The 57671-nt window shown below is 41.9% G+C and carries 45 protein-coding genes and 1 pseudogene (1 of these 46 running past the window's edge); 10 read left to right on the top strand and 36 right to left on the bottom strand.

The annotated features are described in order from the left end of the window. Positions 1 to 708, bottom strand: the 5' portion of a protein-coding gene (locus AAEY97_RS10650) for a RimK family ATP-grasp domain-containing protein (RefSeq protein ID WP_101086647.1). 744 nt of this gene lie to the left of the window's left edge; the window shows 708 of its 1452 coding nt (coding positions 1-708); it begins with the start codon at positions 706 to 708; its stop codon lies off the left edge, out of view. Positions 709 to 783: 75 nt separating this feature from the next. Between AAEY97_RS10650 and AAEY97_RS10645 the strand changes: the two genes are divergently transcribed. Together AAEY97_RS10645 and AAEY97_RS10640 are read left to right on the top strand one after the other, a co-directional pair. Continuing rightward, the gene (locus AAEY97_RS10645) at positions 784 to 1878 is read left to right on the top strand and encodes a peptidase C39 family protein (protein WP_350998744.1); all 1095 of its coding nucleotides are present in this window, start codon (positions 784 to 786) and stop codon (positions 1876 to 1878) included. Positions 1879 to 2580: 702 nt separating this feature from the next. Next, positions 2581 to 3624, top strand: a complete 1044-nt coding sequence (locus AAEY97_RS10640; RefSeq protein WP_350998741.1) for an IS110-like element ISShfr7 family transposase — start codon at positions 2581 to 2583, stop codon at positions 3622 to 3624. A gap of 497 nt (positions 3625 to 4121) precedes the next feature. Here the strand turns inward: AAEY97_RS10640 and AAEY97_RS10635 are convergent, their stop codons facing one another. Both AAEY97_RS10635 and AAEY97_RS10630 read right to left on the bottom strand, forming a co-directional pair. After that, positions 4122 to 4529, bottom strand: coding sequence for a hypothetical protein (locus tag AAEY97_RS10635; RefSeq protein ID WP_350998740.1), 408 nt, complete (start codon positions 4527 to 4529; stop codon positions 4122 to 4124). Positions 4530 to 4738: 209 nt separating this feature from the next. Next, positions 4739 to 6235 (bottom strand): transposase, encoded by a 1497-nt coding sequence (locus AAEY97_RS10630; RefSeq protein ID WP_502959453.1) that lies wholly within the window; start codon positions 6233 to 6235, stop codon positions 4739 to 4741. A gap of 89 nt (positions 6236 to 6324) precedes the next feature. On the opposite strand from AAEY97_RS10630, the gene AAEY97_RS10625 reads away from it, so the two are divergent. Next, a protein-coding gene (locus AAEY97_RS10625; RefSeq protein WP_350998734.1) for an IS3-like element ISShfr6 family transposase occupies positions 6325 to 7502 on the top strand; the annotation gives its coding sequence in 2 pieces (ribosomal slippage) (positions 6325 to 6583 and positions 6583 to 7502; 1179 coding nt in all). Positions 7503 to 7517: 15 nt separating this feature from the next. Here AAEY97_RS10625 and AAEY97_RS10620 read toward each other — a convergent pair. Both AAEY97_RS10620 and AAEY97_RS10615 read right to left on the bottom strand, forming a co-directional pair. Continuing rightward, a complete protein-coding gene (locus tag AAEY97_RS10620) occupies positions 7518 to 8768 on the bottom strand; it encodes a DUF4238 domain-containing protein (protein WP_350998731.1) in 1251 nt (416 codons plus the stop codon). Positions 8769 to 9626: 858 nt separating this feature from the next. Continuing rightward, entirely contained in the window at positions 9627 to 11216 is a 1590-nt protein-coding gene (locus AAEY97_RS10615) for a M28 family metallopeptidase (RefSeq protein ID WP_350998846.1), read from the bottom strand. Between the two features lie 321 nt (positions 11217 to 11537). Between AAEY97_RS10615 and AAEY97_RS10610 the strand changes: the two genes are divergently transcribed. Continuing rightward, the gene (locus AAEY97_RS10610; RefSeq protein ID WP_350998728.1) at positions 11538 to 11876 is read left to right on the top strand and encodes a hypothetical protein; all 339 of its coding nucleotides are present in this window, start codon (positions 11538 to 11540) and stop codon (positions 11874 to 11876) included. A gap of 239 nt (positions 11877 to 12115) precedes the next feature. Here AAEY97_RS10610 and tilS read toward each other — a convergent pair whose 3' ends face one another. The 17 genes from tilS to rpsB all read right to left on the bottom strand — a co-directional run bounded on the left by tilS (position 12116) and on the right by rpsB (position 31907). Then, positions 12116 to 13582, bottom strand: a complete 1467-nt coding sequence (gene tilS, locus AAEY97_RS10605; RefSeq protein ID WP_350998725.1) for a tRNA lysidine(34) synthetase TilS — start codon at positions 13580 to 13582, stop codon at positions 12116 to 12118. Between the two features lie 9 nt (positions 13583 to 13591). Next, positions 13592 to 17068 (bottom strand): DNA polymerase III subunit alpha, encoded by a 3477-nt coding sequence (dnaE, locus tag AAEY97_RS10600; RefSeq protein WP_350998722.1) that lies wholly within the window; start codon positions 17066 to 17068, stop codon positions 13592 to 13594. Between the two features lie 110 nt (positions 17069 to 17178). Further along, positions 17179 to 17817: a ribonuclease HII gene (gene rnhB, locus AAEY97_RS10595; RefSeq protein WP_162023505.1), complete on the bottom strand. Its 639-nt coding sequence runs from the start codon at positions 17815 to 17817 to the stop codon at positions 17179 to 17181. Between the two features lie 20 nt (positions 17818 to 17837). Beyond that, the gene (gene lpxB / locus AAEY97_RS10590) at positions 17838 to 18986 is read right to left on the bottom strand and encodes a lipid-A-disaccharide synthase (RefSeq protein ID WP_350998719.1); all 1149 of its coding nucleotides are present in this window, start codon (positions 18984 to 18986) and stop codon (positions 17838 to 17840) included. A gap of 9 nt (positions 18987 to 18995) precedes the next feature. Further along, positions 18996 to 19766, bottom strand: coding sequence for an acyl-ACP--UDP-N-acetylglucosamine O-acyltransferase (gene lpxA / locus AAEY97_RS10585; protein ID WP_101086637.1), 771 nt, complete (start codon positions 19764 to 19766; stop codon positions 18996 to 18998). Next, positions 19763 to 20224, bottom strand: coding sequence for a 3-hydroxyacyl-ACP dehydratase FabZ (gene fabZ, locus AAEY97_RS10580; protein ID WP_011636755.1), 462 nt, complete (start codon positions 20222 to 20224; stop codon positions 19763 to 19765). Before fabZ ends, lpxA begins: the two co-directional genes overlap by 4 nt. Before the next feature lie 31 nt (positions 20225 to 20255). Beyond that, positions 20256 to 21281: a UDP-3-O-(3-hydroxymyristoyl)glucosamine N-acyltransferase gene (gene lpxD / locus AAEY97_RS10575; protein WP_162023506.1), complete on the bottom strand. Its 1026-nt coding sequence runs from the start codon at positions 21279 to 21281 to the stop codon at positions 20256 to 20258. Positions 21282 to 21286: 5 nt separating this feature from the next. Continuing rightward, a complete protein-coding gene (locus AAEY97_RS10570; RefSeq protein ID WP_011636753.1) occupies positions 21287 to 21784 on the bottom strand; it encodes an OmpH/Skp family outer membrane protein in 498 nt (165 codons plus the stop codon). 65 nt (positions 21785 to 21849) lie between these two features. Then, a complete protein-coding gene (gene bamA, locus AAEY97_RS10565) occupies positions 21850 to 24333 on the bottom strand; it encodes an outer membrane protein assembly factor BamA (RefSeq protein WP_101086635.1) in 2484 nt (827 codons plus the stop codon). 31 nt (positions 24334 to 24364) lie between these two features. Next, positions 24365 to 25735, bottom strand: a complete 1371-nt coding sequence (rseP, locus tag AAEY97_RS10560; protein ID WP_350998715.1) for a sigma E protease regulator RseP — start codon at positions 25733 to 25735, stop codon at positions 24365 to 24367. A gap of 12 nt (positions 25736 to 25747) precedes the next feature. Beyond that, positions 25748 to 26938 (bottom strand): 1-deoxy-D-xylulose-5-phosphate reductoisomerase, encoded by a 1191-nt coding sequence (gene ispC, locus AAEY97_RS10555; protein WP_350998843.1) that lies wholly within the window; start codon positions 26936 to 26938, stop codon positions 25748 to 25750. 5 nt (positions 26939 to 26943) lie between these two features. Further along, positions 26944 to 27801, bottom strand: a complete 858-nt coding sequence (locus tag AAEY97_RS10550) for a phosphatidate cytidylyltransferase (protein WP_101086633.1) — start codon at positions 27799 to 27801, stop codon at positions 26944 to 26946. A gap of 19 nt (positions 27802 to 27820) precedes the next feature. Continuing rightward, complete coding sequence (uppS, locus tag AAEY97_RS10545) at positions 27821 to 28645, bottom strand: polyprenyl diphosphate synthase (protein ID WP_011636748.1); 825 nt, start codon at positions 28643 to 28645, stop codon at positions 27821 to 27823. An 81-nt stretch (positions 28646 to 28726) separates the two neighbouring features. After that, entirely contained in the window at positions 28727 to 29269 is a 543-nt protein-coding gene (gene frr, locus AAEY97_RS10540; RefSeq protein WP_101087203.1) for a ribosome recycling factor, read from the bottom strand. A 134-nt stretch (positions 29270 to 29403) separates the two neighbouring features. Further along, positions 29404 to 30141 (bottom strand): UMP kinase, encoded by a 738-nt coding sequence (gene pyrH / locus AAEY97_RS10535; protein WP_011636746.1) that lies wholly within the window; start codon positions 30139 to 30141, stop codon positions 29404 to 29406. A 68-nt stretch (positions 30142 to 30209) separates the two neighbouring features. Next, on the bottom strand, positions 30210 to 31061 hold the full coding sequence (gene tsf, locus AAEY97_RS10530; RefSeq protein WP_162023508.1) for a translation elongation factor Ts: 852 nt from the start codon (positions 31059 to 31061) through the stop codon (positions 30210 to 30212). A 117-nt stretch (positions 31062 to 31178) separates the two neighbouring features. Then, the gene (rpsB, locus tag AAEY97_RS10525; RefSeq protein ID WP_011636744.1) at positions 31179 to 31907 is read right to left on the bottom strand and encodes a 30S ribosomal protein S2; all 729 of its coding nucleotides are present in this window, start codon (positions 31905 to 31907) and stop codon (positions 31179 to 31181) included. 352 nt (positions 31908 to 32259) lie between these two features. Here rpsB and map point away from each other — a divergent pair, with 352 nt between their 5' ends. From map to dapD, 3 genes are read left to right on the top strand one after another with little or no spacing between them, the layout of a single operon-like run. Next, positions 32260 to 33057: a type I methionyl aminopeptidase gene (gene map / locus AAEY97_RS10520; protein ID WP_101086631.1), complete on the top strand. Its 798-nt coding sequence runs from the start codon at positions 32260 to 32262 to the stop codon at positions 33055 to 33057. Between the two features lie 24 nt (positions 33058 to 33081). After that, on the top strand, positions 33082 to 35655 hold the full coding sequence (glnD, locus tag AAEY97_RS10515) for a bifunctional uridylyltransferase/uridylyl-removing protein GlnD (RefSeq protein WP_350979079.1): 2574 nt from the start codon (positions 33082 to 33084) through the stop codon (positions 35653 to 35655). Positions 35656 to 35704: 49 nt separating this feature from the next. Next, positions 35705 to 36529: a 2,3,4,5-tetrahydropyridine-2,6-dicarboxylate N-succinyltransferase gene (gene dapD / locus AAEY97_RS10510; protein WP_101086629.1), complete on the top strand. Its 825-nt coding sequence runs from the start codon at positions 35705 to 35707 to the stop codon at positions 36527 to 36529. A 125-nt stretch (positions 36530 to 36654) separates the two neighbouring features. Here dapD and AAEY97_RS10505 read toward each other — a convergent pair whose 3' ends face one another. From AAEY97_RS10505 to AAEY97_RS10480, 6 genes are all read right to left on the bottom strand, one after another. Further along, complete coding sequence (locus AAEY97_RS10505) at positions 36655 to 38568, bottom strand: HD domain-containing phosphohydrolase (RefSeq protein WP_350998710.1); 1914 nt, start codon at positions 38566 to 38568, stop codon at positions 36655 to 36657. A 174-nt stretch (positions 38569 to 38742) separates the two neighbouring features. Continuing rightward, positions 38743 to 39615, bottom strand: coding sequence for a formyltetrahydrofolate deformylase (purU, locus tag AAEY97_RS10500; protein ID WP_174839644.1), 873 nt, complete (start codon positions 39613 to 39615; stop codon positions 38743 to 38745). Between the two features lie 179 nt (positions 39616 to 39794). Next, positions 39795 to 41273 carry a PTS transporter subunit EIIC gene (locus AAEY97_RS10495; RefSeq protein WP_350998707.1) on the bottom strand — a complete coding sequence of 493 codons (1479 nt, stop codon included), beginning with the start codon at positions 41271 to 41273 and terminating at the stop codon, positions 39795 to 39797. Continuing rightward, positions 41225 to 41689, bottom strand: coding sequence for a flavodoxin (locus AAEY97_RS10490; RefSeq protein ID WP_350998704.1), 465 nt, complete (start codon positions 41687 to 41689; stop codon positions 41225 to 41227). The genes AAEY97_RS10495 and AAEY97_RS10490 overlap by 49 nt, the downstream gene beginning before the upstream one ends. Before the next feature lie 326 nt (positions 41690 to 42015). Continuing rightward, complete coding sequence (gene truC, locus AAEY97_RS10485; RefSeq protein ID WP_192115300.1) at positions 42016 to 42822, bottom strand: tRNA pseudouridine(65) synthase TruC; 807 nt, start codon at positions 42820 to 42822, stop codon at positions 42016 to 42018. Positions 42823 to 42982: 160 nt separating this feature from the next. Beyond that, a complete protein-coding gene (locus tag AAEY97_RS10480; protein ID WP_101086623.1) occupies positions 42983 to 43345 on the bottom strand; it encodes a YqcC family protein in 363 nt (120 codons plus the stop codon). Between the two features lie 48 nt (positions 43346 to 43393). Here AAEY97_RS10480 and AAEY97_RS10475 point away from each other — a divergent pair, with 48 nt between their 5' ends. After that, positions 43394 to 44407, top strand: coding sequence for a DUF3549 family protein (locus AAEY97_RS10475; protein ID WP_101086622.1), 1014 nt, complete (start codon positions 43394 to 43396; stop codon positions 44405 to 44407). Continuing rightward, a complete protein-coding gene (locus AAEY97_RS10470; protein WP_101086621.1) occupies positions 44404 to 44790 on the top strand; it encodes a DUF3301 domain-containing protein in 387 nt (128 codons plus the stop codon). The genes AAEY97_RS10475 and AAEY97_RS10470 overlap by 4 nt, the downstream gene beginning before the upstream one ends. A gap of 83 nt (positions 44791 to 44873) precedes the next feature. On the opposite strand, the gene AAEY97_RS10465 is transcribed toward AAEY97_RS10470, so the two are convergent. The 7 genes from AAEY97_RS10465 to AAEY97_RS10435 form a co-directional block, all read right to left on the bottom strand. Then, positions 44874 to 45581 carry a hypothetical protein gene (locus AAEY97_RS10465; protein ID WP_101086620.1) on the bottom strand — a complete coding sequence of 236 codons (708 nt, stop codon included), beginning with the start codon at positions 45579 to 45581 and terminating at the stop codon, positions 44874 to 44876. 863 nt (positions 45582 to 46444) lie between these two features. Next, a complete protein-coding gene (locus tag AAEY97_RS10460; RefSeq protein WP_101086619.1) occupies positions 46445 to 47491 on the bottom strand; it encodes an oxidoreductase in 1047 nt (348 codons plus the stop codon). Between the two features lie 569 nt (positions 47492 to 48060). Next, positions 48061 to 49812, bottom strand: a complete 1752-nt coding sequence (ptsG, locus tag AAEY97_RS10455) for a PTS glucose transporter subunit IIBC (protein ID WP_101086618.1) — start codon at positions 49810 to 49812, stop codon at positions 48061 to 48063. A 37-nt stretch (positions 49813 to 49849) separates the two neighbouring features. Beyond that, complete coding sequence (gene ptsP / locus AAEY97_RS10450; RefSeq protein ID WP_350998700.1) at positions 49850 to 52441, bottom strand: phosphoenolpyruvate--protein phosphotransferase; 2592 nt, start codon at positions 52439 to 52441, stop codon at positions 49850 to 49852. Between the two features lie 497 nt (positions 52442 to 52938). Then, positions 52939 to 54234, bottom strand: a complete 1296-nt coding sequence (locus AAEY97_RS10445; RefSeq protein WP_335691322.1) for a carbohydrate porin — start codon at positions 54232 to 54234, stop codon at positions 52939 to 52941. A gap of 742 nt (positions 54235 to 54976) precedes the next feature. After that, on the bottom strand, positions 54977 to 55666 hold the full coding sequence (locus AAEY97_RS10440) for an LrgB family protein (RefSeq protein WP_101086616.1): 690 nt from the start codon (positions 55664 to 55666) through the stop codon (positions 54977 to 54979). 24 nt (positions 55667 to 55690) lie between these two features. After that, entirely contained in the window at positions 55691 to 56128 is a 438-nt protein-coding gene (locus AAEY97_RS10435) for a CidA/LrgA family protein (protein ID WP_101086615.1), read from the bottom strand. 106 nt (positions 56129 to 56234) lie between these two features. On the opposite strand from AAEY97_RS10435, the gene AAEY97_RS10430 reads away from it, so the two are divergent. Further along, complete coding sequence (locus AAEY97_RS10430) at positions 56235 to 57146, top strand: LysR substrate-binding domain-containing protein (RefSeq protein WP_101087201.1); 912 nt, start codon at positions 56235 to 56237, stop codon at positions 57144 to 57146. Positions 57147 to 57332: 186 nt separating this feature from the next. Here AAEY97_RS10430 and AAEY97_RS10425 read toward each other — a convergent pair. Continuing rightward, positions 57333 to 57671 (bottom strand): annotated as a pseudogene (locus tag AAEY97_RS10425) (hypothetical protein); the annotation flags it as partial.

Here is a 57671-nt window from a genome sequence, read left to right as displayed (position 1 = left end):
AAATTCACTTAGTCGAGCCAGATCATGAGAACCAATTTGGACTAAATCCATGCCAATACGATTAGCCGACTTAGTAAATAACTTTAACGCGGCTTTATCTGATGGTGGCATTTTCTCATGCTCATCCACCAGCATGGCAATTTCGTAACGATAACGTTTCGACGGTTTCGGTAAACGCCATACTTTTTGTGAAAACACTTCAAGATACTTGGCAAATAAATCTTGTTCAGGCTCGGTTAAATCTTGAAACGCAGCAGGCTCAATGGTGTTAACTTGCCATTTACCTGACATTTTTAACAAATTCACCTGCAATACAGGCACAGTAAAACGTTCAAATATTTTACGCGCAAGCTTGTCTAACAACGGATTATCACAATAGCCAAAATACAGCTTCATGCTGATTTCATTCACCGTCTCTGGCAGCTTATCTAAGCCTGATTGCGGCAAACTAAAAAAACGGTCCTGAGATAAATCATTAATGGTCATTACCCGAGGGATCACGCGATGCCCGCGAGCTTCCGCCATTAACGAGCAGTAATAACCTGTGCTTAAATAGTCATAACTGCGACACAAGTTAATCACTTGCATGGCGCTTTGATCTGCAAATGCACCCATTTCTAAATAATCATGAACCGTGACCATATGGTCACTGGGCAAATAGGGACGCCAATCATTAACATCGTCGGTGACAATTAAAAAATGAGCCATAAATATCTGTTGCCTCTTGTGCGGTTTAGCGCGTAAATTAAGCCACTATCATGTTTTGCCAACTCGAGCCGACTCATGCTTATTCGTCAAGCGACCCCCAGCGATTTACCGCAACTAAACCACATCGAAAACAATGCATTTAGTGGCGATAAAATCAGTTCTCGGCAGATGAAACGCTTTCTCAATTCACCTCTGGACAGCTTATTAGTGGCCGAAATAGACGGCACACTTGCAGGCTATGCTCTGGTGCTATTTCATCGAGGCACTCGGCTAGCTAGGCTTTACTCTATTGCCGTTGCAAGCGAATTTAGAGGTCGCAACATTGCCTTCGAACTGGTCACACAATGTGAGCACACAGTAGTCGAACGTGGTTTCATTACATTACGCCTAGAAGTGCGAAACGACAATATCGCTGCCAAAAATCTTTATTTAAAAATGGGTTATAAAGTCCTAAAAACCTTAGTGCATTATTATGACGACTTGGCTGATGGCGTGCGCATGCACAAACGCCTAGACCCACCAGGGCCAAGCAAAGTCATCAAGATGCCTTTGTATGTACAAACCACCCCATTTACCTGTGGCGCGGCCTGCTTAATGATGGCCATGAGTGCGGTAAAGCCGCAATATAATCCAAGTCGAGTTGATGAGCTGAGCATTTGGCGCGAAGCCACCACTATTTTTATGACCAGCGGCCACGGCGGTTGCAGTGTTCATGGCTTAGCCTTAGCAGCGATTAAGCGTGGCTTAAAAATTGAAATGTACAGCCAATCAACCTCGGTTCCTTTTATTGATAGCGTCCGTGACAGCAATAAAAAAGCCGTCATTACCATAGTGCATGACGATTTTTGCCAACAGTTGATTTCGCAAGGTGTTGAGATACACAACGCGGCACCTACACTGGTTCAAATTAAACATTGGATTGACAGCGGTTATGCCGTTTTGCTGATGATAAGTACTTATCGCTTTAATGGCGAGAAAGGCCCACATTGGGTGGTATTAAGCGGTTACAACGAGCAGTTCATGTTTATTCACGACCCATTTGTTGAAGCACAAAAAGATGCGATTAATGCAGCGTATGTACCGATTAGTCAGTCAGAGCTGGCGCAAGTGATGCAGTATGGGAAGCAGAAACAGGTTTCTTGTTTAGTGGTTAAATCATCTTTGGCTTAATGATGGTTAAGCTTTTTTATGGCAAGCAGCCACAACTGGCTTTGCAAACTTCGTTTGAATTGAGATCGCAAGGTTCCATCCTGCATGAGCCAAATCTACTGTCATTCCGGTAGTGTTGTTGAACTGGAATCCAGCTGTTTCTTTTGTTGTTTGTGCTTATGGCCTGCGGCCACTAACGTCGTGGCGCTTCGCCCACACCAGACCAAGAGGAAATTAACGGCTATTCCCTCTTGGAACTCCCAGCCGCCCCGCAACATTTTCAAAAAACGAAAAGGTCGCCATGGGGATTGATTTAACTTTGACCTGCATTCGGAATCTGCTTCGGCCTTATTCGAAAATGCTAACGCTTCCGATGGTACATCCTGTACCGCGAAAGCTAAGCTCACATCCATGTGAGCTTCACGCTATTTTCTTCAACGGCCTCAAGTTCAGAGTTGAATCTATGCATTTTCATAAAAAACTAACTCGTTTTTGGACATTTCCGAGTTAGAACATTAATTCTAATTCGTGAGTTTCAGGTTAAATTTCTATGGGTAACTCCCAAATAATGGGCTAAAAATTGTTGGCTAAAATAGGCGACGCAGGAGCAAAAGCCAACTGTTTTTAGTCCTGATTAATTTGTTTGATACTCATTGAGCCCCCTCCCTAGCAAGCCGCATCAGCGGTATGCTTAAGGTGACTAAACCAACAGGAGAAAACTCAATGAGATTTTATAATAACTCACATCCATACTACTGTGGTATCGATTTACATGCACGTTTACTTTATGTCTGTATCATTGATTCTAAAGGGGAAGTTGTAGCTCATAAAAAGATAGGTGCCAGTAAAGATGACTTATTACTCATTCTAGAACCTTATATCGGCAATGTAATTGTCGGAGTTGAGTGCATGCATTGCTGGTATTGGGTGTCCGACTGGTGTGCTGAACTTGGGATTGATTTTATCTTAGGTCATGCGCTTTATATGAAGGCGATTCACGGTGGTAAAACCAAAAATGATAAAGTCGATTCCTTTAAAATTGCCACACTACTGCGTGGTGGTAACTTTCCAATAGCTTATGATTATCCAAGTGAAATGCGCGCAGCACGTGACCTACTACGTCGTAGAATGAAGATTGTCCGTCACGGCGCTATGCTCAAAGGTCATGTGGTTAACACTAATAGCCAATACAACTTACCTGCCACTGAGTTAAATCTAAAAAATATTTCAGCAAGACAAAAACTACGCGAGCAATATCAAGACCCTATCGTGCAGCGCAACATTGATTTAGACATGGCACTACTTGATTGTTATGCAAAGGAACTCGCACAGGTTGAATGGTTCATCGAAAAACAAGCCAAAAACCATAACCCCGTCTATTTAGAACTACTTAAAACAGTACCTGGCATTGGCAAGATTTTGTCACTGACAATCCTCTATGAAATCAGTGATATCAGTCGATTTGAGTCAGTACAAAAGTTTGCTTCATACTCTCGATTGGTCAAATGCAAAGCAGAATCAGCGGGTAAAACCTATGGCACCAATGGCAATAAAATCGGTAATGCTCATTTGAAATGGGCATTCTCAGAAGCAGCGGTGCTTTACCTACGAGGCAATGACAAAGCACGTAACTACCTTAATCGATTACAAAAAAGAATGAGTAAAGCAAAGGCGTTGTCTGCACTGGCACATAAGCTTGGTCGCTGCGTCTATTTCATGCTGAAGAACAAAACGGTGTTTGATGAACAACGATTCTTAAAAGGATAAGTCGCGCAATAAGGTGAGCTGAACGTCTAACTAGATACTCTTACAAAGAGAAGCGAGCATGAACGTGAATGATGTGGCTAATGAAGCAATGACTTCTCACCATCATCACTATGCCAAATGCTATTTAAGCTACATTGCCTTGATTAGACACCTTATTGGCGCGCATTAATAAATACAATCAACAAAGTCGTTTACACCCTAAATGAGCCTGAAACTAACTGTGCAAAAAGCACCTCTGACTTGAATAGTGCCATCTTAGGGTTAACCGATAAATGTCTAGTGCCCCTGATATTTCAAAGGAATGAAAAGCGTCAGGCAGCGATAAGATCGCACTAAGAGAGCCTCTATATGTGTTTGCTGTAAACGATGATTTGACAGCTAAATGACAGACGAAGTAGATGAATTTGTTGATTGATTTTAATTTGACTGCAAAAGCAGTCAAATAAGTTAGGCTCGCCTATTGACTGGCGGAAGGCTCATATGTGTTATAAAGCCAGTCACCTAACCCAATACATTACTTTATTTACACCTTCATTTTCAACTACTTGAGGGTGAGAAGCTAACGCCATTATTTTTGATTTAACTGCCTCTACGCCAAATGACTTAACACATGGAGTAATAAACCATTTATTAAAACTAGGATCATACTCGATTAATGAGGCTAGAACTAAATCATCGAAAAGAGCTTTAGGCACAGGATTAACCTTTTCCAAAAGCTTTACCACAAACCACTTTTTCTCAGTGTGAATTAAAGCAGCAGTAAACCATACTAAAGAGTCAGGGTTATCTTTTGGAAAATTAGAAGCAATTCGACCTACAAGCTTGCGGACAAGATGATGACTTTCATTCTTATCTTTTAGCGATTTTGCCTCAATATATTCTAGGTAAAGTGCTTCGAGGTTCATCCGATACCTTTGGCTTTATAACGAGCCTGTAGAATTACTCGTTTTAAAATTCATTTTAATTAATTATTAAACAATATCTGAGTTTCTATTTTGATTCAATTATTTAGTGGCGTTTAGATTATTATTTAACATGCTGATGTATTGTTGTTTTTAGAGGGAGTATAAGGCGGGTTTGGTGAGTTTTTGAGGTGAAAAGGGCTTACCCCTTCTTAGTGCATCGCGTGTTGCAGCTTTTCTATATTATGAACAAGACAGTACAGTTGCCACTGGGCATTAACTTTGACTTGGCCGCGTAAGGTCAATTTATTCATCCCTTTGTTGACCGTAATATTGCCAAATACAGGTTCGATACAACCCAGTCGTTTGCTATATTGCCGCCGCCCCATTGGGCTGTCTATTTTCACTTTCATCTTGTCGGAGTAACTCAGTTTTTTCCGTGAGGCATCATTTTTAAACTGCACTTGCCGACCCGTTTTTATCGGCGGTTTTCGCATGCATTGTTGTTGCAACGGACAAGTTTTGCAATCTTTTAAATAACCACAGAATCGAGTGTATTCTTGGTTATAGCTTTTGACATTGATGCCGCTTCGCCACATCTCATTGCCTGCGGGACATCGGCAGGTTTGTGTTGATTCATCATAATGAAAGTCATCACAGGTAAACAATCGTGGCTTGCCGTTACGTCGTTTTAATCTGCGCTTTTCTTGCTCGGTTTCGTACGTTTCACTGTCTTTAAACAACGGGTCTCGTTTTCTAAATTGATTATCTGCTATGTAGGTATCAAAGCCACTTTGTGCCATAAATGCCAAATTAGCTTCGCTGTTGAACCCACTGTCTGCGGTGAATTTTATGGTGTGCTCGATTGAGGGGTTAACAGGATTGAGCTTATCGAGTTGTTGTTTTAATTGAGTGACTGCCGGCTGAAGCGTTTGTTGTTCACCGACCGAACCCCACGTTTGTGCTTGTAAGATAATTTGATGTTTATCATCGTTTATCGCAATACCATTGTAACCTTGAATGGTGCCTTTTGATGTCGTCATCTTTGCGCTGTCAGGGTCGGTGATATTACTTTTAACAGGCTTGCCTTGGCTGCCTATTTTTTCTTGGTGTGCCGCGAGGAATGCCGTGATTTTATCCGCACTTTTATCTAACTTTGTTTTTTGGTTTAAGTCTTGTGTGACGAGCTCTTCACTCAACCCATCTTGGGCTTGATGACGCTCTATAATGCGTTTGCTTGCCCGCACTAATTTCGCTTTTTTACGACTGAGCTCATCGAATGTACCACTCCATTCTTTGCTCGCATTTGACTTTAACTTACAACCATCAATGGCAAACATATTACGACCTATCAAACCCTCTTCGTCACAAATCATCAGCACTTGGGTAAACAGTGGCTCTATTTGCTCGTGCATTTTAGCCACAAAACTTGCTATCGATGTGTAATGGGGTTGAACGTCACCCGATACGCTCATGAACAAAATATTGTTTTCACACACCTTAGCAATACGCCGACTGCTAATTAAACCATGCGCATACCCGAGTAAAATAATTTTGAGCATCACTGCCGGTGAATATGCTGCAGCACCCGTTTTATCATTATGATACCAGGCATCAAACTCCGATAAATCGAGTTTATTTTCGATAATATAACAAAGGGCATACTCAAATGTACCAGGCAGAATTTGCTCTGAAAAATTGATGGGAATGAATTTACTTTGGCATGTAGTGGCATAGTTATTTTGGCCACCTAAATAGAGGTGATATTATTACCTCGTACATGACTTTAGGTGAACACATGAGCTCGATAACCAGAAAAACATTTAGTGCTGAATTCAAACTTGAAGCAGCCCAATTAGTCCTCGATAAAAACCATAGCATCATCGAAGCTGCAAAGGCGATGAACGTGGGTAAATCAACCATGGATAAATGGGTGAGACAGTTAAAACTAGAACGCCAGGGTGGCACGCCAAAAGCCTCTCCCATTACCCCTGAACAAATTGAAATCCGTGAACTGAAGAAACAGGTAGCCCGTCTTGAGGAGCATAATCTTATTCTAAAAAAGGCTACCGCTCTCTTGATGTCAGACTCGATGAACAATTTACGCTGATCAGCGCACTCAAGCAGAGCCACTCTATTCTCACAATTTGTAATGCATTCAAAGTGCATCGAAGTAGCTATAAATATTGGCTAAAAAGAAAAGAGCATATCGATGCTGATTTTACAATTTTATGCAGTGAAGTGAAGGCCGCGCATCGTATTAGTAATGGCTCTGCCGGTGCTCGAACGATAGCGCAATTAGTGACTAACAAAGGGATTAATCTCAGTCGTTATCGAGCCCGTAATCTAATGAGAAAGCTTGGATTATTAAGCTGTCAGCAGCCTAAGCATTCTTATAGGAAAGCTGCACAAGAGCATGTAGCGATCCCAAACACGCTTAATCGACAGTTTGCAGTAACTCAACCAGATCAAGTGTGGTGTGGTGATGTGACGTATGTTTGGGTCGGTAATCGTTGGGCATATTTAGCCGTTGTTTTAGACTTATTTTCCCGCAAACCTGTTGGGTGGGCTTTGTCATTATCGCCTGACAGCGAGCTGACCTCTAAAGCCTTGAAAATGGCATTTGAGTTAAGGGGGAAACCTGAGAATGTGATATATCACAGCGACCAAGGTTCACATTACACAAGCTTGAAATTCAGACAGTTATTATGGCGTCTTCAGATTGAGCAAAGCATAAGTCGTCGCGGGAATTGTTGGGATAATGCACCAATGGAGCGTTTCTTTAGAAGTTTGAAATCTGAATGGGTACCCGCAAGTGGCTATGGGAATTTTACAGAAGCAGACAAAGCGATCACAAATTACATCACTGGATATTACAGTGAAACTAGACCCCATCAATATAATGGTGGGTTAACGCCAAATGAGTCAGAACGTTTATATTGGAATGACTCTAAAACCGTGGCCAATATTACTTGACCACTACAGTATGTGTTAGGCTTCTTTTTTACTAGCTATAATCTTATTTAAAAAGTCTAGTTTATGTAAAACCTTAATCATTAATTCTGACGTGTTTTTTATACTAAATTCTAACCGCACATCCTTCATATGAGAAACTTCAGAGCCATTTTTGAATAATGAAATCTCTTTGATATTCATAGAGCTTAAAACCCCTTCAATATCGTTGTTTCTTTTAATACTAAATTTAAAATCACCAATTTCATTAGAAACATTAAAAACAAGGAACATATGATGATCATGTGTACTATGAATTACCACCCACTCACCATCTGGCATTTTATTATTTATAGGTGCTTTCCCCATTTCACCTACAGTAATTTGTGTTTTGACTTCAGCAAGGTCTGGGTTTTTATTAATTATTTCATTAGCATTACAAAATAAATCTTTAGAATTAGAATATAAAAATCTGGACGAATTACTCACTTGTAGTGAGTTTAAAAATTTAGATGTGGTTTTACCTAATGTTACGGGAACCCCTGTGTCGATTCCTTTTAGTATGCTTTGATATAATGTTTTAGTTCGACTTTCAGGTTGATATACTACGTAGGAATTCATTTTCTTTATAATGGTAGGACAATACAATGCGAAAGTTAGATTAGGTGAAATAGGAAAGTATACCTCAATACCATGACATGATAATCCAACCCCTCCATATGGGAATGTATTATGACGGGTAATTGGATTGTCTGAAATTATGAAATCTTCATTAGTATTGCTTCGAATGAGGAACCCTACCTTTCCGCTAATTGCCTCCATTTGAGATTTAAAATATTTATATGATGAAAGTGATGATTCTCTAACATCATTTTCCGTTGGTATTTCTAAATCTAAATCCCATTCTTTCTCTGAAAATTGTCGCATTAACTGTTCAGAAACAGACTTCATTGAAGTTCTATACATTTTCGTTCTTATTATTTGAACGACTACAACGCTAAGTAATTTTTCCTTGTCTAGAACTGTCAAGCAATGAGTGTTTCTATTGTCTATTATTTTTTCAACTAAACATGCTAGGTCATCATCGTTTTTTTGAAACAATGCTTCAAAGTTTAATCTTTCTCCATTTCGCACAACAGTATTAAAATGATTCTCACTACCTGCATCTATTATTGAGGAGGGATAGCTAACTTTTCTTTTTTTATCAAAAACAAATATTTTATTTTTATCGTATTTGAAATTTCTAAGTAGAGATTGAGGGACATAATGATGTTTTTTAGATTCTGTCATGATCACCTCCATTTGTAGATTGAACGCTGAGAAGCCTAACGTTTTAGTATTTGTGAGTTGCGCCGTTTACATGGCACAAATCGCTTGTTGGACTTGGCCGATGCCGAGTCCAGGTTAATTGGTACGCTTATGCTATAGGAATTTGCTTTTTTTGATGCTGGCTATGGGCTACAGAGCAGTTTAGAGTCAATTGATATCGAGTAGTAGATAAGTTTTTCATTGAAATTCCTTTTCATTGTATTTCTATCTTACATCTTTAAGCCCAACGATTTCAATGAGGATTATACGTCCAATTGAAACTTCATTTGGCTCCGTGCTGCGGCTTCGTTCAACGCCGCGTTAAGCGGACTAAAATTGTTGGTTTTAATGTGTAACGAAGCAAACCTAACCAACTGTTTTAGTTTAACTTAAACACCTTCTTGTCAATAGGTTTGATTCAACTTTGAACTTGAGGACGTTGAAGAAAATAGCGTGAGCATGACATGGATGTCAGGCTAGCTTTCGCGGTACAGGATGTACCATCGGAAGCGTTAGCATTTTCGAATAAGTCCGAGGCCGATTCCAAATAAAGCCCAAAGCTGGATCAATCCCCATGGCGACCTTTTCGCTGTTTGAAAATGTTGCGGGGCGGCTGGGAGTTCCAAGAGGGAACAGCCGTTGGTTTCCTCTTGGTCTGGTGTGGGTGAAGCGCCACGACGTTGGTGGCCGCAGGCCATATGTATCAGCCCATGTAGGGTGGAACCTTGCGATCTTACTTCAAACGAAGTTTGAAATAGTCTGGTGTGGGTGAAGCGCCACGACGTTAGTGGCCGCAGGCCATATCTAATAAAAAGGAGGCTTTCGCCTCCTCAACTAACACTACTTACCGTCTTGTGCTCTGCGCTTTTTAAAGTCTGAATCTTCAATCCATTTTGGCCAGTCTTTGTTGTTGGCAAGCTTTTCAATGATGTCGCTGATTAAAGCTAAGTCTTGCTCTACCCCGCCTAAATTCCAGCTGGCATCGTAGTCGTCTGCACCTTGATGGTACTTATGGGCAATGTAGTCTGGATCAGTGTCGCCTAAGCTCATGAACATTAACCCGGGGACGCCTTGTTGGGCTAAGGCAAAGTGGTCTGAACGGAACATTAAGCCATTTTGTGGACGGGGATCAGCCTTTACAGTGCGGCCTTGTGCTTTGGCGGCATCGTCTAAATAGGTTTCAAGTTCTGACACGCCTTGACCATAACGCAGGATGTAATTAACACCATTGCCTACATTCATGCCGTCTATGTTTAAAAACGATACCAGTTGTTTAGTCGGTACCGGAGGATTGGCAGCAAAGTATTGCGCGCCAATGAGTCCTGTTTCTTCTGCGGTAAATGCAGTAAACAGAATAGAGCGTTTAGGTGCTTTGTTTTGCGCTTTAAAATGACGCGCTAATTGCAATACACCAGCAACGCCAGAGGCATTGTCGACGGCGCCGTTTAAAATAACCGTTTTACCATCTTGCACGGTTTTACCTAAATGATCCCAATGGGCATGCATGACTAACCATTCGTCGGCTTGGCTGGTACCTGGTATCAGCCCTGCTACGTTATATGAGGTGGCTAATTCAATGGTATTTTTTACTGCTAAATTGGCTTTGAGTTTAAGTGGTATAGACTTAAAACCCGCTTTTGCTGCGGTGAGTTTGACTTTATCAAAGTCTAAGCCTGCTGCTTGAAACACTTTTTGCGCGGTTTGGTGCTGGATCCAACCCATGACGCCAATGTGTGATTGATTATTTTGATCATCAACTAAGGTGTATTTAGTATTAGTGTTGCTGTTTTCAACGACGTTCCAGCCGTAGGCTGCGGGTGCAGTTTCGTGGACAATAAACACCGCTTTGGCGCCCTGCCTTGCTGCTTCTTCATACTTATAAGTCCAGCGGCCATAATAGGTCATGGCATTGCCTTTAAAGATGGCAGGATCTTGAGTCGCAAAGCCTGGGTCATTGACCAGCATAATCACGGTTTTGCCTTTAACGTCAATGTTGGCGTAATCATTCCATTGATATTCTGGCGCATTAATACCATAGCCAACAAACACTACATCGCTGTTATCTACATTCACTTGAGGCTGAACTTGTTCAGTACGTGCGGTGAAGTCAGTGCCGTTGTTAAACACTAAATCCCCCATACTCAGCTGCATTGTTTGATCGGCAGTAATTTTAGCCATTGGCACAGCTTGACGATAACTGTCACCAAAACCTGGAGCGAGTCCCATTGCTTTGTAGGCGTTTTCTAAATACTCAACCGTCAGTTTTTCACCATGGGACAATGGTCCACGACCTTCAAATTCATCACTTGCTAAGGTTTGCACATCTTGACGATAGGTTTTTTGATCAAATTGAAACGGCGTAGCATTTACGCTTGGCAGCAAAAACGCACCAAACACGGCTAATAAACGAAAGGTATTCACAGACAACATCCTCTGTTGAGTATTAAGAAAAACCATTGTAGCAACAAGATCGCCACATTGAAAAAAGGATTAGAGTAAACATTATTATTCGTAAAAGTTGGAAATAAAACTCTGCTCAGTTTCACATAATAATATTGAGTTAATTTTGCCTATATCAAAAATCAGTTGACATAATATGTCTTAGCAAACATAGTGAGACATATTATGTCAAAAGCTGTATATCAAAGATAATATGTCTGTAGGTAAGTTTGACATGGAATATGCGTACCGTTGTTATTTCGCACTACTCACTCTATCTCTTAACGCTAATTAATGTGAAAAGGAAAATACATGAAATTTATTATGGTGGCTTTAATCAGCTTTACACTTGGTGTTGTAGGTGCAGGTTTTGTTGCATTGAAGTTTTTCGCTTATGGCGGGCAAAGTGTTGCCGCGGCAGAGATCCAAATGTCGACAACGACATTACAATTGATTGAGTCAAACAAAATAGACTTAGCGGTTAAAAAACTTTGCTCTGTATTACCGATAGCATTAAAAAATAAAACAGAAATGGATGCTTCATTTTTTGCAACTGAATTTAATTACGGTCAAACAGGATCTGGAGAACATATTGAAAGTCAGGCGGAGAAATTGCTCCAGCCAGAAAGGATCTGTCAAGCCGTCAATTAACAGGAAAGCTAAACATCTGTGGCCTAACTGAAACAATTTAATACTACCTATTTTAGATAGTAACTTCGTGCAGTGTTAGGCTTTACTGCTATGCCTTCATCACCCTAAACCTAACGCTTTTATCGCATATAGCAGTGAAGCTTTCTAGCACTTAGTCATGGGCATTATCGGCTGTAGCTTGTTATCGCTTTAAGCTGTTTTTATCGCTTGTTATCGTCTTAACCTGCTGTTATCACTCTTCATCGTGCGTCAAAAAGCGGTATACAAATCCCTTGATCACCCGTTTGCGCTAAATAGCGTTTGTCGACCCATAAACCAACGGCGGCGACTAAGGTGTCACCATAAAAAACTAACGGGATTTGTGGTCTACGCCATGGCGGGATATTGCATTCTTGCCACAGTTTCTTTAATTCGCGCGGTTTTTGCCGTTGTGATGTGGCAAATTGTGGCTGACATTTAATTGAACCTGCCGCGCCAAAGCGTATGCTCACGGCGGTATTATTGGGTAAAGCAAGTAGCGGCGTATTGTCTGTGGCGATTTGCAGGCCCAGCTGGCATTGCTTGTGCCCAACTCGGCACACTATCTGTTGCAGCTCGCCTTTAAGCAGTTGCTCAAATGGTTGTTGAACTGTACTTGCATCAATAGCGTCGAGCTCTTTATGGCTAACCACATAAGCGATACCAGCAAAACGTTTAACTTGATAATCGCCCCACTGAATCGACATGTTAGCGTCGTCTTTAGCCGCTAACAGTTGTGACAGGATCTGCTGTAATTGCGCTTGCGAAGGTAAACTAACGCCACAATGAATTAAATAACCGCGAAACAGTAATGCTTGCCAAGCGGCACTCAATTGACCAAACCCGGTGAGTTTAAACCCGGTTGATTCGGTCATTAATGCATTTGTATCGCCGGGCACTATTAACCACTCGGGTAAGCGATGACTCACTTCGTCGTCAATAACCTGTTGCTGCTCGGCACATAATGCGGCGCTACGCCCTGCGGTGGTCGCAATACTTGGCCAACGCTGTTTTAATCTTGGAATGATATCCAGGCGTAAAAAATTTCTATCAAAGCTGTCGTCTTGGTTACTTTCATCTTCAATATGGGATAGTTGTTTTTGCGCCGCAAATTGCTCGATTTGATCGCGGCTGATATCCAATAACGGTCTAACTAGCCAAGCTTGTTTGTAAGCTTGTATCGCCCCCATTGCCGCCAACCCTTTTGGGCCTTGACCACGTTTTAACGCGAGTAATAAGGTTTCAAGTTGATCATCTTGATGATGGGCGGTCAGTAAAATGTCACCGGGATTAAGATAACGGTCAAATGCTTGGTAACGAGCATCGCGGGCTTGCGCCTCTAAACTCTGCCGAGGGCCCTTTTCAACCTTAACTCGCTCAATCTGCACTGGCAGCTGATAATGATTAGCCCGAGTGATACAGTGCTGTACCCAAATGTCAGCATTGGCACTTAGCCCATGATGAACATGAATAAGCAGGCAAGCAATATGCGGATGTTTGTGTGCCAAGGCACTTAATCCACACGCGAGCACCTCTGAGTCAACGCCGCCACTGTAAGCCAGTACTAACTTAGGCGATGATTCACCTTTAACTACATTCATTTGATAAAGGGGTAATATCGCTTGTTCGAGCAAACTTAGCAGTTGTGGTGCACTCATTTGCTCTGTTAACGAAGACTTTTCAATCATGATGCGCGCCTAATTAAACACGATTTTGACGTTAGTTGAACCAAGCATGCTTTCGAGGGCTAACATTAACTCATCACTGGGATTAACTCGCCACTCTTCACCTAACACGATTTTGCCGCTGGCTTGCTGTTTGGTGTAGTTAATCACCACAGGCACAGCGCCCTTACGCCACGGTGTTAATGTTTGCTCAAAGGTTTGTAACCACTCAGGCGTGACATCATCGCCATGAACATTGATTTCAACCGCTTTGGCAAAGTGACTGCGCGCTTCGCCAATTTCAATGATATTACGGGCGTTCATGCGATTGCCGCCAGAGAAATCATCAAAGCTGACATCACCTTCACAAATAAGAATGCGATCTTTTTCAAGCATATGACCAAACTTCTCAAACGGCTCGGTAAATAGCATGACTTCTAAACGGGCACTTTTATCATCTAATGTGACTAAGCCCATTTTAGAGCCACGCTTAGTGATCATCACCCGTGTTGCCACCACTAGACCAGCTGCTTTAACCGTTTTACCGCGCTCGGTTGGGTGAATGTCTTTTAAGCGGCCATTAGTGTATTGCTTAAGTTCTTTTAAATACTGATTAATAGGGTGACCAGTAAGGTAAAGTCCTAATGTTTCGCGCTCACCTTCCAACCAGATTTTGTCTGGCCACGGAGTACAATGGACAAAGTTTTGCTTACTGTCTTCAGGTTCACTATTGAGTAAACCAAACATGTCATTTTGGCCAGTCGCTTCTGCTTTAGCATGTTGCGCCGCAGCACTAATCGCTTGAGGCAAGGTCGCCATCATTGATGCTCGATGCGGGCCTAATGTGTCTAAGGCGCCTGCAAGGATAAGCTTTTCAATTACTCGCTTATTGAGTTTTTTCAAATCAATTCGAGCACAAAAATCGAACAGGTCGGTAAACGGTCCATTTTTACGGGCTGTTAAAATAGAATCTACCGGGCCTTCACCGACACCTTTAATCGCGCCGATACCATAAACAATATTAAGGTCGTCATCGACAGTAAACTTGAATAAGCCTTTGTTGACATCGGGCGGAATTAGCGGCAAGCCCATGCGTTCACATTCGTCAACCAAGGTGACGATTTTGTCGGTGTTGTCCATGTCGGCAGACATTACCGCGGCCATAAATTGCGATGGAAAATGGGTTTTTAACCACAAGGTTTGATACGACACCAGTGCATAAGCGGCAGAATGCGATTTGTTAAAACCGTAACCGGCGAACTTTTCCACTAAGTCGAAGATCTTCATCGACAAGTCGCCGTCGACGCCGTTATTAATCGCCCCTTCTTTAAACGTGCCGCGCTGCTTGGCCATTTCTTCAGGTTTTTTCTTACCCATTGCACGACGGAGCATATCCGCGCCGCCTAGGGTGTAACCCGACAATACCTGAGCAATCTGCATGACCTGCTCTTGGTACAAAATGATGCCGTAGGTCGGTGACAATAACTCTCTTAGTGACTCATGCTGATATTCAGCATCTGGGTATGACACTTCCTCACGGCCGTGCTTACGTTCAATAAAGTTGTCAACCATGCCTGACTGCAAAGGACCTGGGCGGAAAAGAGCCACGAGTGCAATCATGTCTTCAAAACAGTCGGGCTGCAGACGTTTAATCAGGTCTTTCATACCGCGAGATTCCAGCTGGAATACCGCGGTTGTTTCGTAGCGTTGCAGTAATCTAAAACAGGCAGGATCGGCAAGCGGAATGGCTTCGATACTAACGGGTTCTTTACCTTCTTTAATCAGGCGCGGATTAATCATCTGCAATGCCCAATCAATAATGGTTAAGGTACGTAAGCCCAAGAAATCGAACTTAACCAGACCAGCAGTTTCAACGTCATTTTTATCAAATTGTGTTACTGGGTTTAAGCCTTCGGCATCGCAATATAGCGGTGCAAAATCGGTAATTCGAGTCGGTGCGATAACCACACCACCGGCATGCTTACCCGCGTTACGTGTTACCCCTTCTAAGCGGCGACACATATCGATAAGCTCTTTAACGTCTTCATCGCCGTCATAGGCTTCAGGAAGCGCGGGTTCAACTTCAAAGGCTTTCGCCAATGTCATCCCTGGTTCTGCGGGGATTAATTTAGTTAACCGTTCAACAAAGCCGTAAGGATGACCTAATACGCGGCCAACATCGCGCACAACGGCTTTGGCCGCCATAGTACCAAAGGTAATAATCTGTGATACCGCTTCTCGGCCGTATAGCTCAGCTACGTGGTCAATCACCTCATCGCGTCGGTCCATACAAAAGTCGACGTCGAAATCGGGCATGGATACACGTTCAGGGTTCAAGAATCGTTCGAACAGTAAATCGTATTCTAGTGGATCTAAGTCGGTAATTTTAAGCGCGTATGCGACTAATGAACCCGCACCAGAACCACGGCCGGGACCAACTGGAATGCCGTTGTCTTTGCCCCACTGAATAAACTCCATCACGATAAGGAAGTAACCAGGGAAACCCATCTGGTTAATGACTTTCAGTTCAATCTCGAGGCGTTCGTCATATTCGACACGTTTTTCGGCGCGAACTTGTGGGTTTGGAAATAAAAACTCAAGACGTTCTTCTAAGCCTTTAACGGACACATTAACCAAGAAATCTTCAATGGATAAGTCGCCAGTAGGGAAATTAGGCAAAAAGTATTCATTTAGGCGAATGGTGACATTACAGCGTTTCGCGATTTCAACACTGTTTTGAATTGCCGACGGAATATCGGCAAACAATGCGATCATTTCATCTTCGGTGCGCAGATATTGTTGATCGCTGTATGTTTTAGGGCGACGCGGATCGACTAAGGTAAAACCATCATGAATTGCCACCCGGATTTCATGTGCTTCAAAGTCATCTTGTTTTAAAAACACCACTTGGTTAGTGGCAACTACAGGTAAACCTTTGGTTGATGCTAGCTCAACCGCCATGTGTAAATAGCGTTCTTCATGTGCACGACCAGTGCGGATAAGCTCGAGGTAATAGCGATCTTCAAAGTGTTGTTGATAAAAGGCAATCAGCGACTCTACTTGGTTTTGATTACCTTTTAATAATGCCTTACCGACATCGCCATCTTTGGCACCCGAGATAATGATCAAGCCGCTGTTATATTTGACTAACCAATCTTGGTCGATCACCACACGGTTATCGACATGACCACGAAGATAAGCTTCACTGATCAACTGAGTCAGATTTTGGTAACCTTCATTGTTCATCGCAATAATGGTTAAGGCGCAAAATTCTTTTTCAAAACCAGGTGTTTGCACCCAAAAATCTGCGCCAATGACCGGTTTGATCCCCGCACCATTACAAGCACCATAAAACTTAACCAAACCACAAAAGTTGTTTTGATCAGTTAACGCTATTGCTGCCATCCCCTGATTCTCAGCAGCAGCAATAATAGGTTTAACTTTAGCAACGCCATCTGACATTGAATAATCACTGTGGACGCGCAAATGAACAAAACGAGGATCGGACATAGAATATTTTTTCTTCGAAAAAGATGAATGAAACAACACGAAAATGCGGGATTTAGACTACCAAACTACGCGATGTTATCCAACGATAAACTCGCTTAATTTGGCTATTATCAAAATGTATCCTGAAGCAATATACGTTCAGCGACAGGTTTAAAACTTCTACGATGTTCAGGTAATACGCCATACAAGGCTAACGCTTCGAAGTGCGCTTTGGTTGGGTACCCTTTATGCTTAGCAAAGCCATACTGCGGGTGCAGATTGTCTAACGCGTCCATCTCGGCATCACGAGTGACTTTGGCAATAATGGATGCCGCACTAATAGCAGCCACTAAGCCGTCGCCTTTAATTATCGCATGACTGGCAATACCAAAATCCGGTACCCGATTACCATCAACCAGCACTCGTTCAGGTAAAATGGATAACCCGGCTACTGCGCGCTGCATGGCCAACATGGTGGCATGCAAAATGTTCAGCTCATCGATTTCAGCAGGGCTGGCACGGCCAATACTGACACTTAGCGCATTATCCATTATCTGTTGATATAAGGAATTACGACGTTTCTCGCTAAGCTTCTTAGAATCATTAAGGCCAACAATCGGTTTATTTGGGTCTAATATCACCGCGGCAGTGACCACATCGCCAACCAATGGACCACGTCCGACTTCGTCAACACCAGCAACAAGCCCTTGTGAAATAATGGCTACTTGTTCAGGGGTAATATCTTTTATCACAACCGATAATGTCGACATATTAGCTTATCCTAGTCAGGTTACGGCGCTGGTAATAATGCTACTACAGCATCTGCAGCTCGCTCGCTGGCATTACACTTTAGCAATTGATGTAATTCTTCAAAGCGGGTATTTAGCGGTACAAAATCTTGATTAAGCTGGTTGATTATCGCATCGGCAATTAACTGTGGTTGGCAATTAGCTTGCATCAGTTCTGGCACGATGGTGTCGTTTGCGAGTAAATTAGGCAACGAATAATTTTTGATTTTCATCATTTTAATCGCGATGGCGTATGTAATTGGGCTAACCCGATACGACACAACCATAGGACGTTTAACCAGCATGGCCTCTAATGTCGCGGTGCCAGATGCTAATAAAATACAATCTGCAGCAGCCATGACTTCGCGAGATTGACCTTCAACAATAGTGACTTCTAGATCGGGAGCAAACTCCTCCAGTGCAGCAAGAAACTGTTGTCGACGAGCATCATTAACCACTGGGGTGACAAATTTGATGTCTGGAAAGGTTTGCTTAACTAACTGAGCAGCTTTTATAAATGGTTCAGCTAATTGCTTTAGCTCTCCACCTCTGGACCCTGGCAATACTGCCAAGTATTCAGCATTAGGATCTAATCCTAATAACTGCCGAGCAGCCAGCTTATCACTGTGCATCGGAATATCGTCCGCAAGTGTGTGCCCCACAAAGGTACAAGGTACTTGATGTTGGTCGTAAAACGCTTTCTCAAACGGCAATAACGACAACACCATATTAGTGGCTTTAGCAATTTTAAATATACGTTTTGGACGCCAAGCCCATACTGACGGGCTGACATAATGGACTGTTTTAATCCCTTTGGCTTTTAATTTAAGCTCTACGCCAATATTAAAATCGGGCGCATCAATACCAATAAAACAGTCTGGCGCTAATTCAGTAATTTGTTTCACGAGACTTGAACGAATATGAAGCAGTCGAGGTAAATGTGATAACACTTCGACTAAGCCCATGATCGACAGTTCTTCCATTGGGAATAAACTCTCAAACCCTAGAGCTTGCATTCGAGGGCCACCAATGCCAATAAAGCGTGCATCAGGGTAGCGTTTTTTGAGTGAATTAACTAAACCGGCACCTAAAATATCGCCGGAGATTTCTCCGGCGACAATGGCGAATACTTTTGAAGGAGAGTTGGTCATCGTTTCCGTCTATCGAATAATGCCACGAGCAGAGTGGTTGATAAATTCCATAAATGCTTTCACATTGATGTCTTTTTCAGCGGCCTCGATTAATTCAGCGTTAGCTTCTTCAATGGTTAAACTCTTACGGAAAACCGCTTTGTACGCACTCAAGATTGCTCGTTGGTTTTCTTTGGTAAAACCACGGCGTTTTAAGCCTTCTAAGTTTAATCCACGCGGTACTGCAGGAGAACCAGCAGCCATCACAAATGGAGGAACATCTTGCAAAATAAGTGAAGCACCCGCGGTAAAGGCATGCGCGCCAATATGTACAAACTGATGCACACCAGTCATGCCGCCCAAAATAACCCAATCGCCAACATGTACATGACCCGCAATTGAAGCATTATTGGCCATAATAACGTTATCACCGACAAAACAGTCGTGGGCAATATGAACATACGCCATAAACAGACAGTTAGAACCGATGCGAGTTTCACCTTTATCTTGGGTCGTACCACGGTGAATGGTAACCGACTCACGAATGATGTTATTGTCGCCGATAATTAAGCGAGTTTGTTCGCCTGCGTACTTTTTATCTTGACACTCTTCACCAACTGAAGAGAATTGAAAAATACGATTACCTTTACCGATAACCGTTGGACCTTTAACCACAACATGAGAACTTATCCATGTGTCGTCGCCGATTTCAACGTTTTCACCAATGTAGGTCCAAGGACCAATAGTGACGTTATTACCAATTTTGGCTGTTGGGTGAACAAACGCTAATTTATCTATCACTTCTTAATCTCTCTACGTGCACACATGATTTCAGCAGAACAAACCAGTTCACCATCAACCAAGGCTTCACCAACAAATACACCAATACCGCGACGCTCTTTAATCATTTTAACGTGAAAATGTATTTGGTCGCCTGGCTCAACAACACGTTTGAAACGCGCTTTATCAATACCAGCAAAATAATACAGTACCTCTGGAGACGGCTCTGTACTCATGGTTTTAAATGCAAGTAAACCCGTTGCTTGTGCCATGGCTTCTAAAATGAGCACGCCAGGCATCACAGGCTGTATAGGAAAATGTCCCTGAAAAAAAGGCTCATTTATGGTGACATTTTTAATCGCATGTAAGTGCTCACCTACAGTAAAGTCCAATACACGATCGATCAACAAAAATGGATATCTATGAGGCAGATATTTAAGTATCTCTTTAATATCCATGGTGTTTAATTGGTTTGACACACTACATTCCTTAAATAAGGCAGAATTACAATTATTCTGTGCCCTTAGCACTTTTCTCGAGGGTTTTCACTCGGCTAAATAATTCATCTAATTGACGGAAACGAACAGTGTTTCGACGCCATAATTTATTTTCCATTGCGATGGTAGCAGACGAATACACACCTTTTTCACGGATAATGCTGGTCACGTTTGTTCCGCCTGATATGTGTACACCATCAGCGACACTCAGGTGTCCAGCAACAGCACTACCGCCACCGAGGATACAATATTTACCAATGGTAGAACTGCCAGCAATAATAGAGCCGCCAGCCATTGCAGTATTTTGGCCGATAATGACATTATGAGCAATTTGAACTTGGTTGTCGATAATCACGCCATCGTGGATCTCGGTATGCGACAACGCACCACGGTCAATGGAAGTACATGCGCCAATTTCGACATGATTGCCAATCCGAACGCCGCCGGTTTGTGGAATTTTAATCCAGTTACCGCGCTCATTGGCATAACCAAAGCCATCAGAGCCAATAACAGTCCCTGAGTGGACGATGCAATGATGGCCAATATGGACATTATGATAAACGCTCACGTTCGCCCAAAGACGCGTATTTGAACCAATAATACTGGTTTCACCCACCACACAACCTGGACCAATCTGAACATTTTCACCCAAAATAACATTGGCACCTATCACTGCATTTGCACCAATAGCCACACCGTCACCTAAAATGGCTGATGCATCTATTTGAGCCGAAGGATGAATACCAGGCGTTTCTTTTGGGGTGGTATCAAGTAATTGCGCTACTCGAGCAAACCCTACGTAAGGATCGCTAACAATCAGGGCGTTACCATGATAACCACTTGCTTCTTTTTCGCTCAGCAATACCGCACTAGCTTGAGTTGCCTCAAGCTGAGCACGGTACTTACTATTGGCTAAAAAAGAGAGTTGGCCTTTAGTTGCACTTTCAAGGGTAGCGACACTGGTTATTTCCAGCGTGGCGTCGCCTTTAATCGTTGCCCCTAATAGTTGGCTAAGCTCTTTTAAAGTCACTTTTTGCATACTTATTATTTGCCTTTGCTTAAGGCTTCTACCACTTTGCTGCTGATGTCAGCTTCTGGCTTAACAAAAATAACTGCGCCACGTTGTAGCACCATGTCGTATTTTTCTTTACCAGCAATGGTATTAATCGCTTTTTGAACTTGAACTAATAGTTTGTTTTGCTCTTCACCTTGACGACGACGCATGTCTTCATCTAATGCTTTGCCTTTCAACTGGAATTCAGACTTTAATGATTCCATTTTACGTACTAATTCAGTCTTTTGTGAATCGCTCATTAAGGCGCCGTCACGTTGTTGTTTCTCAACCAAAGAACGCATTTCTTCTTGCATTTTTTGGACTTCAGCAACACGGTCACCAAACTCAGCTTTTAATGATTTAGAAATTTGTTCGCGCTGTGGCAACTGCTCGAACACTTCACCCATATCAACCACAGCGAGTTTTTCCGCTTGGGCTAGCATAGGGGTAGCAAACAATGCCAATGTAATTAATGCGCGATTTACCATCTTTTTCAAAGTAGACTCCTTGTTAAACTTGTTGTTATCAGCAAAACCTGCCGAGTGTATTTGTTTTAGAACGTTTTGCCAATATTGAATGAGAAAATCTCTGTCTCATCATCTTCATATTCTTTCAGTGGCCAAGCTAAACTGAATACCATAGGCCCCATTGGCGATAACCACTGCACGCTCATACCCCATGAGGCACGTAAGCGTTCTGGATCGCTATAGTCTTCTAACTTAGAGAACTGATCCGCTGGTAAAGTCCGATATGAGTCATAATCAAACTCAGTATCCCATACGTTACCCGCATCAACGAAGAAACTGGTTCGCACTGAGTTAGTGTAAGCTTCATCAAGGAATGGTGTCGGAACAATCATTTCAAAGCTTGCTGTTGCAATGGCGTTACCACCAATTGAACGGCCAGAACTCACCTGAATGGTATTTGGGTCACCAGGCAAACTACAACCATCACCAGAAACATCAGGCGCACATTGCTCACTACCACGGTATAAATAGAACGAACGTGGGCCTACTGAGTTAGACTTAAAGCCACGTAACGAACTACTACCACCAGAATAATAGTTTTCCCAGAACGGTAAGATTTGATCGTTGTCGTTGAACTGACCATAACCGTTTGAATAACCTAAACGGGCGCGAGCCAATAATACAAACCCATGCTGAGGTGTCAGAGGGAAGTAGAAGTTGGTATCGAAATCCGTTTTAAAGTACTGTAAGTCAGAACCTGGCACGGTCATTTTACCGCTTAAACGTTGCGACGAACCATCTGTCGGGAACGTACCACGGTTAAGTGTGCTGCGGTACCAACCGGCATTCAATTCAAAGTTATCAAAACTTAAGTCTGAATTAGGATCATCAGTTTCACGATACACATTATAGAAACGCAACGCTTGTTCATAAGCAGAGATTTCTGAAATAGTATTATGACGATAACCAATACCACCGTTCAAACGGTTAGATTCGTTAATCGGGAATCCAGAGTTTAACGCTACACCATAAGATTTATTCTTATAGCGCTCAAGGTTAGCCTCGTTGGCATCAAACTCGTTCCAGTAAACGCTACCACCTAAACTGACACCATCCTTAGTAAAGTATGGGTCGGTATAAGACAAGTTGGCACTTTTAGAATATTTGTTAGTGTTGACGCTAAAACCAGCTTGGTTACCAGTACCAAGGAAGTTATTTTGCTCAACGCCAAACTGCAAACTCACACCTGATTCAGTACCATAACCGACACCTGCGTTGAACGAACCTGACGGTTGCTCTTTCACAGTCACTGCGACATCAACTAAATCGTCACTGCCCGGTACTTGAATGGTTTCTGCATCAACAGTTTCGAAATAACCTAAACGGTTAAGACGTAGTTTAGACTGTTCAATTTGAGCAGAATTTAACCATGCACCTTCCATTTGGCGTAATTCGCGGCGCATTACCTCATCTTTGGTAACTGTGTTACCAGTGAAGTTAATTGAGCGAACATACACGCGCTTACCCGGCTTAACATTGATATTGAGTACCACTTCTTTGGTTTCATCATCAATTTCAGGATAGGTTTTAACTTCAGGATAAGCATAACCAAAGCGGCCAAGGTATTTGCTGTACATTTCTTCGGTGAATGTCACATCGGCACCGTTGTACATGTTACCCGCTTTAATTGGCAAAATAGATCTCATTAACTCTTCGCGACCCATTAGGTCACCAATTAAGTTAACTTCTTTCACCTTGTACTTTTCACCTTCATTCACGTTAATAGTGATGTACAAACCTTTACGGTCTGGTGTCATCGCCACTTGCGTTGAAGTCACTTCAAAGCGAATATAGCCTTGATTATGGTAATAAGTTTTAATGGTTTCTAAGTCAGCTTGTAGCTTTTGCTTTTGGTAGCGACGTTCACCAAATAAATCCCACCATGCCACATAGTCTTTAAGCTCAAGCATACTGATGAGCTCAGAGTCTGAGAACACAGTATTACCTACTACGTTGATTTGACGGATTTCAGCCGCTAAACCTTCGGTAAACTTAAATTTAAGCTCAACACGGTTACGCGGCAAGTTGATGATTTGCGCTTCAACTTTGGCACCGTATTTACCCACACCGTAATAGAAATCTTGCAGGCCTTTTTCAATACCAGACAACATTGTTCTATCAAGTGATTCGCCAGCTTTAACACCAGAACCGTCAAGGCTTTCTTGTAACTGCTCGTCTTTGATATCTTTATTACCGTCAAACGAGATAATACTGATAGTTGGACGTTCTTTAACCGTTACATAGAGTATACCGTCTTCATGACTGACACTGATGTTTTCAAAATTGGTTGAACCGTAAAGGCTCTTAATCGCTTGCTGTAATTTAACTTCATCTACCGTGTCACCTACTTTCACAGGTAAACTCAATAGTGCTGCACCGAGAGCAACTCGTTGCAAACCTTCTACTTGGATGTCGGTCACTTCAAAAGGTTGGAAAGACTCTGCCCAACCATTCCCTGAAAAAGACGCGCCGACGAATAACATCGAGGCAAAAATTTTATTAAATCTCATAGAGCACTTCTAATTATTAGTCTGTCCTTGCTCAGAGTCGGGCAAAATCGTTGAATAAGGCTACGCCCATCAACATTAGCAGCAAAGCTGCGCCAAACCTGAATCCTATTTCCTGTACCTTTTCGGGTACAGGCTTACCAGTAATCACTTCTATAAAGTAATACAGCAAGTGTCCCCCATCGAGCACTGGCAGAGGCATTAAATTAATAATACCTAAGTTAACGCTGATGAGCGCGATAAACCCTAGAAAGTACACTAGACCGTAACTTGCACTGGCGCCTGCGCCTTGTGCAATCGAAATAGGACCACTAAGGTTTTTCACCGACACATCGCCGGTAAATAATTTTCCAATCATCTTAAAGCTGACGACAACGAGTTGCCATGTTTTATCAGCTGCAGCGATAACAGAATCTACTATGCCATACTCAAGCTCAAAGCGCATATTATCAGGCCACTGTGCTTGGGTTGGGCTAATTCCGACAATTCCGATAGTTTTACCATCAGAATTTTGTTGTGCTTTTGGCACAACATCAACATTGATTTGTTCGCCTTGACGTATCAATGTCATATTAATATTTTTGTTAGCAGAGCTTTGTACCACATCAACAAACGCATTCCAATCGCTGTATTGAGTGCCATTGATGTTGACGAGTTTATCGCCAATCTTAATGCCCGCTTGCTCTGCCGCACTGTCTTTACTCACTGCCGCAATCGTTGGATCTATCCCTGGGCGAAATATACCTAAACCGAGTGCGGTAATCGGCGACTCTTTTTCTGGATCGAAAACCCAATTTCGCGTATCGAGTTTGACGGTGCGAACGGGCATATCCATGCCCGACAACGCTGGTAATGGTGCTAGGGATAACTCAATACTGTCATCACCAATATGACCCACTAAGGCTAAATTAACTTCTTCCCAAGTACGTACTGGCTGTCCTGATACCGCTATAATTTGTTGTGGTTCAACCAACTGAATAACACTGGCAGGGCTATTTAACTTAGTACTGTCTATTACCGGCTTAATCGACGGAGTACCAATAAGGTACATGACATATAACGCTACAATTGCAAAAATAAAGTTAGCTATCGGGCCGGCTGATACAATCGCAATACGTTGCCATACCGTTTTACGGTTAAAGGCCTGGCCAAGTAAATGCTCCGGCACATCTTCAACGCGCTCATCAAGCATTTTGACATAGCCACCTAGTGGGATCATAGCGACGACATATTCAGTGCCATCTTTACCCACTTTACGCCAAATCGCTTTGCCAAATCCGATAGAGAAACGCTCGACTTTAACACCACAACGACGGGCAACCCAAAAGTGGCCATACTCATGAGCGGTAATTAAAATACCCAACGCGACGATAAAAGAACCTAAGCTCCAAAAAAAATCTATCATTATTTCCCTGAATTAATTTAGTGTGCTGATAACGGACACTGCCGTGGCACGTGCTTGCTCATCAAGCTGTATTATATCTTCAATACTGTCTAAACGTGTTTGTTGCACCGAGTCTAAACAGCGATAATTAACGTTAGCAATATCAGTAAAACGAATGTGACCTTTTAAAAATGAATCGACAGCAATTTCATTGGCCGCATTCAACACTGTGGTCGCTTCCTGACCTTGCTCACAGGCTTGCATCGCTAAGCGTAAACATGGAAAACGGTCAAAGTCAGGTTCACAAAAGCTTAACTGTCCGACTTTGAAAAAATCTAAAGGTTCAACGCCAGCGCCAATTCTTTGCGGATAGCTCATACAATGAGCAATCGGCGTACGCATATCGGGGTTGCCCATTTGTGCAATAACAGAACCATCGCGGTATTGCACCATTGAGTGAATCACGCTTTGAGGATGTATCACTACTTTGAGCTGTTCAGCTTGCGTATTAAACAACCAGCGAGCTTCGATAAACTCTAAGCCTTTATTCATCATGGTGGCTGAATCGACAGAGATTTTAGGCCCCATGGACCAATTAGGGTGATTGCAAGCTTGAACAGGTGTCATCGCACTCAGAGTGGCTAAATCAGTGTTTAAAAACGGTCCACCTGAACCGGTTAATAAAATATGTGATATGCCATTGGCACTTAAGTCACAATAACCGAGCTGCGCTTGGACATTGGTTGGTAAACATTGAAATATGGCATTGTGCTCGCTGTCGACAGGTAGCACTGTCGCACCTGATGCTCTAGCCGTATGCATAAATAACTCACCCGACATAACCAGAGCTTCTTTGTTGGCTAGCAACACCCGCTTACCTGCTTTAACAGCATCAAATGTCGGTACTAAACCCGCTGCACCAACAATAGCCGCCATAACGGTATCAGTGCGACTGTCGGTCACTAACGCATTTAACGCCTCAGCACCTGTAGTCACTTGAGTGATACATCCACTAGGCAATAACGATTTAAGCTCCATGGCGGCGCTCTCATCCACCATATGAGCATACTCAGGCTGATGAGTGATACACAAGGCCAGCATTTTTTGAACACTGGCATTGGCCACTAATCCATAGACATGAAAATCGGCAGGGTTATTTACCATCACACTTAAGGTGCTAGCGCCAATTGAGCCTGTAGCCCCTAAAATCACCATATTTTGCATTGGCATCACATCCACATGGCTATGTAGATAAAGGTAAACACTGGCAATGCAGCCGTTAGACTGTCGATACGGTCTAAAATACCACCATGACCAGGTAAAATGGTGCCAGAGTCTTTAATATTTGCAGCACGTTTGAACATACTTTCAGACAAGTCACCAAAAGCAGAGGCCAGAGCAGTAACGAGTGTCACCACAATGAGTAAGCCTAACTCTTGTTCTGGCGCAACATACATAATGCCCGCAACTACGACCATAGTAGTAATTAAACCACCGGCTAAACCCTCAAGCGTTTTAGCAGGACTCACACTCGGCATCAATTTATGCTTGCCTAACTTACGTCCAGCAAAATAAGCACCGGTGTCAGTCGCCCAAACCACTAACATAACGATAAACACTAATGCACCACCATAATAGGGATGAACGTTACTGCTTAACGATTTGAGAGCGATTAAAGAAGCAAAACACGGGATGAGTGTTAACTGACCAAACATGGATTTCAGCATAGGGCTGTCTTTCCATATTTTGGCACTTTTAGGAAAACTGAACACCAATGCGCTACTGACTATCCACCAAAATACACCAATAGTGATGATGGCCAAATAAATAGGGTGTAATTGGCCTTTAAACCACAACACATCTAAGGGTACTGATAAGTTAAGCGCTATCATTAACAGCCCCAGGGTAGCAGTAAAAGACCACTGGGTGACATTACAGCTTGGGTCAATGAAACTGCCCCACTCTTTTGCTGCAATTAAAAACACTGGCACTAACACCCAAGCAAACCAGTTTGCTGGAAGTAAAAATATTGCCCCGAGTACAATTGGGATTAACCACAATGCTGTTATTATTCGTTGTTTTAGCAAAAACTAATCCTCTTAATATTTATATTGCGCGTATCTCTTCAATTTGACTACCCGTCAAACCAAAACGGCGCTGCCGACTGGCAAAAATGGCAATAGCATCACGGAATGCTAGCTCATCAAAGTCAGGCCATAGGGTGTCAGTAAACACCAACTCGGCATAAGCGGCCTGCCATAAAACAAAATTACTAATGCGGTAGTCACCGCCAGTACGGATCATTAAATCAACTTCGCTCTGGTTTTGCATGCACAAATGTTCATTTAATGCTTCTTCGGTCATCTGACTGCTGGTGATTTCGCCACTTTCTACTTTTTCGGCTAATTTTTGTGCAGCCTGTAAGATATCCCAACGTCCGCCATAGTTCGCCGCCACATTTAATATCAGACCAGTATTGCTTGCTGTTTTCTCTTGAGCACCGGCAATTTGTTTCTGTAAACGATTAGAAAATCGGCTGGTATCACCAATAATATTGAGCTTAACTTGGTTTTTATCGAGCAGTTTCAATTCACGTTGTAACACCGTAAAAAACAATTCCATCAACAAACTGACTTCTTTATCTGGTCGGCGCCAATTTTCGCTCGAAAATGCAAATAGGGTTAATGATTCAATACCAAGTTGACTTGCAGTACTTACCGCTCGGCGCACAGCTTTAACACCGGCTTTATGACCGAAAACCCGGGCTTTACCCTGCAGTTGTGCCCAACGGCCATTACCATCCATAATAATCGCAACATGTTTGGGCAGAGATTGTTTTACTACATCAGATAATTGTCCCGGCAACAATTGCGAAGTCATTTGCTCCGAATCGGCTTTAGGGTCTGATTCAAACTCAACTGTAGACGACATCTACGACAATCCTTTATAAAAACAAACGCCGTGTAGTATACCCTTACACGGCGTGTTAACTCTAGCGTCTAAATTGACAGATTATACTTCCATCAACTCTTTTTCTTTCGCTGCTAGTATTTGATCAATGTTTTTGATTGATGAATCAGTGTGCTTCTGCACTTCATCTTCACTACGGCGAACATCATCTTCAGTACATGCTTTTGCTTTTTCAAGCTTCTTGACTTCACTGATTGCGTCGCGACGAACGTTACGAATGGCAATACGACCATTTTCCGCTTCGTTACGTACCACTTTGATAAAGTCTTTACGACGTTCTTCAGTTAACGAAGGCAACGGAATACGCAAAGTTGCACCTGCAGACATAGGGTTTAAGCCTAAATCTGAACTCATAATCGCCTTTTCTACCGCTTGAACTATCGATCTATCAAATACGTTCACTGTTAGTGTACGAGAGTCTTCAACTCCGACATTAGCCACTTGATTAAGCGGTGACATAGAACCGTAGCAAGACACTTGAATAGAATCTAATAAACTTGGGTGTGCACGACCAGTACGAACTTTCGCCATTTGGTTTTTAGTTGCATCTACGCATTTACCCATGCGCTCTTGCGCATCTAACATAATAGTATCAATCACAATAATTTCCTTTTTGTCACAAATTCATGTGTGTTTGAGCATTAGCCTAAGAATGACACATGCAATAAAACCGCTCAAACAGTTAAATTATATAATATAAATATTTTCTGTGTCTGTGATTAAGCAGGTTGTTTACTGCTAATAATCGTACCTTCTTTCTCACCCATAATAACGCGGCGAAGTGCACCTGGCTTGTTCATATTGAATACAAGAATCGGCATATTATGATCACGTGCCATAGTAAATGCAGCGAGATCCATTACTTTTAATTCTGATTCAAGGACTTCGGCAAAACTAAGCGTGTCATATTTAACCGCTTCAGGGTTTTTCATTGGGTCTGCTGAGTATACACCATCTACTTTAGTGCCTTTTAGTACCACTTCAGCTTCAATCTCAATACCACGTAAACATGCTGCTGAGTCTGTTGTACAAAAAGGATTGCCCGTACCCGCAGCAAAAATAACCACACGACCAGACTTTAATAGGCTAATTGCTTCTGTCCAAGTGTAATCATCGCACACACCTTTAAGTGGGATAGCAGACATAAGGCGGGCATTAACATATGCACGGTGCAAGGCATCACGCATGGCTAAGCCATTCATTACGGTTGCTAACATACCCATGTGATCGCCCACCACGCGGTTCATACCAGCTTTTGCTAAGCCTTCACCACGAAATAGATTACCACCACCAATAACCACGCCAACTTGAATACCAAGTTCAACAAGCTCTTTCACTTCTTGTGCCATACGATCAAGTACTTTAGGGTCAATGCCGAAGCCTTCTTCACCCATTAATGCTTCACCGCTTAATTTAAGCAGAATACGTCTAAACGCTGGTTTTGGATTGGTGCTCATAATTTTCATCCTGATCATAACAAAACCGCAGCGGTTGCTGCGGTCTTAGGGTATTTAGATTAAAGCGATTACGCTTTTTTAGTAGCAGCGATTTGCGCAGCTACTTCAGCAGCGAAATCTTCTGCTTTCTTCTCGATACCTTCACCAACTTCTAAACGAATAAAGCTGGTTACTGTAGCGCCTTTCGATTTAAGCACTTCGCCAACAGTTTTCTTTGGTTCCATGATGAAAGCTTGACCAGTAAGAGAGATCTCACCAGTGAACTTCTTCATACGACCAACAACCATCTTCTCAGCGATTTCAGCAGGCTTGCCTTCATTCATCGCGATTTCGATTTGAAGCGTTTGCTCTCTTTCTACAAGTTCAGCAGGCACATCTTCAGGGTTTACGAAATCTGGCTTAGAAGCAGCTACGTGCATTGCGATATGCTTTAGTGTTTCTTCATCAGCTTCACCCGCAACCACAACACCAATACGATCACCGTGACGGTAAGACGCAAGGTTTGCACCATCGATATACTCAACGCGACGAACGTTGATGTTTTCACCGATTTTAGTTACAAGCGCAACACGAGTTTCTTCAAACTGTGCTTTTAAGTCTTCGATAGACACTTTAGATGCAGCAGCAACATCAAGCACTGCGTTAGCAAATGCTAGGAAGTTTGAGTCTTTTGCAACGAAATCAGTTTGACAGTTAACTTCTAAAAGTGCAGCGAAACCTTCGCCATTCTTGATTAGAATTGTACCGTCAGCAGCGATGTTACCTGCTTTTTTAGCAGCCTTCGCGGCGCCGCTTTTACGCATGTTATCAATCGCTAGTTCGATGTCACCGTCAGTTTCAGTCAGTGCATTCTTACAGTCCATCATGCCAGCGCCAGTGCGGTCACGAAGTTCTTTAACTTGGGCAGCAGTAATTGCCATTGTTAAATCCTCTAATTTAATTCGTCTAATATTGCATTTATAAAACAGGGGCCAAAAGGCCCCTGTTCACCAATTATCTTATTGGCAAATAAGGGGGATGATAATCATCACGCCTTATTAAACAGCTTCTACGAAACCGTCTTGCTCAGCTTGAACAGCTAAATCTTGACCACGGCCAGCGTTAGCAGCTGCAGCAACAGAAGAAGTGTACAAACGGATAGCACGCATCGCGTCGTCGTTACCAGGAACGATGTAGTTAACACCGTCTGGTGCAGAGTTGGTATCAACAACTGCAACAACTGGAATACCTAGGTTGTTTGCTTCTTTAATAGCGATATGCTCATGGTCAGCACCGATAACGAATAATACGTCAGGTAAACCGCCCATGTTCTTGATTCCGCCTAAAGACTTTTCTAACTTGTCTAATTCGCGTGAACGCATTAACGCTTCTTTCTTAGTTAACTTGTCGAAAGTACCGTCTACAGACTGGCTTTCTAGCTCTTTAAGACGCTTGATTGACTGACGAACAGTTTTCCAGTTAGTTAACATGCCGCCTAACCAACGATGATCAACATAATACTGATCACAAGAAAGTGCAGATGCTTTGATAGCTTCGCCAGCAGCGCGCTTAGTACCTACGAATAATACTTTACCTTTCTTAGAAGCGATGTTGCTAATGAAAGCTAAAGCTTCGTTGAACATTGGTACTGTATGCTCAAGGTTGATGATGTGTACACCATTACGAGCGCCGAAGATGAAAGGCTTCATCTTAGGGTTCCAGTAACGAGTTTGGTGACCGAAGTGAACACCAGCTTGTAGCATGTCGCGCATTGAAACAGTAGTCATTGTATTTACCTTAATGTAAGGGGTTAGACCTCCACGCATCCCATGTTTCGACTTTCTAACTTCCGTTAAGAATGAGAAAGCACCCCGAAAAATGTGTCGATACGTGTGTGATTTAGTATTTAAGTTAATTGCCATGTATAATGACCACCATATTTTACGATTTGCCGAACACAATGTATACCTTGCTAAAAAAAGCAGCGATTGACATTGTATTAACTCGAACCGTACAACAACGATCTTACACATAACGGCGCGCTTTATACCATAAACGGCATGTAAATACAAATTTTTGCCGTAAAATCCTTGGATAAAACAAGCCTATTTTGACCGTCAAAAAGATAGAGAGTTTTTCATGAGTATTGTGATCAAAAATGCAGACGAGATAGAAAAAATGCGTGCAGCGGGTAAATTAGCGGCGCAAGTATTAGAAATGGTAGCTCCACACATTAAGGCTGGAGTGACCACAAATGAATTAGATGAAATCTGTGCTAAATACACCGAAGAGCAAGGTGCTATTTCAGCCCCGTTAAATTATCACGGATTTCCGAAGTCTATTTGTACGTCGGTAAATGAAGTCGTGTGCCACGGTATTCCTTCAGAGTACGTGTTAAAAGAAGGCGATATGATTAACCTTGATATTACGGTCATCAAAGACGGTTATCATGGTGATACCTCGAAAATGTTTTTAATTGGCGAAGTATCAGCAAAAGACAAACGTTTAAGCCGCATTGCCCAAGAAAGCTTGTATTTAGCCATTCGTAAAGTGCGTCCTGGTTTAAAATTAGGCGAAATTGGCACAACCATCGAAAAATTCATCAAAACAAGTAAAACAGGGCTTGATAAGTACTCCATCGTACAAGATTATTGTGGTCATGGTATTGGCACTGGCTTCCACGAAGAACCACAAGTTGTTCATTATAAAAATAATGATAAAACCGTGTTAAGACCCGGTATGTGCTTTACGATTGAACCAATGATCAATGCAGGTCGTCATACTACTGTGTTGGATAAAAGTGATAATTGGACAGTGACAACTTCTGATAGTAAAAACTCAGCACAATGGGAACATACACTTTTAGTGACCCAAACCGGTGTAGAAGTGTTAACTTTGCGTGAAGAAGAAGACTTTCCCCGTATCATTAACCACTAAAGACTCAAATTAGTAAGGACATCAATGAATACTGCGCTGGCCACCAAAAACGCATTAATTGACTTAAACCAGCGCTTAGTTGAGCAGTACACTGCAAAACACCCTATTGCTGATATTGTTAAACACCGTAGTCAATTTGTTGATGCTTTACTAACACAAACTTGGCGGGATTTTGGCTTACATAATAGCCAGCTTGCCCTAGTTGCCGTTGGCGGCTACGGTCGTGGTGAACTGCATCCCTATTCAGACATTGACTTACTTTTTTTGGTTAACGATGAACAATTATCGCCCGAAACTGAAATTCAGTTAGGGCAACTCATTACCTACCTTTGGGATACTGGGCTTGAAATAGGCCACAGTGTACGCACAGTTGCGCAAACCATTGAACAAGGTAAATCAGACATCACCATTGCCACAAATCTGATTGAAGCCAGATTGCTCACTGGTAATGAATATCTATTTGACGTGTTATACGATGCTATTCGTCAACAAGACTTTTGGCCCTCTTATGACTTTTATAATGCCAAGAAAGATGAACAAACGACTCGTCATAGTAAAGCCAGTGCTTTTGATTTAGAACCTAACATCAAAACCTGTCCCGGCGGATTGCGTGATATTCAAACCATCGCTTGGGTTGCAATGCGCCACTTTGATGCTGCTAAATTAGAAGATTTAGTCGAGCACGATTTTCTAGCGCCAGCCGAATTAGCAGAATTAATTGAATGCCAAAATTTTCTGTGGGAAATCCGTTTTGCACTTCACACCACCGCTAATCGCAACGAAAACCGCTTGTTGTTTGATTTACAGAGACAAGTTGCCAGTTTATTAGGTTACGAGGATGCTACCCAATTAGCCGTCGAACAAATGATGAAGCGCTATTATCGCACGGTACGCCGAGTGATGGAGCTTAATCAAATGCTGTTGCAATTGTTTAAGCGCGCGACATTAGGTCACACTCAAGCACTAGAAATTCAGCCGATAAGCGATGTTTATCAACGGCGTGGACGTTACATTGAAGTATTAGATGACGATTTATTTAGCCGCCAAAACGAAGAAATATTACGCTTATTTTTACTGGTGGCTAAAAACTCAAACATTCAAGAAATTTACGCGCCAACGTTACGATTACTGCGCAATGCTCGTAGAGCATTAACATCACCCTTACAAGAAAACCCCGCATGTCGTAAAGTGTTTATGGAGATCTTAAAACATCCACGAGGTATTACCGCATTTTCATTAATGCACCAGCACGGTATTTTGTCGTCTTACTTACCGGCTTGGCGCAAGATTGAAGGCCAAATGCAGTTTGATTTATTTCATGCTTATACCGTTGACGAACACACCCATAGATTACTGCTCAATATTGATCGTTTTTCACAAGCTGAACAAAAAGATGAATTTCCACTGGGTGCCATCTTAATTAATCAGTTACCGAAAAAAGGGTTGTTAGTTCTCGGGGCCATTTTTCATGATATCGCTAAAGGCCGTGGCGGCGATCACAGCAAATTAGGTTCAAAAGACGCTATCGACTTTTGTAAATTGCATGGCATGAATGATCATGACGGTCGCTTAGTGGCTTGGTTAGTTGAAAATCACTTAGTGATGTCAATCACCGCTCAGCGCAGAGATATTTCAGACCCGGAAGTGATTGCACTATTTGCTGAAAAAGTACGCGATGCTGCACACTTAAGTTATTTGTATTGCCTCACTGTCGCAGATATTTGTGCCACCAATGAAAAAACATGGAATAACTGGAAAGGCTCGTTATTACGTGATTTGTATTTTTCAACTCAACGAGTATTAGCTCGGGGTAAAGAAAAACCTATTGATGCTAAAGCGCGGGTTAAAGAGGTCCAAGCCAAAGCTAAAAAAGAACTTATTCGTCGTGGCCTGAAAGAAAAAGACATGGATGAACTCTGGTCTCGGTTCAAATCTGACTATTTTTTACGTCATCAGCCAACCCAAGTGGCCTGGCATGCTGAGGCCATTCTAAAACATCATCACGACGAACCATTAGTATTAATGTCTAAGCATACAACACGTGGTGGTACGGAGCTGTTTGTCTATAGCAAAGATAAACCAAAACTGTTCGCCACCGTTATGACCGTTTTAGATAACAAAAATATCAATGTGCATGACGCTAACATCATGACATCAAAAGATAACTATGCACTCGACACCTTTGTGATTTTAGAACAAGATGGCGAGCCTATTATCCAATTATCACGCATTCAAAGTATCCGCAAAGCACTTGAAAAAGCCTTGGCAAGTGAAAATCCAAAACTGCCGAAGTTTAGAAAACTAGCCCGGATCATGAAACCTTTTAATGTTGCGACTCATGTGAGTTTCTTACCCAGTGCTCGCCATGGTACAAGTATGATGGAATTAATCACTCTCGACACCCCAGGCTTATTAGCCAAAGTCGGTGATACCTTCTACCGTTGTAATGTGACATTATTAGCAGCTAAAATTACCACTATTGGTGAACGTGCAGAAGACTTTTTCATATTAAAAAACCAAAGTGGAACGGCCCTAGATGAGCCACAACAGCAACAATTAGCTGATGCGCTAACACTGGCGCTAAAATCATCTAACTAATTTAAACCATAAATTTGTGCAACTAATCATTTAATACCGGGAGAAAACAATGGAGGCTTTACGCCAACGCATTGAAGCAGCATTCGAAACACGTCAAGACATCTCACCTGCAACCGTAGAACCGAGTGTTCGCGCTGATGTTGAAACCGTGATCAATATGCTCGATAAAGGCCAAGTGCGCGTTGCTGAAAAAATTGACGGTGAATGGCATGTTCACCAATGGCTTAAAAAGGCGGTACTACTGTCTTTTCGCATTTTTGATAACGGCGTGATTGAAGGTGGCGACACCAAGTATTTCGACAAAGTCCCACAAAAATTTGCCGATTATGACGAAGCTCGTTTTAAAGCAGAAGGTATTCGTGTTGTGCCACCCGCAACGGTTCGCAAAGGCTCATTTATCGGTAAAAATACCGTATTGATGCCATCTTACGTTAACCTTGGTGCCTATGTTGATGAAGGTACTATGGTTGATACATGGGCTACTGTTGGTTCGTGTGCGCAGATTGGTAAAAACGTACACTTATCTGGCGGTGTTGGTATTGGCGGTGTTTTAGAGCCATTACAAGCAGGTCCAACCATTATTGAAGACAACTGTTTTATTGGTGCTCGCAGCGAAATCGTTGAAGGTGTTGTGGTTGAAGAAGGCAGCGTCATTTCAATGGGCGTTTACATTGGCCAAAGCACGCGAATTTTTGATCGTGAAACTGGTGAAGTACATTACGGTCGTGTTCCTGCTGGATCGGTTGTCGTATCAGGTAACCTACCATCGGCTTGTGGCACATACAGCTTGTATGCAGCGATTATTGTCAAAAAAGTTGATGCTAAAACCCGCGGTAAAGTGGGTATCAATGAACTATTACGTATCGTTGATTAATTTTATTATCCAACGATAATCTACAAAAGGCTCCTAGGAGCCTTTTTTGTTACTGTTAAATCATCCATTAAATAAAAAATATAAGTTCCAAAAAATAACATTAACTCATCAAATCAATAGTATAACTAATTAGATCTGGCTTGTGCATTCACCAATAATGCATTGGCTAATATTCGCCAGGTTAACATTCCAATCACCAACTGCTTGTCATTTTGAACAATCAAATAATTAACATTACTTTTTTCCATCGTCCGTTGAGCATCGTTCAAAATGGTACGATCGTTAATCATATTTATTTTATGTTCCATCACTTGATGTACACGTTTATTCAGTAAGCTTCTATCCGCTGCACGTTCTGCTGCTGTATTTAAAAATGGGCTGTGCCAAAATGCTAAAACGTTATTATCAACCACGCCGATTGGGCTACGATTTTTTTCTGACAGTACCACGGCCACATCCATTTTAGCTTTTTTCATCATAGACTCAGCATGTTCAAGAGTATGATACTCCTCTAAAAAAACAACTGGGGCTAATGACAAAGTGCTAACATATTCTTCTTGTTTAAAGTCTTCGACAGCCAAAATATCAATACAGGTATCAACAACGACCTCATCGAATATTATGCCTCTGCCTTTTAATAACTCTTGGGTTAACACCTCCATTCCGAGCGATGGCCGATAAGGTCGATGGCTAAGAATCGAATCAGCAACGTCGGCTACAGCAATGATCTTGGCTTCAAGTATAATGTCATCCGCTTTCAACCCTTTTGGATAACCTGAACCATCTAAGCGTTCATGATGTTGAAGGATCATTTGCTTAATAGGCCAAGGAAACTCCACTTCATCAACAATTAAAGCGCCTTGCTCAGGGTGTTGTTTAACCAAGCCAAACTCAGCATCACTTAACCGTGAGGGTTTAGATAGAATCTGGCTTGGAATGGCCAACTTACCGATATCGTGGATCAATGATCCCAGTTTTAATCCTTCCAATACTTCAGGTGTTAAGCCCATTTTCTCGCCAATAAGATAGCTTAACTGCGCAACCGACTTTTGATGCCCCGCGGTATAAGCATCTTTTAATTCTAGCGCTTCTGAAATGGCACCAATCAACTGCACCAAAATGAGGGTCATCTTTTCTTTTTGCATTTTAATAATGCTAGATTGTCTCGATACCGCTTTCATGGTTCGAGGTAATTCGACGCTGTGCCACAAAATAGTCGCAAAAATACTTAACGATTTGGCATCTACTTGGGTATAAGGTTTATCTCGATTGCCAACGCCGATAATGCCAACGAGTTTTTTGCGATAATGAATCGGCACACAAAGATGATTACTAAAGGCAAAAAAACCTTGTTGTTGCGAACGATTCTCAGAAATACTGGCTAATTCATTATGCACCATCGATTTACGGGTTTGGATGGTTTCAGCCCAAATACCAGAATCTGCTTTATAGGTTTGTTGTTTGGTAATCGTAAAGTATTCACTGACGTTTTCACTCCATGTGGTTCGCACTATTTGATTGTTTTTCTCATCAAACATATGCAGATAACCCACATTAGATTGAGTCAGTGAAAGTGCCTGTTTTAATGACGTAGCAAACACCATATCACCGCTGGCATTAATCACTTCTTCGATTTGATTTAGCCAATCATCACTAGACTGGATCGCTTGATGATAATCAGGATGTAAATCAGATAACCAAGCTTTATCGAGTTCGATTTCTATGAAGGTAATACACCAATGCTCACTGCTTTCTTCTATCGGGGTGACAGTCGCTTGTAATGCATGCCCTTTATCATCAACAAAATTGATCAGTTGTGAAGAAAGATGATTGGTAATATCTATTTGCTCATGAGTAAGCATTGAAAAAGCATTCGATAATGGTTGTTTTAGAATAGCCGAGATGGGTTTATTGACTAATTTGTATAGCGGTTCACTTAGCTTAATTAATTCAAGCCTATCATTAAGAATGCCCCAACATAGCCCAACTGTTTTAGGTAATTCTGAAGGTTTTAAGAAAAAATTAGCTTTTTGTAACATCCAGTTTCCCGTTTCTTACTTATACAGACTAAAAATATCAATTCCAATGGAATACAGCATAGCAAATTTCTAATAGATAAGTTGATACAGTAACTTACAGGAACCACTCATCTTTATTTATCTTTAAAGATAACACCATTTGATTTAACGTCAAATGATGTATATCTACAAACTTTAAAACACGACCGTTTTATTACCGTACACCACAACTTGTTCATTTAATACCAATTGCAGTGCTTTACTTAATACGCTTTTTTCAACGTCACGGCCATTATGGGCTAATTCTTCTGCGCTATAACTGTGATCAACTGAAATGACATCTTGTTTAATAATCGGCCCTTCGTCCAAGTGATTGTTCACAAAGTGTGCTGTTGCACCAATAATTTTAACACCACGATCCCACGCTTGTTTATAAGGTGATGCGCCAATGAATGCAGGTAAAAAAGAATGATGAATATTAATAATTTTATCTGCAAATGCTGTTACAAACTCGGGTGTTAATACTCGCATATATTTAGCGAGTACAACAAAGTCAGGATCATAGGGTTTTATCACTTTAAGCATGGCTTGTTCATGCTCCTGACGGTTTAAACCTTCATGACTAACATAATGAAATGGAATATCAAACTTTTCAGTTAATGGCTGCAACACATCATAATTGCCTACCACAGCGGCAATCTCAACATCTAAACCGCCATAATAAGACTTCATCAAAATATCGCCTAAACAATGGGCTTCTTTTGTCACCATGATCACGATACGTTTTTTACCCATATCCACTAATTTCATATGATTTTTAGCTGGCAATACTTCACGTAATTCATTCAGTAGGCGTTCATCATCAAACACCCCTTCAAGCTCCGCACGCATAAAAAAGCGGCCTTGAGTGTGGTCAACAAATTCGGTGTTTTTAATAATGTTTAATTGATGAGCAAAACATACGTTGGTGATTTTAGCTATCAACCCCTGAGCATCAGCACAATCGGTTATTAGCACTTTACGTTGTAAATTAGCTGGGGTAAAAATAGTTTTATCTTGATGACTCACGCGTACAACTCCTCTTAAAATACTGTTTTACAGTGTGCCATTTAAAAAGATTTTTGGGTGATGTTTTTAATGATAAATGCTCATAAAAGAGAAATATTCTTGCTTTAGATACAAAACTCTCAAATATGTATGACAAGTTAAGCAACAACTATTATGGCTTAATGAAACAACCGTCCGTACTAACGCCGAGAATCTAAATATTTTTGCAGCAATTTACGTAATGTTTCAGCCTTAGTGCCATAAACAACTTGTACACCTTTGCCCATAACAACCACGCCTTTAGCTCCTAAACGCATTAGTCTAGCTTTATCGATTAAATTGGCTTGATTAACACTTATACGTAAGCGGGTTAAACAGGCATTAATCTCAACAATATTCTCGCGTCCGCCCAATGCAGAAATCATAGCCCGCAAGCTCTCTTTAGGCTCTGCAGGTAAATCACTTTGCTCGATTCGGCCAGGTGTTTTTAAATTGAACGCTAAAATACTGGCCCTAAAAATGGCATAATAGATTACTGTGGTAAGCGGGCCCAATATCCAAATCCAATGAGTATTAGCAGAGCGAGAAAACAATAAGGTGAAATCTACCAGCCCATGAGAGAACACGATGCTGTGATGAACTTCTAGTAAAATACACACGCTGTAAGCTATGCCCGTGAGTAATGCATGCACAATAAACAAAATTGGCGCGACAAACATAAAGGCAAATTCTATCGGCTCTGTCACCCCGGTTAACCAACTAGCTGTCGCCGCTGATAACATAATCCCCGCAACTCTGTTACGCTCGGATTTATCAGCACAACGCCAAATCGCTAATGCTGCCGCGGGTAAGCCCCACATTTTAATCAAATAGCCACCAGCAAGATTTCCCGCCAATGGATCGCCGGCCAAATAACGCGCCACCTCACCCCTAACGACTGTACCTTGATTAATGTACTGCCCTACTTCAAGATAAAATGGCGCATTCCAAATATGATGCAACCCTAGTGGAATTAATAAGCGTTCAACTGTTCCGTAAACCCCAAAAGCAATAGCGGGGTCTTGATATACAGCCCAATCAGAAAGGAGTTCAATAATATGCGACAAGGGTGGCCAAACATGAATAAGTAAATAAGCCAGTGCCATAGACAGGGGTATAGTAATTATTGGCGCACTGCGACGACCTTCGAAAAATGAAAAAATAGCAGGCAATTTAACATGTTGACTAAGATTGACAGCTAAACATGTCATCGCACCGACTAACATTCCGCCAGCGATACCAGTGTCAATCGTTTGCATGCCCCAGAGCGGTCGCGATACCAGACCATAAATATTTGTTAGGGCACCCATCGTGGACAAAAACACCCCGAAACCAAATACAGCTGAAAATGCTGCAATGCCTTGATCTCGACAAAAACCAATCGCTACAGCAACACTAAACAGCAAAGGCATCATGGTAAAAACCAGATTGCCTACAGCAGAAAATACTGTATTTAATTCTGCAGGGATAAATGGCAACGGGTTAACCGTCAACCCTAACATCACCCCCGCAGCAGGTAAAATAGCAATAGGTATGAGCAGTGCTTGACTCAGGCGCTGTGCGAATTTAAACCATTGTTGCGTAAAAAAACTTACGCTACGTTTACCGATATGACGGCGTTGTGCCAAGTGGCTATCCATGTTTTAGCTTCTATTTCGGGTTCCATTGTTTCACAGGCATCAATTTCTAATCGTTCAGTCAGCGGTTTGGCACCCAACTCGGTTAACAACTCATCAAATTGTTTTATCGCCCCACAAAAAGTGTCATAGCTCGAATCGCCTAACCCAATTAGGCTGTATTGCAATAATGGTAAATACGGTGCACTGGATTTAAGTTCATTAAACCAAGGAGACATATCCTCGGGTATATCACCTTGCCCTGTGGTTGATGACACTACTATGAGTAGTTCATCTTGAGGTGGTATAAAACCAGATAATTCATTGGGTTGCCAAAGCTTAGTTGTAAACCCTAATTTTGCAATCGCTTTAGTCACTGTTTCGGCTGTAAATTGTGCGCTACCATAAACGGTACCAAAAACAACATTGACCTTTTTCATGGTATACTTTCCCCTTAAATGTAATACGATATAAAAGACCTTGAGTCTTAGTGACTTACCTTACTGTATTGTTTGAGTCTCTCGCAAGTGTCTTTATAAAGTAATTTAAATCGATATGGTCAACATCAGTTGCCCCAAATGAAATAGCGCAATAACGGAATCAAGACGATGCGACAAGTGAGCAGAAAGCGAAGACTAAAACTACAACATAAATTCGCCCACATTCGTCGTAACTATTATTTCCACATCGAACAAAAGCAGCACGAACCTATACCGCATATCCCCGAATTTGAAAAGCTTAAAGCCTTGCTTGCAGACCGAATGAATTAACTTAATAATATACTTGGCATTGAGGATAATTGATCATCATCCCAGCCAAATGCGTTAAAAACATTCAACCATTCAGCTTCTAACTCTGTTTCAATATGCATTGCTTGCTGGGTTACCGGATGCACAAACTGCAGGCTTTTTGCAATCAACCACAAACGGTTAATACCGAAGTGTTCGCGAAAGAACTTATTTTGTTTACCATCACCATGGGTTGTATCACCAACAATTGGATGACGTAAATGTGCCATATGACGACGTAATTGATGCTTGCGGCCTGTATGAGGGCTTAATCTTACCAAACCGTAACGGCTGGAAGGATAACGACCAGAACTAAACGGTATTTCGGTATTCAATAATGGTTGATAATCCGTCACGGCTTCTTGTGCGGCTTTGTTGGGATCAACATGCTTATCGCCTAAATCATCAAATTCCTGTTTTAGGGCATAATCTAGCGTGCCAGACTCATGCATATTGCCACGGACTATGGCTAAGTAGTGTTTTTTGATACTGTGATCAGCAAATTGCTCACATAATGCCCGAGCCACCTCACTAGACTTGGCAAACAGCAATACTCCGGATGTTGGTCTATCCAGGCGGTGCACCGGAAAAACATGGCAGCCCACTAAATCACGAGTCATCTGCATCGCAAAAAAACGCTCTCTACGGGCTAAATAACTACGATGAACCAACAAACCAGCAGGCTTATGGATAGCAACTAGGTGCTCGTCTTCAAATAGAATGTCGATATGGGGAGGTTGTAAATCACTGTCTAATTCAGTATCTGCAGTAGAGGTCTCATCCATGTATTCTGAGCCTATTGGTTCACATAAGTCATCGTTATCTAATGAGTATTCAGCATCGTTATCTTTTAAGATCATTTGTTATCACTTTACTTATTTTGTATTGGCCAACTCAGTATTGGCTTAATTTTTTTGTTGGAATGTGGTGGTGTTTGTCATTCGCTTAACGCTGACTGAGCAAAGTATCAAATTGTTGTAATTGAGCAATCAGAACATCACCATAGTGCATACCTTGCCACACATGCTCGGCCATAGGCGCTAATGCCATATTGGTCGGTAAAGGTTGTCGTTGCGCAATAAGCTCGGTCATCTTTGGAATAAAAATAAACTGCAACCATTGCTCGAATGCCATTACATCACAGCAAAAAGGTGCAGTACTCGCCATAACAGATGCAGGAGGTGAGATATCAGACCATAGCTGAAATTCCTTAAGCAATTGTTCTAATTTAACTAAATAATTTTGACTGGCTAAATAAAGCATAAAAATGAACGACAACATAAAGGCTAAGTCGGAGTATGATATCATTTAGCCCATTGAATACCCATCCAACTTCTTTGATTTAGTGACGACCCCATGACCGAGATAACCACCTTAAGCCAGTTTCTGACGACCGCAAATACACAATTCCAAATATACGATTTAGGTCGCCGAGTGCAACATATCGATATGTTAGCTTTTCAGCAAATTGATTCTTTACTGGCACCGTATCCTTATCCTATTCAAGGCCATGCACAGTTTGCTATCGTATTTTGGCAACAAGAACAATTACCTTATATTTGGTTTGTAAAGTTACCTCTAGATGAGCAAGGTTTATTATCACCTGCGCCTCGAACTCAGTTTATTAAAATGATTTTAGAAGCCCTAGGTCGTAATCCAACCCAAGCATTAACCGATGTACAGCAAGAACAATTAGCCAATCATCCTTTCAGCTTTAAGCCTAATCAGCACAAACTGGCGTTATTTAATGCATTGGTCAGACTTCAGCTTGGTCAACCCGCATCGAGCCAATATGAATTTGCTACGCAGTATTTGTCTGGCCAAGCAGCGCAAAACACATGGCCACTACTGGGTTTACAAGGTTTAGCCGATATTTGCGTTCGCGCACATCAATTCAACCATCTTGATGACATTATAAATGCACTTGATAATGCACCTATTGAAGTGCAAGCCGCCCTTTGCCAATGCTTAGAACACATTAATATTGATAAACGCCTTGCCGAGTACTTATTTAATCAATTAGAACAAGCTGAAGACCATATAAAAGTAATGTATTTAGCGGCATTAGCATCTGATGTTCAATACAGTACGACAGCCATTAACCAGCTCAATGAACAACAACATTTAGACGACAACACGCTAATAACAATTGCTGCACGTAACTGGTTAGCGTTAAAAGATGATGCCACTCGTAAACACTATTTAGAAGCGCTAGCAAAACAGCCTCAGCACTTCTTTAATCAAGTATTTGCTGATATCGTGGCAATACCCAGCTTACGTTCTGGATTATTAGCCGACTTAAGGCATCCAGACAGAAGCGTTCAATTAGCAACCGCAATTGGCGGATTATTTAGAGCTACCAGCCTATGATGACTGATTTTTTATTAATTGTTGCTTTAGTTGTCGTTGCTGCTTTTTTTTGGCAACTTCGACAAATGGCAGAATTAAGCCGAACGATTACAGAGCAAGCCTGTAAAAAGCAAAACGTACAACTACTGGCTATTGCAATGGAATCAGCCCGTCCAAGTATTGGTGGCAGTACTGGCATTTGTTGGAAAGCAACATTCATGTTCGAGTTTAGCACCGATGGTATTAACCAATATCGCGGCCATATTTTAATGCATGGTAATCGAGCCAAAAAAATTGAATGGCCAATTTTCCCTGAACCAGAATGGATGGATGCACCAATGGCGAGCGGTAAATTTGGCAGTTGTGGCAGCAGTAAAAGCTGTGATTCTGGTAAATGCCACTAATATCATTATTTATTAGTCGATGTTGAATCAAAAAAAACGCTATTTTTCAAAAAAATAGCGTTTTTTATTGCCATAAAATGCAATTAAGTTTGTGGATTGTTGAGGATTTTATAATCGCTGTAGGTAACAGTTTGAACACTGTCGAGTGACTTAAAAATTGCCGCTGTACCCATTATAGTGGTTGATGTATGAGCTGGCATCACTAATCCCTCAAACACATCAAAACTTAACTCTAATTCAAATTTAGTTAACGTAACTGAAAACGCAGGATTTAACTCGTCAGTATTTTTGATGAGAATTTTACGTAAATGCTTGGATGTTTTATCCAAATAAAGCACGCCTGCTAATACGTTATTGTCTAGCTCATCAATATTGGGTGTAAACGTAAATGACATATTATTGTCATCCTCACCGACAAAAACCAATGTCGACAAATCAATTAAATCAGAAAACGCTAATTCATAGCTAGTTTCGTCTTTATCTTCATGCAGATCTTGTTGACGTTCTCGGTATTCAGTTAAGCGCTTTTTACCAGGAGTATCACCATTTTCAGACACCAAACTCCAACGTTCAGTTTCAGTTAAAGATGCATTGAATTGTTCAATACGTGTCATGTCTGGCATCACTGTTTGCTGTGAATACTGCCAAAGCACCTTGGTACCGTCATTATTACTATTAAGATCGCTGAACGCTTGCTCAACCCATTGCTGTTGTTCTTCGCTCACGGCTGCATTGGCGTTATAGCAAACGAATGAAAAACCTACCAATAGTGCAACTTTAAACCCTTTCATGCTATCTCCTTATACAATGGTGAGTTAGATGTTGTGTACTTAAATGAGGTACTCAAACCCTACACATAGGCACTTTACAATTGGACAACATATCACTACAAAGTTCCATTGCTCTGAAAAAAACCAAAAGAAAGGCCGCGACAGTAACTGTCGCGGCCTCTTTATCTCTTGTTAAGCTTTCCAGCTATAAATGTGCTCCCTGCACCATCCATGCGTATCACTTGCTTCCTGCTCTATCCTTGTTCAATCCTTGATGTTCCTTGTACAATTAAGTACTTTCCATCTTACTCGATTATCCTTTTACCGAGCCTGCTCCATCCTGAGCGTGTCCTTATATCATCCATGAAATTCTTAACGTATCCTGTCGCAAATCATTTGCGTAGAATCTTGCATCCATTGCACACTATCATCCTGATAATGTTATAAAACTCGCTTAATCCGCTATTGCGTCCATTGAGCAAGTTTAACGTTTCATCCTGAAACTCAATACCGTCCGTTATTTCCATATACTCATGGTCTTCCAAGACCTCTTTACTACCTTGTAATATTCCCGTCCTAGGAACGAGATAAATAATAATTCATTTACCTCTACGTAAACAGGTACCTCTAAATGATTAAAATACCTCACAGATAACACAAAATTAAATAAACTTTACAATCAATAACTTAAATATTCAGGAGAAATATTAACCCGTAATAAGGTGATTCGGCTCACACACTTTGTGAGATATATCTCACAAAGTGTGTAGCAGAAAAGGTAAACAACAAGTTAACGATTTTTATATCCACTACACAACATAAGTTAATTTATAATCGAGCAAGTATTCTTGCTCGAAAATAATATAAAAATTTAGTGCGTATACTCAGAGATCAAACACTTTCAACTTACGACCTTCTTCAGCACTGGCAATGCCGAGTCCAATAAGTCTCATGACCAAAAGGGCCTGCTCTGCCGTTACTGGATTTGGGCTGCCAAGACAAATCGCATCGCGAATGCCTTCATAATATGCTTGGTAATTGCCTGGTGTCGTTATGATGTCTTGCTCGATAATCGCGTCTTTGTGTTTCAGCGATAATTTGCAAGAAAGTGGATCGTTTCCCCACCCCGGAGTTCCAGGCTGCTGACCTGACTTAAGCGCATTCTCCTGCGTATCAAGACCAAACTTAGTAAAGCTGCCACTAGTGCCATGCACTGTCATACGTGGGCCAGGGTTAGCAACCAATGCACTACCATGAAGAATTACCCGCATTTCGTCATATCCCAGCACGGCATGAAACCAGTCATCTGCGACTGCTCCATCACGTTGTTGAGCCAGGTCTAACCACATTGTTTTTGGTGTACCAAACAACTGCAGTGCCTGATCGAGTAAATGCGATCCCAAGTCAAACCACAAACCTCCGCCTAGAGCAGCCGACTCACGCCAGCGCGTTTGAACTTCAGGCCTATAGCGGTCAAAGTGTGATTCAAAATGTGTCACACGGCCTAGTGAACCTTCGCGCAACACCTTCTTTAACGTCAAAAAATCGGAATCCCAACGGCGATTATGAAATACTGATAGCAGCCGATCATATTGATGAGCGAGCTTAATAAGCTCCTTACCTTCACTAGTAGTGAGAGTGAATGGCTTATCCAAAACTACGTGCTTACCGGCTGCTAGAGCCGCTGCCGCAAGAGGAAAATGCGTATCATTGGGAGTTGGAATAACCACCAAATCTATATCAGCGCAGGAAAATAACTCTTCGGGGGATGAGAACACAGCCAAATCAGGTTGGTCTATATGCACCTTTGCCGGATTGCTGGAGGATATTGCGGCGAGTTGTAGGCCCGATACAGCCTTAATCAATGGTGCATGAAACGTTTTTGCGGCATAGCCGTAACCAACGATGCCTGTTTTGAGTATCTTTGTCATAAATTAATTCCTAGCATGAGCAACCAAAAATTTGATCATCGTCACTACCTATAAAAATTGCTCTATTTTGTAAATTCCGTTACATAACAATTTGCTGACCGAAGTGTTAATATTATAAAAATGAATCTGCCTTATTTATGTAAATACATTTTTAACCTGTCGGAGTCACAATACCACTGCATAAATATTGTAGTTTGTAAAACTTCAGACTGGGGGGTTCTAGTGGTGTGAGGTATCGATAATTTAATGTTAGAACGTTGTCTTTATTACTGACACCCGGCAACTTACCAACAAGCTTACAAAGTCTTCAAACCATTTAAATCAATTTTTCAATAACTTACCCTCACCCGCTTCGGTGGGTTCATCGACATATTACTCATATAAACCTTGAGTATAAAATTATTAAAAAGCCCCATCATTTCTGATGAGGCTTTTTCTGTTCTACGCTAATCGAACACTGTCCTAAAAAGCCTTTTCAAATTCAATTGTTGGCTATTCAACATGTGGTCAATACTGTCATCATATTTTAATACTCATATATCTGACTGAATCACCTCTTCTTAACAGCTTCAGTCGGCAAAAGTCTCATTTAACACGCTGGCTAGTCCTGTTGTATTCATACTAAAAATTAAATGAACCAAGTTCGGATTTAAAACCAACACAGCTTCAATGCCATGGGCTTGAAGGGCGGTACTGTCTAATAGACTGGCATCTTTCACTTCTAAGCGTAAGCGATTATCGGCAATAGCACGACATGAACTCACGTCACCCAATAGTGGCAGGATGGCTTGAGCTTGCTCGCGATCCTTTGCTGAAATGTTAACCGTTGCGGTTGCTATTACAGGCGTGGGAGTCGCAGCAAGATAGCCACCTGACGCGAGCATTTCATCAATTTCGGTACGTGACACTTCGGCGATAGTCCCCACAATAGCTTGTACCGCATTTCCCGAAATCAACACGCCACTGGCGCCTAACTGCTTCAATCTAGCTTGATCCACTTTACTGGTATCGCGCACATCCATCCGTAAGCGGGTAATACAAGAATCCACATTGACTAGGTTCTCTGGTCCGCCGAAGGCTTCGATAAAGTTACGCGCTCTTTCTGTCCCTTCTGATGAAACGATCTCTAATTCAACATCCATTCGACCTGGCGTTTTCAAGTCGAACTTCAAAATTAAGAATCTAAACACCACGTAATACAAAGCCGCATAAATGAGACCTAACACCACCAGCAACCAGATTTTTTGCGAATGACCTGAAAGAACAAGAAAATCGATCAAACCGTGTGAGAAAGAGGTTCCATGAACAACACCAAACATATTTACTAGCACATAAGCAAGACCAGCCATTAACGCATGTACTACATAAAGTAATGGTGCGGCAAATAAGAATGCAAACTCAATGGGTTCAGTAATTCCGGTTAAAAATGCGGTTAACGCTGCCGAAATCATGATACTACCGACCATGACACGATTTTCTGGGCGCGCAGTATGCCAAATCGCCATTGCAGCAGCAGGTAAACCAAACATTTTAAACAAATAACCTCCCGCAAGTTGACCGAAGCCATTACCAGCAGCTCGACTCGCATCGTCTGCTTGCAAATAACACGTCAGTACGCCAGTTGCAGGTTTACCTAAACTGTCAACACAATTGCCCGCTTCGAAGAAGAAAGGTACGTTCCATACATGGTGTAAACCGGCTGGAATTAACGAACGCTCAACCACACCATAAATACCAAAAGCTAATGTTGGATTTTGATATGCCGCCCAATGGGAAAATGCAGCAATAGCATTGCCTATCGGAGGCCAAATGAACGATAAGATAACTCCCGCAAAGATCGCTCCAAAACCAGTAATAATAGGCACACTTCGTTTACCTGAGAAGAATCCAAGATATGAAGGTAATTGAATTTTAAAGAAACGGTTAAAGGTCGCTGCAGCAATAGCACCGGCAATCATACCGCCAAACACGCCCACATCAGTACCAGGTTCAAGTACGCCGATGGTTTTAACCATGATGGCATATCCCACTAAGGCCGCCATAGCAGCCACACCATCATTTTTAGCAAATCCTAACGCGATACCTATCGCGAATAGCAATCCCATATTGCTAAAAATGGCTTCGCCCGCTTGTACCATTAACACATTGACGATATCGGGGAGCACACTAAAACCTGCGCTCCCAACGCCTAATAAGATACCCGCCACGGGTAATACGGAAACCGGCAACATGACCGATTTGCCCACTTTTTGTAAAACCGAAAATGCGCCACTCATCATAGCCTTCTTCGGTTTAGCTGCTGTTATTGTTTTAGATGTCATAATACAACCTTAGAAATTTTAATAGATTACCAAGTGATCAACGTTTTTCAATATCGCCTTTAACGGCAAGTAACGTATTAGGATCTCGCATTAATGCTCGAACATCTTTGGCATCTGCACAGCTCATCGCTTTAGCAGCTATAAGCTGACACGCTTGCTGATTTAAATGACGCACTTGATGCTTCACTTCTGGAATTGAAGGCACACTCACAGACAGTTCATCAATACCTAAGCCGACCAAAATAGGCACAGCATCTTTTTCGCCGGCCAATCCACCACAAATGCCAGCCCATTTACCTTTGGCATGCGCGGCCTTAACCGTCATATCGATCAGGCGTAATACTGCAGGATGCAATCCATCAGCAATGGCGGCTAACTTAGGGTGTCCACGATCAATCGCTAAGGTATATTGAGTCAAATAATTAGTACCAATAGAGAAAAAGTCGACATGTTCAGCCAACACATCTGCCATTACGGCTGCCGATGGCACTTCAATCATGATGCCAATTTGGATCCCACTAATATCGATAGCCAATTTTTCGGCTTCTTCTTTTACAACTTGTTTGGCTAACTTAAGCTCAAACAAAGATGCTACCATCGGGAACATAATGCGTAAGTTTCCTGCACCAGCCGCTTTCAATAGTGCGCGAACTTGTTGTCGTAATACTGCAGGCTTATCTAAACCAACACGGATACCACGTTCACCGAGAAATGGATTATCTTCTTTAGGCAAAGGTAAATAGGCTAACGGCTTATCTCCTCCTACATCTAACGTACGCACAACTAAAGGACGCTGTCCTAACGTTTGCAATACCGCACGATAGACTTGTTCCTGATCATCCTCTGAAGGTGCAACTGATTGGTCTTGATAAAGGAATTCAGAACGCAATAAACCAACCGCTTCGCCTCCCATTTCAACTAATTTTTGGGCATCACTGACTTTAGCGATATTGCCGGCAATTTCAAATCGCACTCCATCTAAGGTAACGGCTGTCTCATCTTTGTGCGCTAAAGCCAAGGCTTTCTGCTGCTCAGCGGCATTTTTAATCACATCAAGTTGCGCCATTTCAGCTTCTGTTGGCGACAATAATAGATAACCTTTTGCTGTATCGAGTAACACCTCAGTACCGTGCAAGGTCATGATCTTAGCTTCAACACCAGCCATAGCAGCAATACCCATTGCTCTAGCTAAAATAGCACTGTGGCTCGATGCCCCTCCTAAAGTGGTGCAAATTCCTTTAACAAATGCGGGGTTTAGTTTGGCTGTATCTGAAGGGGTTAAATCTTTGGCGACTAAAATGGTATTTTCAGGGAGTTCAGCCGGAATAGTATCTTGAGACAATCCCGCCATAATACGTGAAACTCGATTACCAACGTCGATAAGGTCTGTTGCTCGTCCTGCGAGTAATGGGTTGTCCATTCCAGCAAGTTTGTCCGCTTGGCGACAAATACTTTTACTCCAGGCATAAGGGGCCGACTTACCTTGCTGTAATTCAATAATACAGTCATCGTACAAATCAGGATCTGACATTAGCTCTTGGTGGGCCACAAAAATATCGGCTTTTTGCCCCATATCCTTGTTATGCAGCTCTTCAACCAGTTCGACTAAGGTTTGATTAGCCACCTTCATTGCATCGTCTAAAGTTTGCTGTTCAACCTGTGCATCGTCGGCAAAAGTGTCAAACTTAGGCACTTCAGCTTTAATCACGTATAAACGCCCTTTAACTTGACCGGGAGATGCCTCCACACCAATCAGCTGACGTGGATCTTGGCTCGTTTGTAGTAGTAGTGATGGTTCGGAAAAAGGATCGAAGTCGCTTTTAACGTTCTTAGTCACAAGTGAAGCATCGGCGCCCTCTTCACCTAAACCAGTGCTTATCGCCTCAGATAATGCTGCTATTGCCGCTTGCTGATCTTTACCTTTAGCGAGAATAACAATCTGCTCACCAAAAGCGATGTCTAACCCCATAAGACCAACCACACTTCGAGCATTTGCTTGCTTGCCTGCTTTATCAATCATCACGTCACAGTCAAATGCTTTAATCGCAGTGACAATGGCAGCAGCAGGCCGAGCATGAATACCGGTTGGATTAATAACCACTATTGGCGCAGAACTGACCATGTCATCTGACTTTGTTACAGCACGAACTGCCGCTGATACCTCTGCACTAAATAACAGATCGCCCGCGTTGACAAATTGTTCAGTCGTTGGTGTTAATGTAATAATTCTGGTCATATCCGTGAGCAGTATGACGGTACGCAAACTTTTTACACCGCAACCCACTTTATCTAAATCCAGCTCAATCAGTGGCGTTTTAGCTTTTACAGCATCACCCACTTTCACTAATGCCTTAAATCCTTCGCCTTTCAATTTAACGGTATCGACACCTATATGAAGCAGAATTTCGATGCCAGTCGCCGTTAATAAAGTCACGGCATGCTTAGAAGGATGTATTTGAGTAACGGTGGCGTCACATGGGGCGTGAAGAATGTTTTCTGTAGGGTCTATCGCTAATCCATCACCCACCATCTTTTGGGAAAATGCGGCATCAGGAACCTGACTCAGTGGACAGCACACCCCCGTAAAAGGGGCCAGCAACTGAATTGTGGTTGAAGTTTTTTTATTCATTGGAACTCCGAATTAAACACTTAACTGCATAATATTAATGTTTTTTATTTTTTGCAGTGAAAATAGTAAAAATGAAAAGCTGCTGCTTACATGATTACTCACTACTCCCTTATCAATCTGACTATTAGCACAACTAAATGAACGTTTTTAAGGAGACCAACGATTGCCACTCCTTAATGTGTAGGGACGACGATATTCTTTAGGTAAATATCACGGATAATCGCAGTGAATACCTTAGTGATCTGGCACTAATTTACCAAAGGTAAGATGTGATGTCCCAACCAGATCTCCGAGATATGACATTGGTAACAAAATTACTTAATTGTTACCAACATCCCAAAACGTTAACAACCCCCAGCGCAGATTGAAAACGTTACCTCTGTATTTAGCCTTGCGTTTATTCATCTATAATCGAATCTAAAACATCTACAATAACGGTTACTTATATTAGCGTTAATTTAAGCTGTTTTAGAGTGCATGTTGTATTTCAGCTTTAGTTAAAATGCAATATCACCTTTGAGAGTGACAACCCAAGCATCATTATTCTCACTGATACCACCTGGATTATGTATGTACTGAATTTCAGGACGAATAGCAGAATACTTAGTCACTTGAAATTTGTAATAGCTAGCAATGACCGTCTCTGTTTCCTGGATAGGCATATAAAGTGCGTGATTGTCATTATAAAGCTGAGCGCTATCAGCTATGCTATCGTTCACATGTAGGTATTTAGCGGCTAAGCCCCATTTATCTGTCGGACGAGCAGCAAATGGACCTTGATAATTCACCCCTAATGCCAATGATTTATCCACAGTAGTGATATCTTGATCGTTCAACGTCCCCATAAGGAACACACTAAGACCGCGGACAGAATCACCATCTACAGCAGTAACCTGTTGCTCTGCGACAAAATAAGCGCCAGCTTTACTGTCATGTTGACGTGCTTTGCCACCATCAATAATCAAGGGATTACCATCTTGATTGTAGTAAAGATCTTCACCTCCAACGGTATCATGCCAATAACCCAGTTTATAAGTACCTGGTAAGTCATTGAGGTTGGGCATCCAAGCAAGTTCTACAGGAATCGTCACTCCCAAAGTGCCATGAGGACTGCCCAAATTAAGATTTTGACTGTTTTTAAGCCAGCTTGGGTTCATTTGGTAAACCCCGGTCTTTACATACCATTCTGGCGCTAGCTGATACTTGACGACACCCGCCCATTGGCTTATAGGCCAGTTGTAAACCGTGGAATTAACATTACCGAATTGGGATCCACAGAATCCAAGATAGGCAAATTCACATTGGAAAGCACCAAATTCAGCGCCAACATTCATACGGCCTAACTTAATATTGAGGTCGCCACTAAGTAGTTTTTGCTCATAATAAAACTCAGAAATACGGGTCACTCTGCCGCGGCCAAACACTTCTATAGATTGCATTAACTGGCCGATTTCAGCTTGATCATTAATATTCTGGCTCTGCCCACCTCTATTGGTCAGTGACAAATGGAAGTTGGCATCGGACAAGTCTAATAATTTTTCGAGGTCGAAGTTAACACCAAGAACGGTTTGATCTGCATAACTAGTGGCATGATGTTGGCCACCTGTTAAGTTGCCTCCGGTTTCGAAGGTATAACCTAAGCTAACGTCGATACCGGCATTATGCATCTGGCTTCGGATACCACCAATATCACCGAACAAATAGTTATCCGCGGAGAAATTTTCGGCTTGTACTGAACTACTGCAAATAAGTAACAGTACTGAGGCTGTTATGAGAGAATTTATACTTTTCATTGAATACTTCTTTTAGTCAATTGGAAAGCGCAATGCATCGTCAAAAATAAATGCACTATTTGATGTAGCAAAATCGTTATTTTGTTTAAAAAAAATAGTAATTACAAAACGAGAATACAGTAATTAATTTACATACCAATCTGAATGTGTTGATTATGAGCGCGTGATCTCATGTTGAAAATTGCCACTGTTCTTTCAGACACTCTTGAATTTAGTTGGCTTTTAGTTTGCATAACAAACAATGTTTCTAACGCAATATAGATTCTAGTGGGAGCGCATAGATGAACAGGATTGCCAACGGATACGTTGGCAGAAAAACTCACTTGGAAGGAGTTACAGGTGCTAGTGAGGCTATACAGGCCGATGTGAGATGGAGTGATGGAGTGATGGAGTGATGGAGAGTTTGCGGTTATGAGTACCACTTACAAAGAATAAAGCGCAACCTTACATCTGAGGCCATATCATCATGCCAAATATGTGGGTTTTATTGCTCTTATTGCGGACGATATTGATTGACTGATTAACCTGGGCAGTTAACTCACCAACATAGGTGATGAAAGCATCAATCCGAGTAGGTTTATCTATCGATTTGATTCGATTTTGAAGATGCTAATAACATCAACATTGCGCCATAATGTACATAAAATTGCATTCCAGCGCGGTGACGAGTGAGCAAGAACTCTATATTTCCATCGAAGGGAAAGTCTTTATCGCGTAACGATTTGTCGAAACAAATATGAGATTAATTAAACAGTAACGCAAATAAAGGCGCGGTTATCACCATGGCTATGCCAGTAAAAATCATGGTTAAACTTGCGACGACGCCTTCTTCTCGGCCAATTTGATTCGCTTTAGCGGCTCCTGCGCCATGGGCTGACGCGCCTAATGATATACCTCGTGCCAAGCTGCTTTTTATGTTGGCAGCTTTAAAAAGAGGATCGCAAATGAGCATACCCATAATACCTGTCACTAACACTAACATTGCGGTTAATTCAGGGACGCCACCAAATGCGCTTGTAGCTTCGATAGCAAAGGGAGTTGAAACCGATCTTACAATGAGGCTTTTAGATAGTTCTGCCGGCATATGAGTGAAATGGAGAATCAACCATGATGAACCAACGCCTAAACATAACCCCACTAATACGCCAACACTTATGGTTAACGGATAACGTTTAATCAGAGCCCTTTCTCTATAAATTGGCACTGCAAATGCAATAGTCGCAGGCGCTAATAACGCGGGTAGCCAATGGGTAAATTGAAAATAATCGACCAATGGAATTTGAAATATCACTACAGTCAACAAAATAATAGTAGGGGCTAAAATAATGGGGGCGAACCAAATGCGTTGCTGGCGTAAATACAAGCGCTTACTAAAATAATAACCGACTAACGTGAGTAATAAACACAATACACCTAATAACGAACTATTCATTGTTACACCCCATTATATTCAATTTTAAACAGCACGTAAGCGCTGAGATGTAATGCTGTTTAAACGTTGCTGACGTTCAAATTTAAATAGCTTATCGACAATAAACGCAGTACCCAATAACACACTCGTACTCGCCAATAACATGCACACAATCAACTCTGCACCATAACTTTCTAGCAATGACTCATATTTTGTAATGGCAACAACTGGAGGAATAAAAAATAACAATAAATCGCCAATTAACCAGCTCGAACCTTGTTTGACGACTTTCTCAGGGATCCATCGGCAAGACAATAATATCAACAATACGCCGAGGCCAATCACGCTTCCTGGAATAATCGAATGAACAGAATAAGCAACCCATTGACACAACCAAGCAAAGAAACATAGGCCGCTGACTTGGATGATTAAGGTTGTTTTGCACTTTAAAAAGGCACTATGACCAGTGAATAGAGATAACATTTAGTTTCACGCAATGGTTATTTAGTTGATATGCGGAGTTTACCCTTGCTTAATTGATAAAAAAAATGAATATTAATGATTGATTACATCACTTTTGGTTATGACATTGGATCTTAAAGCACTGCACTATTTCACTGAGGTTGTTAATGCTGGCGGTTTCGCTAAAGCATGTCACACAGCATTTGTGACTCAACCTGCCCTCTCAAAAGCAATACGCTTACTGGAAGAAGAGCTTGATATGATATTGCTAGAACGCGGAAAGCGTGGCTCGCAAATCAGGCTAACTGAAGCAGGGAAAGTAGTTTATCGCCATGCCTCAAAGTTAATGGAAGCCCGTCAACTGATGATGGCTGAACTGGATTGTTTACGTAATTTAAGTGGTGGTTCACTAAAATTAGGGCTAGCTCCATTAGGCAGTGCAGAGTTATTTGCCCCTGTGATAGCTCAATTTAGACAACAATATCCGAGTATTGAGCTGCAATTATTGGTGCGCGGCGGTATAGAGCAAACGGCAGCCTTACACAAAGATGAAATAGAACTTGCGACAGGGATTATTGATTTCGATGATGAGTTTTGTGGTATTCGTATTCGCAATGAGTCAATGGTGGTTGTATTACCCGCAGGCCATAAACTTGCGAGTAAAGAAACGTTACAGTTAAGTGAGCTTGATCAATTGGCCCAAGTGATGTTTGAGCCAGAATACGCCTTATATGAGCTAGTGCTTGAAGCTTGTGCCAAAGCGGGATTTAAACCCCAAAATATCACTCGAGTCAGTCATGCTGATTTTGGCATTGCACTAGTCGCGGCTGGCTCTGGAGTAATGATACTGCCAAAAATTATTGCTGAACGATACCGGGTCGAAGCGGTTGTGAATGTCCCCTTAGCCAGTGAAGATTTACGCTGGGAGTTATCATTGTTTTGGCGTAAGCAGAAACATCTATCATTTGCGGCTCAAGCAATGATAAAGCTTATTAAGCAGCATTTAAGTCAGCTAGAAAATAAACCTAAAAACGAGTAAAGCAGCAGCGTTACGCATAATGTTTATCGAAAGCAACTAGCCAAGATTTTATCAACCGAAGAGTCAAAATAATTTAGATACAATTGCACCTAAGCCGGTAGCAGAGGTTGGTGTTGCTTTAGATGGGCTGTTATCTACCGTTAACGTATAGGTCCCCACAAAGTCATCAATGTAGCCAGGGGGCATTTATGCGTAAGAAGTAACAGTAGGTTCAACATGCAGCTCATTACTAGCAGACCAATAAGGCGATGTATGGTTAGGCATACCATTGGTTTCAATAACAATGTTCGTGCCACTGAGCACCACATTGACGTTGTTATCATCAAACTCATAGTACGCAGTATGTAAAATGCCACTGCCTAAATCTTCTGTTCCCGTATCGGTGCCGGTATCGGTTGAACTGGTTGCATCTGTTACATCGGTGCTGTCTTCAGAACCGCCACAGCCAGTTAACCCCAAGGTTAACCCCAAGGTTAACCCCAAGGTTAACCCCAAGGTTAACCCCAAGGTTAACCCCAAGGTTAA

It is taken from the genome of Shewanella sp. TB7-MNA-CIBAN-0143 (genome assembly GCF_040310065.1).
In the GTDB taxonomy this organism is placed as follows: Bacteria; Pseudomonadota; Gammaproteobacteria; order Enterobacterales; family Shewanellaceae; genus Shewanella.
The sequence above is the reverse complement of the archived record's forward strand: the minus strand, read 5'-3'. Positions and strand labels throughout refer to the sequence as shown.

Coding starts and splice junctions, on each gene's coding strand:
- AAEY97_RS10570 (WP_011636753.1), bottom strand. CDS start 21,784: ATGGTAAATCGCGCATTAATTACATTGGCATTGTTTGCTACCCCTATG.
- AAEY97_RS10645 (WP_350998744.1), top strand. CDS start 784: ATGCTTATTCGTCAAGCGACCCCCAGCGATTTACCGCAACTAAACCAC.
- tsf (WP_162023508.1), bottom strand. CDS start 31,061: ATGGCAATTACTGCTGCCCAAGTTAAAGAACTTCGTGACCGCACTGGC.
- tilS (WP_350998725.1), bottom strand. CDS start 13,582: ATGATTGAAAAGTCTTCGTTAACAGAGCAAATGAGTGCACCACAACTG.
- dapD (WP_101086629.1), top strand. CDS start 35,705: ATGGAGGCTTTACGCCAACGCATTGAAGCAGCATTCGAAACACGTCAA.
- truC (WP_192115300.1), bottom strand. CDS start 42,822: ATGGATGAGACCTCTACTGCAGATACTGAATTAGACAGTGATTTACAA.
- frr (WP_101087203.1), bottom strand. CDS start 29,269: ATGTTAGATGCGCAAGAGCGCATGGGTAAATGCGTAGATGCAACTAAA.
- AAEY97_RS10475 (WP_101086622.1), top strand. CDS start 43,394: ATGACCGAGATAACCACCTTAAGCCAGTTTCTGACGACCGCAAATACA.
- bamA (WP_101086635.1), bottom strand. CDS start 24,333: ATGAGATTTAATAAAATTTTTGCCTCGATGTTATTCGTCGGCGCGTCT.
- AAEY97_RS10490 (WP_350998704.1), bottom strand. CDS start 41,689: ATGAAAAAGGTCAATGTTGTTTTTGGTACCGTTTATGGTAGCGCACAA.
- AAEY97_RS10465 (WP_101086620.1), bottom strand. CDS start 45,581: ATGAAAGGGTTTAAAGTTGCACTATTGGTAGGTTTTTCATTCGTTTGC.
- glnD (WP_350979079.1), top strand. CDS start 33,082: ATGAATACTGCGCTGGCCACCAAAAACGCATTAATTGACTTAAACCAG.
- rpsB (WP_011636744.1), bottom strand. CDS start 31,907: ATGACTACTGTTTCAATGCGCGACATGCTACAAGCTGGTGTTCACTTC.
- AAEY97_RS10435 (WP_101086615.1), bottom strand. CDS start 56,128: ATGTTATCTCTATTCACTGGTCATAGTGCCTTTTTAAAGTGCAAAACA.
- rseP (WP_350998715.1), bottom strand. CDS start 25,735: ATGATAGATTTTTTTTGGAGCTTAGGTTCTTTTATCGTCGCGTTGGGT.
- uppS (WP_011636748.1), bottom strand. CDS start 28,645: ATGTCGTCTACAGTTGAGTTTGAATCAGACCCTAAAGCCGATTCGGAG.
- AAEY97_RS10445 (WP_335691322.1), bottom strand. CDS start 54,234: ATGAAAAGTATAAATTCTCTCATAACAGCCTCAGTACTGTTACTTATT.
- AAEY97_RS10505 (WP_350998710.1), bottom strand. CDS start 38,568: ATGTTACAAAAAGCTAATTTTTTCTTAAAACCTTCAGAATTACCTAAA.
- pyrH (WP_011636746.1), bottom strand. CDS start 30,141: ATGAGCACCAATCCAAAACCAGCGTTTAGACGTATTCTGCTTAAATTA.
- rnhB (WP_162023505.1), bottom strand. CDS start 17,817: ATGTCGACATTATCGGTTGTGATAAAAGATATTACCCCTGAACAAGTA.
- AAEY97_RS10620 (WP_350998731.1), bottom strand. CDS start 8,768: ATGACAGAATCTAAAAAACATCATTATGTCCCTCAATCTCTACTTAGA.
- AAEY97_RS10440 (WP_101086616.1), bottom strand. CDS start 55,666: ATGAATAGTTCGTTATTAGGTGTATTGTGTTTATTACTCACGTTAGTC.
- ptsG (WP_101086618.1), bottom strand. CDS start 49,812: ATGACATCTAAAACAATAACAGCAGCTAAACCGAAGAAGGCTATGATG.
- AAEY97_RS10495 (WP_350998707.1), bottom strand. CDS start 41,273: ATGGATAGCCACTTGGCACAACGCCGTCATATCGGTAAACGTAGCGTA.
- AAEY97_RS10480 (WP_101086623.1), bottom strand. CDS start 43,345: ATGATATCATACTCCGACTTAGCCTTTATGTTGTCGTTCATTTTTATG.
- AAEY97_RS10470 (WP_101086621.1), top strand. CDS start 44,404: ATGATGACTGATTTTTTATTAATTGTTGCTTTAGTTGTCGTTGCTGCT.
- dnaE (WP_350998722.1), bottom strand. CDS start 17,068: ATGTCCGATCCTCGTTTTGTTCATTTGCGCGTCCACAGTGATTATTCA.
- AAEY97_RS10460 (WP_101086619.1), bottom strand. CDS start 47,491: ATGACAAAGATACTCAAAACAGGCATCGTTGGTTACGGCTATGCCGCA.
- AAEY97_RS10610 (WP_350998728.1), top strand. CDS start 11,538: ATGAAATTTATTATGGTGGCTTTAATCAGCTTTACACTTGGTGTTGTA.
- lpxD (WP_162023506.1), bottom strand. CDS start 21,281: ATGCAAAAAGTGACTTTAAAAGAGCTTAGCCAACTATTAGGGGCAACG.
- AAEY97_RS10635 (WP_350998740.1), bottom strand. CDS start 4,529: ATGAACCTCGAAGCACTTTACCTAGAATATATTGAGGCAAAATCGCTA.
- map (WP_101086631.1), top strand. CDS start 32,260: ATGAGTATTGTGATCAAAAATGCAGACGAGATAGAAAAAATGCGTGCA.
- ispC (WP_350998843.1), bottom strand. CDS start 26,938: ATGCAAAATATGGTGATTTTAGGGGCTACAGGCTCAATTGGCGCTAGC.
- AAEY97_RS10640 (WP_350998741.1), top strand. CDS start 2,581: ATGAGATTTTATAATAACTCACATCCATACTACTGTGGTATCGATTTA.
- AAEY97_RS10615 (WP_350998846.1), bottom strand. CDS start 11,216: ATGTTGTCTGTGAATACCTTTCGTTTATTAGCCGTGTTTGGTGCGTTT.
- ptsP (WP_350998700.1), bottom strand. CDS start 52,441: ATGAATAAAAAAACTTCAACCACAATTCAGTTGCTGGCCCCTTTTACG.
- lpxB (WP_350998719.1), bottom strand. CDS start 18,986: ATGACCAACTCTCCTTCAAAAGTATTCGCCATTGTCGCCGGAGAAATC.